The organism is Microbacterium sp. BWR-S6Y (assembly GCF_041379845.1).
Classification (GTDB): domain Bacteria; phylum Actinomycetota; class Actinomycetes; order Actinomycetales; family Microbacteriaceae; genus Microbacterium; species Microbacterium hydrothermale.
In genome coordinates, this window is sequence record NZ_JBFECV010000005.1 from 57,672 (window position 1) to 114,143 (window position 56,472).

General features: G+C 71.5%; 55 protein-coding genes and 1 pseudogene (2 of these 56 running past the window's edge). 43 read left to right on the forward strand and 13 right to left on the reverse strand.

Going from position 1 to position 56,472, the window contains the following annotated elements:
• From AB1K56_RS11970 to AB1K56_RS11990, 5 genes are all read left to right on the forward strand, one after another.
• Positions 1-1,546, forward strand: partial view of an amino acid ABC transporter ATP-binding/permease protein gene (locus tag AB1K56_RS11970; protein ID WP_371205831.1) — the 3' portion only. Its footprint begins 233 nt before the window's first position; only the last 1,546 of its 1,779 coding nucleotides appear in the window; its start codon lies beyond the left edge, outside the window; it ends in the stop codon at positions 1,544-1,546.
• Positions 1,547-1,790: 244 nt separating this feature from the next.
• Positions 1,791-4,004 carry a TOMM precursor leader peptide-binding protein gene (locus tag AB1K56_RS11975; RefSeq protein ID WP_371205832.1) on the forward strand — a complete coding sequence of 738 codons (2,214 nt, stop codon included), beginning with the start codon at positions 1,791-1,793 and terminating at the stop codon, positions 4,002-4,004.
• Positions 3,997-5,196 (forward strand): hypothetical protein, encoded by a 1,200-nt coding sequence (locus AB1K56_RS11980; RefSeq protein WP_371205833.1) that lies wholly within the window; start codon positions 3,997-3,999, stop codon positions 5,194-5,196. The genes AB1K56_RS11975 and AB1K56_RS11980 overlap by 8 nt, the downstream gene beginning before the upstream one ends.
• Before the next feature lie 96 nt (positions 5,197-5,292).
• Entirely contained in the window at positions 5,293-5,925 is a 633-nt protein-coding gene (locus AB1K56_RS11985) for an acyl-CoA synthetase (RefSeq protein ID WP_371205834.1), read from the forward strand.
• A complete protein-coding gene (locus AB1K56_RS11990; protein WP_371205835.1) occupies positions 5,922-6,287 on the forward strand; it encodes an amino acid transporter in 366 nt (121 codons plus the stop codon). Before AB1K56_RS11985 ends, AB1K56_RS11990 begins: the two co-directional genes overlap by 4 nt.
• A gap of 205 nt (positions 6,288-6,492) precedes the next feature.
• On the opposite strand, the gene AB1K56_RS11995 is transcribed toward AB1K56_RS11990, so the two are convergent.
• The 4 genes from AB1K56_RS11995 to AB1K56_RS12010 form a co-directional block, all read right to left on the reverse strand.
• On the reverse strand, positions 6,493-7,533 hold the full coding sequence (locus AB1K56_RS11995) for a zinc-dependent alcohol dehydrogenase family protein (protein WP_371205836.1): 1,041 nt from the start codon (positions 7,531-7,533) through the stop codon (positions 6,493-6,495).
• Between the two features lie 179 nt (positions 7,534-7,712).
• Positions 7,713-9,092 carry an adenylosuccinate lyase gene (gene purB, locus AB1K56_RS12000; RefSeq protein ID WP_371205837.1) on the reverse strand — a complete coding sequence of 460 codons (1,380 nt, stop codon included), beginning with the start codon at positions 9,090-9,092 and terminating at the stop codon, positions 7,713-7,715.
• Between the two features lie 27 nt (positions 9,093-9,119).
• Entirely contained in the window at positions 9,120-9,626 is a 507-nt protein-coding gene (locus tag AB1K56_RS12005; RefSeq protein WP_136588209.1) for a low molecular weight protein-tyrosine-phosphatase, read from the reverse strand.
• Between the two features lie 58 nt (positions 9,627-9,684).
• Positions 9,685-10,089: a phage holin family protein gene (locus AB1K56_RS12010; protein ID WP_136588208.1), complete on the reverse strand. Its 405-nt coding sequence runs from the start codon at positions 10,087-10,089 to the stop codon at positions 9,685-9,687.
• A gap of 99 nt (positions 10,090-10,188) precedes the next feature.
• Between AB1K56_RS12010 and AB1K56_RS12015 the strand changes: the two genes are divergently transcribed.
• The 6 genes from AB1K56_RS12015 to AB1K56_RS12040 all read left to right on the forward strand — a co-directional run bounded on the left by AB1K56_RS12015 (position 10,189) and on the right by AB1K56_RS12040 (position 16,607).
• The gene (locus AB1K56_RS12015) at positions 10,189-11,274 is read left to right on the forward strand and encodes a histidinol-phosphate transaminase (protein WP_136588207.1); all 1,086 of its coding nucleotides are present in this window, start codon (positions 10,189-10,191) and stop codon (positions 11,272-11,274) included.
• The gene (locus AB1K56_RS12020; RefSeq protein WP_371205838.1) at positions 11,271-12,770 is read left to right on the forward strand and encodes a family 43 glycosylhydrolase; all 1,500 of its coding nucleotides are present in this window, start codon (positions 11,271-11,273) and stop codon (positions 12,768-12,770) included. The genes AB1K56_RS12015 and AB1K56_RS12020 overlap by 4 nt, the downstream gene beginning before the upstream one ends.
• Positions 12,771-12,862: 92 nt before the next feature.
• A complete protein-coding gene (locus AB1K56_RS12025) occupies positions 12,863-13,993 on the forward strand; it encodes a thiamine pyrophosphate-dependent enzyme (RefSeq protein ID WP_371205839.1) in 1,131 nt (376 codons plus the stop codon).
• On the forward strand, positions 13,990-14,967 hold the full coding sequence (locus AB1K56_RS12030; protein WP_371205840.1) for an alpha-ketoacid dehydrogenase subunit beta: 978 nt from the start codon (positions 13,990-13,992) through the stop codon (positions 14,965-14,967). The genes AB1K56_RS12025 and AB1K56_RS12030 overlap by 4 nt, the downstream gene beginning before the upstream one ends.
• 114 nt (positions 14,968-15,081) lie before the next feature.
• Complete coding sequence (locus AB1K56_RS12035) at positions 15,082-16,395, forward strand: dihydrolipoamide acetyltransferase family protein (protein ID WP_371205841.1); 1,314 nt, start codon at positions 15,082-15,084, stop codon at positions 16,393-16,395.
• 35 nt (positions 16,396-16,430) lie between these two features.
• The gene (locus AB1K56_RS12040) at positions 16,431-16,607 is read left to right on the forward strand and encodes a hypothetical protein (protein WP_167494271.1); all 177 of its coding nucleotides are present in this window, start codon (positions 16,431-16,433) and stop codon (positions 16,605-16,607) included.
• Here the strand turns inward: AB1K56_RS12040 and AB1K56_RS12045 are convergent.
• Positions 16,604-18,046: an MFS transporter gene (locus AB1K56_RS12045; RefSeq protein ID WP_371205842.1), complete on the reverse strand. Its 1,443-nt coding sequence runs from the start codon at positions 18,044-18,046 to the stop codon at positions 16,604-16,606. The genes AB1K56_RS12040 and AB1K56_RS12045 overlap by 4 nt on opposite strands.
• 155 nt (positions 18,047-18,201) lie before the next feature.
• On the opposite strand from AB1K56_RS12045, the gene AB1K56_RS12050 reads away from it, so the two are divergent.
• The 5 genes and pseudogenes from AB1K56_RS12050 to AB1K56_RS12070 form a co-directional block, all read left to right on the forward strand.
• Positions 18,202-19,104, forward strand: a complete 903-nt coding sequence (locus AB1K56_RS12050; RefSeq protein ID WP_371205843.1) for a MetQ/NlpA family ABC transporter substrate-binding protein — start codon at positions 18,202-18,204, stop codon at positions 19,102-19,104.
• Entirely contained in the window at positions 19,101-20,126 is a 1,026-nt protein-coding gene (locus AB1K56_RS12055; RefSeq protein ID WP_371205844.1) for a methionine ABC transporter ATP-binding protein, read from the forward strand. The genes AB1K56_RS12050 and AB1K56_RS12055 overlap by 4 nt, the downstream gene beginning before the upstream one ends.
• Positions 20,123-20,782, forward strand: coding sequence for a methionine ABC transporter permease (locus tag AB1K56_RS12060; protein ID WP_371205845.1), 660 nt, complete (start codon positions 20,123-20,125; stop codon positions 20,780-20,782). Before AB1K56_RS12055 ends, AB1K56_RS12060 begins: the two co-directional genes overlap by 4 nt.
• 126 nt (positions 20,783-20,908) lie before the next feature.
• Positions 20,909-21,328, forward strand: coding sequence for a hypothetical protein (locus tag AB1K56_RS12065; protein ID WP_371205846.1), 420 nt, complete (start codon positions 20,909-20,911; stop codon positions 21,326-21,328).
• Positions 21,329-21,573: 245 nt separating this feature from the next.
• Positions 21,574-22,938, forward strand: a pseudogene (locus AB1K56_RS12070) (DUF1524 domain-containing protein); the annotation flags it as partial.
• Between the two features lie 94 nt (positions 22,939-23,032).
• Here the strand turns inward: AB1K56_RS12070 and AB1K56_RS12075 are convergent.
• Entirely contained in the window at positions 23,033-24,358 is a 1,326-nt protein-coding gene (locus AB1K56_RS12075) for an aspartate aminotransferase family protein (RefSeq protein WP_371205847.1), read from the reverse strand.
• Between the two features lie 83 nt (positions 24,359-24,441).
• Between AB1K56_RS12075 and AB1K56_RS12080 the strand changes: the two genes are divergently transcribed.
• Positions 24,442-25,947: a PucR family transcriptional regulator gene (locus AB1K56_RS12080; protein WP_371205848.1), complete on the forward strand. Its 1,506-nt coding sequence runs from the start codon at positions 24,442-24,444 to the stop codon at positions 25,945-25,947.
• Between the two features lie 43 nt (positions 25,948-25,990).
• Here AB1K56_RS12080 and AB1K56_RS12085 read toward each other — a convergent pair whose 3' ends face one another.
• On the reverse strand, positions 25,991-27,505 hold the full coding sequence (locus AB1K56_RS12085; RefSeq protein ID WP_371205849.1) for a CoA-acylating methylmalonate-semialdehyde dehydrogenase: 1,515 nt from the start codon (positions 27,503-27,505) through the stop codon (positions 25,991-25,993).
• Positions 27,506-27,668: 163 nt separating this feature from the next.
• On the opposite strand from AB1K56_RS12085, the gene AB1K56_RS12090 reads away from it, so the two are divergent.
• From AB1K56_RS12090 to rpsN, 11 genes are all read left to right on the forward strand, one after another.
• Positions 27,669-28,670, forward strand: coding sequence for a metal ABC transporter solute-binding protein, Zn/Mn family (locus AB1K56_RS12090; protein ID WP_371205850.1), 1,002 nt, complete (start codon positions 27,669-27,671; stop codon positions 28,668-28,670).
• Complete coding sequence (locus tag AB1K56_RS12095) at positions 28,667-29,482, forward strand: metal ABC transporter ATP-binding protein (RefSeq protein WP_371205851.1); 816 nt, start codon at positions 28,667-28,669, stop codon at positions 29,480-29,482. Before AB1K56_RS12090 ends, AB1K56_RS12095 begins: the two co-directional genes overlap by 4 nt.
• Positions 29,479-30,339 carry a metal ABC transporter permease gene (locus AB1K56_RS12100; protein ID WP_371205852.1) on the forward strand — a complete coding sequence of 287 codons (861 nt, stop codon included), beginning with the start codon at positions 29,479-29,481 and terminating at the stop codon, positions 30,337-30,339. Before AB1K56_RS12095 ends, AB1K56_RS12100 begins: the two co-directional genes overlap by 4 nt.
• Before the next feature lie 87 nt (positions 30,340-30,426).
• Positions 30,427-30,840, forward strand: coding sequence for a Fur family transcriptional regulator (locus tag AB1K56_RS12105; protein ID WP_136588255.1), 414 nt, complete (start codon positions 30,427-30,429; stop codon positions 30,838-30,840).
• The gene (locus tag AB1K56_RS12110; protein WP_371205853.1) at positions 30,827-31,900 is read left to right on the forward strand and encodes a permease; all 1,074 of its coding nucleotides are present in this window, start codon (positions 30,827-30,829) and stop codon (positions 31,898-31,900) included. Before AB1K56_RS12105 ends, AB1K56_RS12110 begins: the two co-directional genes overlap by 14 nt.
• Positions 31,893-32,750, forward strand: coding sequence for a TIGR03943 family protein (locus tag AB1K56_RS12115; RefSeq protein WP_264631935.1), 858 nt, complete (start codon positions 31,893-31,895; stop codon positions 32,748-32,750). Before AB1K56_RS12110 ends, AB1K56_RS12115 begins: the two co-directional genes overlap by 8 nt.
• Positions 32,740-34,164 carry a hypothetical protein gene (locus tag AB1K56_RS12120; protein WP_371205855.1) on the forward strand — a complete coding sequence of 475 codons (1,425 nt, stop codon included), beginning with the start codon at positions 32,740-32,742 and terminating at the stop codon, positions 34,162-34,164. Before AB1K56_RS12115 ends, AB1K56_RS12120 begins: the two co-directional genes overlap by 11 nt.
• Positions 34,161-34,853 (forward strand): DNA-3-methyladenine glycosylase, encoded by a 693-nt coding sequence (locus tag AB1K56_RS12125; RefSeq protein WP_371205856.1) that lies wholly within the window; start codon positions 34,161-34,163, stop codon positions 34,851-34,853. Before AB1K56_RS12120 ends, AB1K56_RS12125 begins: the two co-directional genes overlap by 4 nt.
• A 212-nt stretch (positions 34,854-35,065) precedes the next feature.
• A complete protein-coding gene (rpmB, locus tag AB1K56_RS12130; protein ID WP_055832508.1) occupies positions 35,066-35,302 on the forward strand; it encodes a 50S ribosomal protein L28 in 237 nt (78 codons plus the stop codon).
• Complete coding sequence (rpmG, locus tag AB1K56_RS12135; RefSeq protein WP_013584775.1) at positions 35,302-35,472, forward strand: 50S ribosomal protein L33; 171 nt, start codon at positions 35,302-35,304, stop codon at positions 35,470-35,472. The genes rpmB and rpmG overlap by 1 nt, the downstream gene beginning before the upstream one ends.
• Positions 35,473-35,476: 4 nt before the next feature.
• Positions 35,477-35,782: a 30S ribosomal protein S14 gene (rpsN, locus tag AB1K56_RS12140; RefSeq protein ID WP_022878196.1), complete on the forward strand. Its 306-nt coding sequence runs from the start codon at positions 35,477-35,479 to the stop codon at positions 35,780-35,782.
• A 58-nt stretch (positions 35,783-35,840) separates the two neighbouring features.
• Here rpsN and AB1K56_RS12145 read toward each other — a convergent pair whose 3' ends face one another.
• Entirely contained in the window at positions 35,841-37,292 is a 1,452-nt protein-coding gene (locus tag AB1K56_RS12145; protein WP_371205857.1) for a hypothetical protein, read from the reverse strand.
• Positions 37,293-37,724: 432 nt separating this feature from the next.
• Here AB1K56_RS12145 and AB1K56_RS12150 point away from each other — a divergent pair, with 432 nt between their 5' ends.
• Together AB1K56_RS12150 and AB1K56_RS12155 are read left to right on the forward strand one after the other, a co-directional pair.
• Positions 37,725-38,012 carry an HU family DNA-binding protein gene (locus AB1K56_RS12150; protein ID WP_013584778.1) on the forward strand — a complete coding sequence of 96 codons (288 nt, stop codon included), beginning with the start codon at positions 37,725-37,727 and terminating at the stop codon, positions 38,010-38,012.
• A gap of 78 nt (positions 38,013-38,090) precedes the next feature.
• Complete coding sequence (locus AB1K56_RS12155; protein ID WP_371205858.1) at positions 38,091-40,076, forward strand: cytochrome c oxidase assembly protein; 1,986 nt, start codon at positions 38,091-38,093, stop codon at positions 40,074-40,076.
• A gap of 6 nt (positions 40,077-40,082) precedes the next feature.
• On the opposite strand, the gene AB1K56_RS12160 is transcribed toward AB1K56_RS12155, so the two are convergent.
• A complete protein-coding gene (locus tag AB1K56_RS12160) occupies positions 40,083-41,165 on the reverse strand; it encodes a hypothetical protein (protein ID WP_371205859.1) in 1,083 nt (360 codons plus the stop codon).
• A gap of 42 nt (positions 41,166-41,207) precedes the next feature.
• Positions 41,208-42,083 (reverse strand): NAD(P)/FAD-dependent oxidoreductase, encoded by an 876-nt coding sequence (locus AB1K56_RS12165; RefSeq protein WP_371205860.1) that lies wholly within the window; start codon positions 42,081-42,083, stop codon positions 41,208-41,210.
• Between the two features lie 6 nt (positions 42,084-42,089).
• On the opposite strand from AB1K56_RS12165, the gene AB1K56_RS12170 reads away from it, so the two are divergent.
• Together AB1K56_RS12170 and AB1K56_RS12175 are read left to right on the forward strand one after the other, a co-directional pair.
• Positions 42,090-42,557 (forward strand): MerR family transcriptional regulator, encoded by a 468-nt coding sequence (locus AB1K56_RS12170; protein WP_371205861.1) that lies wholly within the window; start codon positions 42,090-42,092, stop codon positions 42,555-42,557.
• Between the two features lie 75 nt (positions 42,558-42,632).
• Positions 42,633-44,006 carry an ATP-dependent RecD-like DNA helicase gene (locus tag AB1K56_RS12175; RefSeq protein ID WP_371205862.1) on the forward strand — a complete coding sequence of 458 codons (1,374 nt, stop codon included), beginning with the start codon at positions 42,633-42,635 and terminating at the stop codon, positions 44,004-44,006.
• Between the two features lie 3 nt (positions 44,007-44,009).
• Here AB1K56_RS12175 and AB1K56_RS12180 read toward each other — a convergent pair whose 3' ends face one another.
• A complete protein-coding gene (locus tag AB1K56_RS12180) occupies positions 44,010-44,663 on the reverse strand; it encodes a heme oxygenase (biliverdin-producing) (protein WP_136588264.1) in 654 nt (217 codons plus the stop codon).
• 187 nt (positions 44,664-44,850) lie between these two features.
• On the opposite strand from AB1K56_RS12180, the gene AB1K56_RS12185 reads away from it, so the two are divergent.
• The 5 genes from AB1K56_RS12185 (at position 44,851) to AB1K56_RS12205 (ending at position 50,106) form a co-directional block, all read left to right on the forward strand.
• A complete protein-coding gene (locus AB1K56_RS12185) occupies positions 44,851-46,122 on the forward strand; it encodes a serine hydrolase domain-containing protein (protein ID WP_371205863.1) in 1,272 nt (423 codons plus the stop codon).
• Positions 46,123-46,129: 7 nt separating this feature from the next.
• Positions 46,130-47,041, forward strand: coding sequence for a DMT family transporter (locus tag AB1K56_RS12190; RefSeq protein WP_371205864.1), 912 nt, complete (start codon positions 46,130-46,132; stop codon positions 47,039-47,041).
• A 74-nt stretch (positions 47,042-47,115) separates the two neighbouring features.
• Entirely contained in the window at positions 47,116-47,445 is a 330-nt protein-coding gene (locus AB1K56_RS12195) for a DUF3140 domain-containing protein (protein ID WP_371205865.1), read from the forward strand.
• Between the two features lie 68 nt (positions 47,446-47,513).
• A complete protein-coding gene (gene corA, locus AB1K56_RS12200) occupies positions 47,514-48,512 on the forward strand; it encodes a magnesium/cobalt transporter CorA (RefSeq protein ID WP_371205866.1) in 999 nt (332 codons plus the stop codon).
• A 127-nt stretch (positions 48,513-48,639) separates the two neighbouring features.
• On the forward strand, positions 48,640-50,106 hold the full coding sequence (locus AB1K56_RS12205; RefSeq protein ID WP_371205997.1) for an amino acid permease: 1,467 nt from the start codon (positions 48,640-48,642) through the stop codon (positions 50,104-50,106).
• A 159-nt stretch (positions 50,107-50,265) separates the two neighbouring features.
• Here AB1K56_RS12205 and AB1K56_RS12210 read toward each other — a convergent pair whose 3' ends face one another.
• Together AB1K56_RS12210 and AB1K56_RS12215 are read right to left on the reverse strand one after the other, a co-directional pair.
• Entirely contained in the window at positions 50,266-51,447 is a 1,182-nt protein-coding gene (locus AB1K56_RS12210; protein ID WP_371205867.1) for a 4-hydroxybenzoate 3-monooxygenase, read from the reverse strand.
• Between the two features lie 136 nt (positions 51,448-51,583).
• Positions 51,584-52,351, reverse strand: coding sequence for an IclR family transcriptional regulator (locus tag AB1K56_RS12215; protein WP_371205868.1), 768 nt, complete (start codon positions 52,349-52,351; stop codon positions 51,584-51,586).
• 74 nt (positions 52,352-52,425) lie between these two features.
• Here AB1K56_RS12215 and pcaH point away from each other — a divergent pair, with 74 nt between their 5' ends.
• The 6 genes from pcaH to AB1K56_RS12245 form a co-directional block, all read left to right on the forward strand.
• Positions 52,426-53,238 carry a protocatechuate 3,4-dioxygenase subunit beta gene (gene pcaH, locus AB1K56_RS12220; protein ID WP_264631952.1) on the forward strand — a complete coding sequence of 271 codons (813 nt, stop codon included), beginning with the start codon at positions 52,426-52,428 and terminating at the stop codon, positions 53,236-53,238.
• Complete coding sequence (pcaG, locus tag AB1K56_RS12225) at positions 53,235-53,792, forward strand: protocatechuate 3,4-dioxygenase subunit alpha (RefSeq protein ID WP_371205869.1); 558 nt, start codon at positions 53,235-53,237, stop codon at positions 53,790-53,792. The genes pcaH and pcaG overlap by 4 nt, the downstream gene beginning before the upstream one ends.
• Positions 53,782-55,131: a lyase family protein gene (locus AB1K56_RS12230; RefSeq protein WP_371205870.1), complete on the forward strand. Its 1,350-nt coding sequence runs from the start codon at positions 53,782-53,784 to the stop codon at positions 55,129-55,131. Before pcaG ends, AB1K56_RS12230 begins: the two co-directional genes overlap by 11 nt.
• Entirely contained in the window at positions 55,128-55,907 is a 780-nt protein-coding gene (locus AB1K56_RS12235) for an alpha/beta fold hydrolase (RefSeq protein WP_371205871.1), read from the forward strand. The genes AB1K56_RS12230 and AB1K56_RS12235 overlap by 4 nt, the downstream gene beginning before the upstream one ends.
• Positions 55,907-56,287, forward strand: coding sequence for a 4-carboxymuconolactone decarboxylase (gene pcaC / locus AB1K56_RS12240; RefSeq protein ID WP_136588274.1), 381 nt, complete (start codon positions 55,907-55,909; stop codon positions 56,285-56,287). The genes AB1K56_RS12235 and pcaC overlap by 1 nt, the downstream gene beginning before the upstream one ends.
• A gap of 146 nt (positions 56,288-56,433) precedes the next feature.
• Positions 56,434-56,472 carry the start of a DUF6379 domain-containing protein gene (locus AB1K56_RS12245; protein WP_371205872.1) on the forward strand. The gene runs 1,272 nt beyond the window's last position, so only the first 39 of its 1,311 coding nucleotides appear in the window; the start codon lies at positions 56,434-56,436; its stop codon lies beyond the right edge, outside the window.

Here is a 56,472-nt window from a genome sequence, read left to right on the forward strand (position 1 = left end):
GTGGGGCGAGCAGTGGTTCGCGCACGTGCTCGCCTACCGCGTCATCGATGCCCTGCGCATCGACGTGCACCGCACCATCGCGCGCCTCGCGCCCGTCGGCCTCGCCCGCCGCCGCATGGGAGACACGGTGGCCGCGGCGATGGGTGATGTGGAATCCCTCGAGTGGTTCGCCGCGCACACCGTCGCGCAGGTCACGGCGGGCGCGGTCGCGTGCGCGGTGATCGATGCGGCAGCGGCGATCGTCCTCGGTCCCGCATGGCTCTTGCTCATTCCCGCGCAGATCATGCTGGTGCTCGTCCCGTTGTCGTTCGTGCGGCGCGCCGGGCGGCAGGGCGCGGTGCTGCGACGAGCCCTCGCCCGGGTCTCGGCCCGCGTGCTCGCCGCGCGGTCCGCCGCGCGCGACGTGGTCCTGCTCGGCCGCGTCGACGCCGAGGCGCGGGCGGTCGCCGACGAGACGGGGGCGGTGCAGCGCGCACGCCGGGGCCTGGCGATGCGCGCGGGGGTCGAGCAGGCGTTCACCGACGCGCTGAGCGTGGTGGTTCTGCTGACGGCTTTGCTGATGGTGGGCTCCGCGGTGGCCACCGGAGGGGATGCCTCGATCGCCCCGTCGCTGGTGGTGCTCGCCACGGCATCCCTGGGTCCGGCCGCCATCGCGGCGGGCGCCCTCGCGCGGGTCGGCGAGACCGCCCAGGCCGCGCGTCGCGTCGCCGCCGTCCTGCGCGCCCCCGACGTCCGTCCGCTCGATCCGGTGTCGCGCACCGCCGAGCGCCTCGCCCGGGTCGAAGCCCCGCATCCTGGATCCGTCGACGCCGTCGGCCTCGGCGTCGTCTATCCCGGGGCGCATGCTCCCGCGCTCGACAGCGCCGACCTGGAGATCTCCCCCGGGGAGCATCTCGCCGTCGTCGGTCCCAGCGGCGCGGGCAAGACCACTCTCGCCCTGGTGCTGGCCCGCCTGCTCGCGGCGGAGGGTGCGCTGCGTGTCGACGGCATCGACACCGCCGCGGAATCGGGGGCCGACACTCGCCGCCGAGTGGTGCTGCTCCCTCAGCAGCCGCACGTGTTCCGCGCGAGCGTCCGCGCCAATCTGCTCGCCCCGGATGCCGAGGACCAGGTGCTGTGGAGCGCCCTCGAGCGTGCGCGACTCGCCGATCACGTGCGCCGACTGCCCGACGGACTCGACACCGTCCTCGCCGAACGCGGAGCGGCCTGGTCGGGCGGCGAGCGGCAGCGACTGGGACTGGCGCGAGCGTTGCTGCGAGATCCGAGCGTGCTCGTGCTCGACGAGCCCACCGCGAGCCTGGACACCGCGACCGAGGCCGAGTTCCTGACCGCGCTCTCGCGCTCCCGCGCCGGGCGCACGACCATCGCGATCACGCACCGCCCGACCGTGATGCGCGCGATGCACCGCGTGCTCTTCGTCGACGACGGCCGCATCGTCGACACCGCACCGCACGACGACCTGCGCGCGCGCTCGGCGCGGTACCGCGCCGTCGTGACGGGAGCCGCCGAAGACCCATCCGCAAACCGAGACCCGGAGAGGGGGTGACACACATGTCGCAGATCACGATCGTCGCAGTCGAGGAGCAGCGCGCCGCCGAGTCGGTGCTCGCTCCCAACTCGAACCACCACGGCCACGTGGCCACGTCGTTCGCCTGGGCCTGACCGCCCGCGCGCGGGTCCGGCTCCTGCCGGACCCGCGCGTCCTCTCTGCCCGTGGCCTCCCCTGCCGCGCGTTCTTCCACCTGCGCCCGCCCTTCCGGGCCGTGCCTGCCCTTCGCCGAGGAGACCCCGTGACCCCCACCCCGCTCGTGCTCGACGCACGTCCCGCTCGCACCGGAGTCGAGATCCGTCCGCTCGACGAACGCCGCAGCCTCGTCACCGTGGGCGAGCGCCATCACATCGTCGATGTGCCCGCGTCGGTCGTCCAGGTGATGGTGTGGGCGTGGCACGAGGGGCGCGACGACCTGGTCGGTGCCGAGTTCGCCGCCGCTGCCGAGGGATTGCGCCCGCTCCTCGCCGCTGCGCAGCCGCAGGGCCGATCCGCGTCGGTCGGCGGTCGATCCCGCCCCGCGGCGGGACCGCCGGTCCGCGCCGTGCTCGCCGGCGACGACGACGTCGTGGCCGCCGCCCGCTCCCGCCTGCGCGGCGACGACGATGTGCGGGATGCTCCCGTCGCCGCCCCCCGCACGGTCGCGACGGCCGCGTTCACGGCATCCCGTCTTCTCGTCGTCGCCCTGCGGGGCGGACGTGAACGCGAGTTCGTCGATCTCGATCGCATCTGCCACGACCTCCGCGTGCCGTGGCTCGCGGTCGAACTCTCCCGCGGTCGCCTGTGGGTCGGTCCGCTCGTCATCCCCGGTGTCGGGGCCTCGTACGAAGATGCCGCGGCCCGGCGGTTGGCATCCGCTCGCAACGCCGCGGTGCATCGCGCCCTGCGCACGCCCGCGGTGGGGGGCGACCAGGGCCCGGATGCCGCCGAGCTCCCCGCCCTCTTCGATGCGATGTGGGAGCTGGCCGCCGTCGCCGCCGACGCGATCGCCCGAGAGGGACACGACGGAGCACCCGGCGACGTCGTGCACGAGTTGTGGATGGAGGACGCGCGGGTGCGGCACGTGGCCCACCCGGTGCTCCCGCTCCCGCATCGCCGCACGCGCCATCGCCCGCACGAGGTCGCCGACCTCGTCGACGAGCGCACCGGGGTGATCACGCGCGTCCGCGACGTGCGCCATCACGAGCGCGTGCCCGCCGGTCTCGTGACCCGTCAGGCCGACGTGGCGGACATCCGCGCGGTGACCGCGTGGGCGAACAACGTGCTCTGCCAGGGCTCCGCCTTCGACGACGCCGTTTCGGCGCACCAGTCCGCCGTCGGCGAGTCGGTGGAACGCTACTGCGGCAACATCCTCGACACGCTGCCGGTGAGATTCGGGTCGTTCGCCGAGCTGCGGCGCGCTGGTGTTCCCGCCCTGGATCCGCGTCGACTCGTGCTCTACAGCGAGCGGCAGTACGCGGCCCCCGGCTTCCCCTTCGTCCCGCTCACCGCCGATCTGCGCGTGCACTGGGTGCCGGGGCGCTCCGCGCTCACGGGGCGGGAGGTGTGGGTGCCGGCATCCCTCGTCTACGTCAACTGGTATTCGGCCGATGTCGCCGCCGCGCCCCCGACGAACTTCTGCGCGTTCGCGGGCATCGCGGCCGGTCCGGGTGAGGAGTTCGCCGTGACCAGCGCGATCGAAGAGATCGTCGAACGGCACGCGACGATGGTGTGGTGGCTCAACGCCCAGTCGCTGCCGCGCGTTCGGGACATGACGGTGCCCGCGCTCGCCGCCGGGACCCGTGCATCCTTCCTCCATCTCGACAACGAGTTCGGCGTCCCCGTCGCCGCCGCGATCGTGCATGACGACGACGATTCCTTGGTCAACGTCGGGTTCTCGGCGCGCCCGGACTTCGCCTCCGCGGCATCCAAGGCGCTCACCGAGGCCTTCACGCTGCAGGAGGGCTCGCGCGACCTTCTTCACGCTGACGGTCTGCACTGGAGGGTCATGACGGAGGGGGAGCTGAACGGGCGGGCCTTCAAACCCTGGCGTCGCGACCGGCGGTATCTCGACGACTTCCGCGCCGACATGCATGACTGCGACGACCTCATGGTGCAACAGCAGGTGTACCTCGACCCGCGGGCCGGGGAACGCATGCGCTCCCTGCTCGAGCCGTCCGGTTCACGGGCGCTCGAGACGATCCCGCACCTGGCCGAGCGCTCGCGTGTCGCGATGATCGCGGCGCTCGAACGGGCGGACGTGGAGCCGATCGTCGTCGACATCACCACCCCGGACATCGCGAGCACCGGCCTCTCCGTCGTGCGTGTGATCGCGCCGGGCACGATCGGAAACGCGCCCGCTGCGTTCCCGTTCCTCGGGCACGGCCGCGTGCAGCGCATCGCCGTCGAGCTGGGGTGGCGCGATGAACCTCTCGACGAGTCGGAGATCAATCTCTTCCCCCTTCCGCATGCGTGATCTCACCGCCCGACCCATTCGCCTGCGGCATCCCTCTCCGTTCCCCTCCGCGTTCCACCATCTGCAGGTGGCGATGCCGGCCGCGCCGGGCGTCGACGCGCAGGCGGTGGTGGTCGACCTCGCCGACGAGGTCGACCTCCGGCTCGTCGATCGGGCCGTCCGACGTCACTGGTGGTCGGCCGACCACGGTGTGCTCCGCCCGCGGCGGGCGACGGCGCGCGACCTCGCAGCCGAGGGCGACCCGGTCCTGACTCCGCGATCGCTGGGATGGGTGGACCCGGCCGAGAGAGCCGCACCGGGGTTCCCGCTGGCATCCGACTCCGACGATGTCCCGCGACTATGGGTGCGGGCGTACCGTGACGGGGCCGGCGGACCTCGGGAGGGATGGATGCCGTACACCGCGGCCGTCGCACGGCACATCGACGCGCGTCCCGATGAACCTCTCGCGCACCCCCCACTGCTGGGAGGGTTCGGCGCGGGTGCCGACTCGGCGTCGGCATCGCGTGAGGCATGGCGGGCGATCGTCGCCGACGACGCGCTGTGGTGCTGGTGGACGGGACTGGTGCCCGCCGCATCGCTCGAGCTCGACCCCGGGGTCGCGCTCCTGTGGGCAGATGCCGACCTCGCCCTGACGTTGCGTCGGTTGGAGAGGGGAACGCTCGCCCCCGCGACCCTCGCGGCGGTCGACGACGGCGACGTCCTCGTGGTGGGCGGAGCGTGCGGAGACGACGCTGCGGCTCAGCGTGCGGCGATCGCGCGGGCCCTGTGGCAGCTCGTCATGGCCCGCGCACTCGACGATCCCGCGCGAACGGTGACGGGGCCGGGCGTCGTCGCGCATCGCGCCGATCGCCGGTACGCCCCCGACACCGCCGAGGATCGCCGTCGTCTCCTCGACCCCCTCGCGCACGTGCAGCTCGCCCTCGATCCCCGCGTGCGCGCGATGCTGCGTCGTCGGCTCGAGATCGAGTCGCCGGACGACGCGGCGGCGGGCCGGCCTCCGCTCGCCGTCGAGACCTGGACAGCGCCGCTCGCCCCGGACGGCGGTGTCGTCCGGATGCACGTGCCGCAGGCGGTGCCCCTGCCGCTGGGGGCGTTCCGTCTGGACCCCGCCCTCGTCGATGCCGCGGCGCAGCGCCGCGGCATCGCGCCGACGGATGCCGCGCTCGTGCAGGTGCCCTATCCCGGGTGGTGAATCACGGCGGCATCTCGACATCGTGGTTCCTCGAAGGCCGTTCAGCCCCCGAGGAATAGACTGATGCCATCGTCTTTCGCCCGTCGGGAACCCTTCGTGACCACTCCTCCTGCTGAACGCGCCTTCGAGTTGCGCCATCTGCAGCTCGCGCGCGCCCTCTTCGCCGCCTTCGCGGCCGCGATGATCACGTTCTCGTCCGATCACTCCGCCGTTCTGGGCCTGAGTGTCTTCAGCGGCTTCGTTCTGGCGACCGGTCTCGCGCTCGCCCTGGCGGCATGGCTCGTCTTCCCGGCCGGCCGACGCTCCGTCCCGATACTCCTCGCTGCGGTGTCGTTCCTCGCCGGCCTGGTCGCGAGCGTGGGCGCGTGGCGCACCACCGGCATGTTCTTCGCCGTGGTCGTCACGTGGGGCGTCGTCTCGGGCGTCATCGAGCTCGTCGGTGCGATCCGCGACCGCAAGGCGGGCCGCACGGCGGGCGCGCGCGACGGCGTGCTCATCGGCATCCTGGGGATCGTCCTGGGGGCCGTGCTGCTGCTCACTCCGATGCAGTACGCGCTCGACTACAGCATCACCGGCGCGGGGTCCTTCACCCTCACCGGGATCACCATCGCCGTGGGCCTCTTCGGCGGATACGCGGCGGTCGTCGCCGTGTTCCTCGCGATCGCGGGCTTCTCGCCGCGCCGCACCGAGCCCGTTCCGGCCGTATCCTCCGAGGAGGCCGCGTCATGACCGACAAGCCCACCACCCGCAAAGACCTCATGAAGCCCGTCCAGCTGCTCGGGTTGGCGTTCATCGCCGCCGTGTTCGCCGGCTTCGTGACGCTCATGTCGATGGGGTTCTTCCAGACGCGTCCCGCCGATGAGATCCAGCGCGCGCTGATCGTCGCCCTCGTGGCCGCCGGAGCGACCTTCATCATCACGCTCGTCTCGCTCGCTCTGCTGCTGCTCGTCGTCGACCCCACCAAGGTCACGACCACGGTCGACCGTCCGCTGCTCCTCCCGAAGGATGCACCGGATGCCACCCCCTCCGGCCCCGCATCGACGCCCGAGGCTCCGCGCTCCGACGACGGCCCGTCCGCTCCTCGCGCCTGACCCTTCGCTCGTCGCGTCAGACCTCCCTGCGCCCGCAGCCGCTGCGGCGTCGGTTCGCTTTCCGAGGGGCTTTCGACGCGCCTCGACCGCTCGCTATGCCACCCTCGTCCCACTTGTGGCGGTGCATGTCCCTGTGGTGGGTCTGGGCCGCGTTGACCGGCCATAAGTGGGACGAGGATGCCGGTGCCAGGGCGCGAGCGCGCGGTCAGGGGCGGCGCGGGTCGATCATCGTCATGCCGGCCGGGGAGGCGGCATCCATCCGGGGGAGCAGCGTCGCGGCCTCGGCGAGACCGATCACGCGCTCGATGAGCTCCTGGGGGCGCAGGGCTCCGCTGTCGATGAGCGAGAGCATCTCGGGGTAGTCGACGGCGGCCATGCCGTGGCTGCCGAGCAGGTCGAGTTCCCACGCGATCACACGGGCCATCGGCATGGCGGTCATGCCGTCGTCGGTGGGGAGGAGGCCGATCTGCACGTGCCGACCGCGTCGGCGCAGGCTCAGCACGGCGTCGCGCGCGGTCTGGGCGCTGCCGACGGCGTCGACCGACACGTGGCTCCCCCCGCCGGTGATCTCGTGTACCGCCGCGGCGATGTCGCTCTCCCCGGCGATCAGGGTGTGCTCCGCGCCGAGGCGACGGGCGGCGTCGAGGGCGACGGGAGTGCGATCCACCACGATCACGCGGGCGCCGAGGGCGACGCCGATCATCACGGCGCTCAGCCCCACTCCGCCCGCGCCGACCACGGTGATCCACTCGCCCGCCTGCACCCGCGCGCGCCCGGTGAGGGCGCGGTATGCGGTGGCGAAGCGGCATCCGAGAGCCGCCGCCGCCTCGAACGAAACGCCGTCGGGAATGCGGACGACGTTCGTGTCGGCCGCGCGCAGCACCACGCGCTCGGCGAAGCTGCCCCACTGGGTGAAGCCCGGCTGCTGCTGGTCAGGGCACACCTGCGCGTTTCCGCCGAGGCACCACTCGCACGCGCCACACCCCATGACGAACGGCACGGTCACGCGGTCGCCGACGCTCCACCGCTGCACGCCCTCGCCGACCTCGACGATGATCCCGGCCAGCTCGTGACCCGGAACATGGGGGAGTACGACGTCGTCGTGACCGACCCAGGCGTGCCAGTCGCTCTTGCACAGGCCGGTCGCGTGCACCTCGACCACCACGCCCCCGGCCGGCGCCGACGGCGGGACGACCTCGCGCACCTCGAGGGGCTCGGCCAGGGCGTCCATAATCATCGCGCGCATGGCATCCATTCTCCCGCGCGCACGGTCGCGTTCATGCCCGGGCCGCGCACGCGCCCGACCGCGCGCGTCCGCTTCTCCCTGTCGAACATCCAGAGAACCCGGATGCCGCGGGACATCATCCGGGTGTATCGGACACTCGATCCCGCGGGGCGGCCCGGCAGCCGCCCGCGCCCAGCCGACTACAGCGCGTCGACCACCCGCGACGCCAGCCCCGCGTAGGCGGCGGGCGTCAGGGCGAGCAGGCGCTCCTTGGCGGCATCCCCGATGTCGAGGCCGCGCACGAACTCCGCCAGCTCGGGTCCGCCGACGCGGCGTCCGCGCGTGAGGTCCTTCAGCAGGGCGTACGGGTCGGTGATCTGCGAGCGCCCGGCGGCGATCTCGGCGCGCACGACGGTCTGGATCGCTTCGGCGAGCACTTCCCAGTTCACGTCGAGGTCGGCGAGCAGCACGTCCTCGGCGAGCGAGATCTCGGTCAGGCCCCGCTGCAGGTTGTCGAGAGCGAGCAGGGAGTGACCGAAGGCGACGCCGATGTTGCGCTGCGTCGTCGAGTCGGTCAGGTCGCGCTGCAGGCGGCTCGTGACGAGGGTGGATGCCAGGGTGCCGAACAAACCGCCGGCGATCTCGAGGTTCGCCTCGGCGTTCTCGAACCGGATGGGGTTGATCTTGTGCGGCATGGTCGACGAGCCGGTGGCCCCGGCGACGGGGATCTGCGTGAAGTAGCCGAGCGAGATGTAGGTCCAGACATCGGTGGCGAGGTTGTGCAGGATGCCGCCGGCGTGACGCGCGCGGTCGTAGAGCTCGACCTGCCAGTCGTGCGACTCGATCTGCGTGGTGACCGGGTTGAAGCCCAGGCCCAGCGACTCGATGAACTCCCGCGTCAGCGACGGCCAGTCGACGTCGGGCTCGGCGGCGACGTGCGCCGACCAGGTGCCGGTCGCGCCGGAGAACTTCGCGAGGTACTCCCCGGCATCCAGCTGACGGATGACGCGCTCCAGGCGCCACGCGAAGACGCCGATCTCCTTGCCCATCGTCGTGGGCGTGGCGGGCTGGCCGTGCGTTCGCGAGAGCATCGCGGCGTCGCGGTGCTGCACGGCGAGCTCGGCGAGGGCGGCCGTGACCGCGCGCAGCTTCGGCAGCCACACGCGCTCGACCGCGCGCTGCACGGTGAGGGCGTAGGCGGTGGAGTTGATGTCCTCGCTCGTGCAGGCGAAGTGCGTGAGCTCGGCGAGCCCCGTGAGCCCGAGGGTGTCGAGGCGGTCGCGCACGAGGTATTCGACGGCCTTCACGTCGTGACGCGTGACCGCCTCTTTCTCCTTCAGCCACGCGATCTCGTCGGCGCCGAACTCCTCGTAGAGCGCGCGGAGCTTCGCGCGGTCGGCGTCGGAGACCGGCGAGGTGCCGAACAGCGAGCGGTCGGTGAGGGCGAGCAGCCACTCGACCTCGACCTCGACGCGGGCGCGGTTCAGGCCCGCCTCCGACAGGTAGTCGCCGAGTTCGGACACGACGCCGAAGTACCGACCGTCGAGGGGGCTGAGGGGCTGCGGAGGCAGAGCGGACACGGGTCTCCCGGGGGTCGCGCGAAAAGGTCAGCCCGCGGAACGGATGGCGGGCTCGAGCTGCCGGAACAGGGCGCGGCTGGCGCGTTCGATCATACCGAGCACCTCGTCGAACATCGGCGGGCCCGCGTAGTAGGGGTCGGGCACGTCGAGGGTCTCGGCATCGGGCAGGAACGACTGCAGCAGGGCGATCTTGTCGGCGTCGTCGTCGGTGCGCGCCCATCCGCGCAGCACGCGCTCGTGGCTGCGGTCGAGAGCGACGACGAGATCGTTGCGGTCGAAGTCGGCGAACTGGAACTGCCGCGCGCGATGCGCGGATCCGTCGTACCCGAGGCGGTCGAGCGCGGCGAGGGTGCGATGGTCGGCGCGCTCGCCGACGTGCCAGTCGCCCGTCCCGGCCGAACTCGAGGCGACGTGGGCCCCCAGGCCGGACGTCTCGGCGATGCGCCGGAAGACCACATCGGCCATCGGCGACCGGCAGATGTTGCCGCTGCAGACGAACACGACGCGGAAGGGCGCGTCGGCACTCGCGGTCATCCCTCCATCATGGCGGGGAAGAGCGCCGCGCGCATCAGTCGGCTGCGCGCTGCGGCCGTCACCGTCGAGCGCGGTCGTCGCGTCGGGGGCGCAGGATGCCGCCGAGCACGGCGTTGATGATGCCGATGAGCAGCGCCGCGACGACCGTCAGCCAGAACTCGCCCGTGCGCAGGCCCCAGTCCCAGTTCTCGGTGATGATCGCGGTCAGCCACAGCAGGAAACCGTTGATGATCAGCGAGATCAGCCCGAGGGTGAGGATGTACAGCGGGATCGCGACGACCTTCACGACCGTGCCGACGATCGTGTTGACCAGCGCGAAGATCAGCCCGACCAGCAGCAGGGTCAGGGCGACCTGCAGCCATTCGCCCGGGGCGAAGGGGATCAGCCGCACCTGCAGCGCGGGCAGCAGGGTGACGATCCAGATGGCGAAGGCGTTGACGGCGACGCGGACGACGAAGCGCATGCCTCATCGTGGCACGCGCCGTCGCCGTGCGGCAGGCATTGTCCCCTGGGGAGGAATCGGCCCTGACGCGCGGGCGGGTCTCGCGGTTAGGCTCGCGGGGTGAGCGAAGACCCGGTCCTGCCCCGTATCCGTCCCGAGATCGCCGCGCTGCCCGCGTATCGGCAGGGCAAGCAGGCGAGCCCCGACGCGTTCAAGCTGTCGAGCAACGAGAACCCCTTCGAACCCCTCCCGGGCGTGCTCGACGCGGTCCGCGCCGCCGGTGCCTTCAACCGCTACCCGGATGCCACCGCCGCGCGCCTGCGCGAGCGTCTGGCCGCGCGCTACGGCGTCTCCGCCGACGAGGTGCACGTGGCCGCCGGCAGCGTCTCGATCCTCGCCCAGCTGCTGCTGGCCACCTCGGGTCCCGGCGACGAGGTCGTCTACGCGTGGCGCTCCTTCGAGGCCTACCCGTCGTTGGTGGCCGTGGCCGGGGCGACCAGCGTGCAGGTGCCTCTGACCGCCGATTTCCGTCACGACCTCCCGGCGATGGCGGATGCCGTCACCGAGCGCACGCGCCTGATCATCGTGTGCAGCCCCAACAATCCCACCGGCCCGACGGTGGGGTACGACGATTTCGTCTCCTTCGTCGACCGCGTGCCGCGCGACGTGCTCATCGTGCTCGACGAGGCCTACGCCGAGTTCGTCACCGACACCGCCTCGGTCGAGGGCGGCCGCGTGCGCGCCGTGCTCGCGCGTCCGAACGTGGTGGTGCTCCGCACCTTCTCGAAGGCCTACGGCCTCGCGGGTCTGCGCGTCGGGTACGCGATCGGTCATACCGGCGTGCTCGACGCCGCACGCAGCACCGCGATCCCGCTGTCGGTCACGGCCGCCGGCGAGGCCGCGGCGCTGGCGAGCCTCGACGCCGAGAGCGAGCTGCTGCACCGCGTCGCCGTGATCGCCGAGCGCCGCGACCGTCTCGTCGAGCGCCTGCGCGAGACGGGCTGGGACGTCCCCGACGCCCAGGGCAACTTCGTCTGGTTCGCGGCGGGCGAGCGCACGGCCGAGGTCGCGGCGGCGTTCGAAGAGGCGGGTCTCATCGTGCGTCCGTTCCCGGGTGACGGCATCCGCGTGTCCATCGGCGAAGAGGAGTCGCTCGACCGCGTCGTCGAGGTCGCGGCGGCCACCTCCCCGACCGCGCGGGCGTGAGCGTAGAGCGTGGCGGCCGACGAGACGCCGCCACGACCCCGGTCATCCCGGGATTCTTCCCCGACCCCTCGGTGTGCCGGGTCGGCGACGACTACTACCTCGCGAATTCGTCGTTCGAGTACGCCCCCGGCATCCCGATCTGGCACAGCCGCGACCTGCGCACGTGGACGCAGCTCGGCAACGCCCTGGAGCGGGAGAGCCAGTTCGCGGCCGGGGCGTCGGGTCCGAGCCGGGGGATCTACGCCCCGACCCTGCGCCACCGCGACGGCGTCTTCTGGCTCGTGACGACGAACGTCGACGCCCCCGGCGAGCAGTTCGTCGTCACCGCCACCGACCCCGCGGGTCCGTGGTCCGACCCGATCGTGCTGACGGGCCTCGGCGGGATCGACCCCGACCTCGCCTGGGACGACGACGGCACGTGCGTGCTGACGTACTGCGGCCTCGACCCGGCGCTCCGCCCCGACGGCGGGGCGCTGCCGGTCATCGCGCAGGCGCGCGTCGACCTCGCGCGCGCCGAGGTGCTCGAGCCCCCGCGCGCCGTGTGGGAAGGGACGGGGCTCGCCCACCCCGAGGGCCCGCACCTCTACCGCCGCGACGGCTGGTGGTACCTGCTCATCGCCGAGGGCGGCACCGAGCGCGGGCACGCCGTCTCGATCGCCCGGTCGCGCGCGATCGAGGGGCCGTTCGAGGCGGGCCCGGCCAATCCGATCCTCAGTCGACGCAGCACGTCCTCGCCCGTGCAGAACACCGGCCACGCCGACCTGGTCGAGAACGCCGACGGATCGTGGGCGATGGTCTACCTCGGCGTGCGCCCGCGCGGGTTCAGCCCGTCGTTCCACGTCAACGGCCGCGAGACCTTCCTCGCCCGCGTCGACTGGGTGGACGGGTGGCCCGTGGTCGACACCGCCGAGGTGCTGCCGACCTCGACCGACACCGCGTTCGACGACGATTTCGCCGGACCGCTGCATCCGCGCTGGATCTCGCCCGGCCCCGCGCCCTCCGCGTTCGCCGAGACCGCCCCGGGAGCGGGTATGCGGCTGCGACGGACGGATGCCGCCGACCGAGCGCCCGCGGCCCTGTCGGTGCGTACGCGCGACCCGCGGTGGAGGTACGAGGCGCGCGTCGACGCCACCGCGGGCGCGGTCGCTCTGCGGGTGCGCCTCGACGAGCGGCACTGGTACGAGGTGCGGCTCGAGGCCGGAGCCCTGTCGGTCGCCGCGCGGATCGGCCCGCTCCGCACCCGCGACGACGCGGGCCGCGCCGACGGTGAGATCGTGACGCTGGTCGTCGAGGCGGTGGATGCCACCACCGACGGTCCAGACGACCTCCGCTTCGGCGTGATCGACGCCGCGGGTGAACGCCGACTCGCGCAGTGGGACGGTCGCTACCTCTCCACGGAGGTCGCGGGAGGTTTCACGGGACGCACCCTCGGACTTCACGCTCTGGGCGACGACCCGGCGCGGATCATCGCGGTGCGATACATCCCCGTCACCTAGGAGGGCGTTTTGTCGCATTCCGACCCCGGTTCGCGGCATCCGTTGTGCACCTCATGCGGTCTCACGCATGGGCCGCGCGTTAGCGTGGGTGCATGACCCCGCTCGACGACCCCGCTCTCGTGCGCGTTCTGGCAGCCGACGGCACGCTGGCCCCCACGCCCGCCGCCGAGCGCTACCTGCCGCTCATCGACGCCCTCACCGACGCCGAGCTCGAGACCTTCTACCGCGACATGGTCTCGATCCGCGCGTTCGACGTGCAGGCCACCAACCTGCAGCGCCAGGGGCAGCTGGCCCTTTGGCCGCCGTCCTTCGGGCAGGAGGCCGCGCAGGTCGGATCCGCCCGCGCCGCGCGCTCGCAGGACCACATCTTCCCCTCGTACCGCGAGCACGTGGTCACCCGCATCCGCGGCGTCGACCCGCTCGACATCATCCGGCTCATGCGCGGACTCACCCACGGCGGGTGGGACCCGACCGACCCGAAGAACGGCAACACGCACATCTACACGCTCGTGCTCGGCGCGCAGACGCTGCACGCCACGGGCCTCGCGATGGGCCTGGTGTTCGACGGCAAGAGCGGCAGCGGCGACCCCGAGCGCGACGAGGCCGTCATCGTCTACTACGGCGACGGCGCCTCGAGCCAGGGCGACGTGCACGAGGCGATGGTGTTCGCCGCGAGCTTCCAGACCCCCGAGGTGTTCTTCCTGCAGAACAATCAGTGGGCGATCTCGGTGCCCGTCGCGACGCAGTCGCGCTCGCCGCTGTACAAGCGCGGTGAGGGCTACGGCATCCCGAGCCTCCAGGTCGACGGCAACGACGTGCTCGCCAGCTACGCCGTGTCGAAGACCGCCCTCGACGAGGCGCGCGCAGGCTCCGGCCCCCGCGCGATCGAGGCGATGACCTACCGCATGGGCGCGCACACCACCAGCGACGACCCCACGAAGTACCGCACGTCCGACGAAGAGAAGGCGTGGGCCGGTCGCGACCCGATCGCCCGCATGCGCGCGTACCTCGAGGGACGCGGCGCCTCGCAGCAGTTCTTCGACGACGCGGATGCCGAGGGCCGCGCGCTCGCCGACGACGTGCGCGTGCGCACCAACGAGCTCGGCTCGATCCCGCGTTCGCACATGTTCGAGAGCGTGTACTCCGAGGCGCACGCGCTGATCGCCGAGGAGCAGCGCTGGCTCGACGACTACGAGGCCTCGATGGAAGGGGGAGCGCAGTGACCGAGAACCTTCCGATCAGCCGCGCCCTCAACGCGGGCCTGCGCCGCGCGCTCGACACGAACGACCGCGTCCTGCTCATGGGCGAGGACATCGGCCCGCTCGGCGGCGTCTTCCGCGTGACCGAGGGGCTGCAGAAGGACTTCGGCCCGCGCCGCGTCATCGACTCGCCCCTGGCCGAGTCGGGGATCGTCGGCACCGCGATCGGTCTCGCGATGGGCGGCTTCCGCCCGGTGCTCGAGATCCAGTTCGACGGCTTCGTCTTCCCCGCCTTCGACCAGATCACCTCGCAGCTGGCGAAGATCACGAACCGCCACGAGGGCGCGGTGCGCATGCCCGTCGTCATCCGCATCCCCTACGGCGGACACATCGGCGCGGTCGAGCACCACCAGGAGAGCCCCGAGGCGTACTTCACGCACACCGCGGGTCTGCGCGTGGTCAGCCCCTCGAACGCGAACGACGCCTATTGGATGATCCAGCAGGCGATCGACTCGCCCGACCCGGTCGTCTTCCTCGAGCCCAAGGCGAAGTACTGGCAGAAGGGCGAGGTCGATCTCGAGGCTCCCGCCCTCCCGCTGCACGCGAGCCGCATCGTGCGTCGCGGTACCGACGTGACCCTCGTCGGCCACGGCGCGATGGTCACGACGCTGCTGCAGGCCGCGGCCCTGGCCGAGAGCGAGGGGACGAGCTGCGAGGTCATCGACCTGCGCTCGCTGTCGCCGGTCGACTACGGTCCGCTGCTGGACTCGGTGCGCCGCACCGGCCGCATGGTCTACGCGCAGGAGGCGCCGGGCTTCACCTCGCTCGGCTCCGAGATCGCCGCGACCGTGATGGAGAAGGCGTTCTTCGCTCTCGAGGCGCCCGTGCTGCGGGTGTCGGGGTTCGACGTGCCCTTCCCGCCCGCGAAGCTCGAGGGCACCTACCTGCCCGACGCCGACCGCATCCTCGAGGCCGTCGACCGGTCTCTGGCGTACTGACCCGCTCTTCCTCTCCCCGCCATGAACCGCGAGACTGCATCTCGCTGACGAAATGGCGACAGCCCGTCACCGTTTCGTCAGCGGAATGACGTCTCGCGAGCAAAGGACACCACCGTGACCGAGCAGACCTTCGTCCTCCCCGACGTCGGAGAGGGCCTCACCGAGGCCGAGATCGTGCAGTGGCGCGTCGCCCCGGGTGACACCGTCGCCGTCAACGACGTGATCGTCGAGATCGAGACGGCCAAGTCGCTCGTCGAGCTGCCGTCGCCGTACTCCGGCACGGTCGGCGAGCTGCTGGCATCCGAGGGCTCCACGGTCGAGGTCGGAGCGCCGATCATCACGATCGGGGCAGCGGATGCCGCCGCCCCGGCGCCGGCCGAGCCCGTCACCGTTCCGGAGCCCAGCGACCCCGGCGGCGCGGTCCTCGTGGGATACGGCACGGGAGGTGCGGTGTCGTCACGTCGTCGGAAGCCCGCCGAGCGTCCGGTGAAGGCATCGGTCGGTGTCGTCGCCAAGCCCCCGATCCGCAAGCTCGCGCGCGACCTCGGGGTCGATCTGTCGGCCGTGACGCCCAGCGGCCCCGCGGGCGAGGTCACCCGCGACGACGTCGTGAAGCACGCCGAGCAGGCGAGCGTCTTCCGCAACATCGAGACGCCCGAGTGGGGCGCCGTGCGCGAGGAGACGATCCCGGTCGCCGCGCCCGCCCCGACCGCCCTGCTCGACGACGCTCGCGAGGAATCCATCCCCGTCCGCGGCGTGCGCAAGGCCACCGCCAACGCGATGACCTCGAGCGCGTACTCGGCGCCGCACGTATCGGTGTGGGTCGACGTCGACGCCTCGCGCACGATGGAGCTCGTCAAGCGCCTCAAAGCCTCGCCCGACTTCGCCGACGTGAAGATCTCGCCGCTGCTGATCATGGCGCGCGCCGTGATCTGGGCGCTCCGCCGCACGCCGATGATCAACGCCGCCTGGGTCGACACCGAGGACGGCGCGCAGATCCGCGTGCGCCACTACGTCAACCTCGGCATCGCCGCGGCGACCCCGCGCGGCCTGCTCGTTCCGAACATCAAGGACGCGCAGGCGATGAAGACGCGCGAGCTCGCCAAGGCGCTCGAGCACCTCACCCTCACCGCGCGCGAGGGCAAGACCAGCCCCGCCGACCAGACCGGCGGCACGTTCACGATCACGAACATCGGCGTCTTCGGCGTGGATGCCGGGACCCCGATCATCAACCCCGGCGAGGCCGGCATCATCGCCCTCGGCGCGATCCGGCAGAAGCCGTGGGTCGTCGACGGCGAGGTGCGCCCGCGCTGGGTGACCACGGTGTCGGGTTCGTTCGATCACCGCGTGGTCGACGGAGACGGGATCTCGCGGTTCATCGCCGACGTGGCATCCGTTCTGGAGGAGCCGGCGCTGCTGCTGGACTGAGGCTGCGCCGCTGACGGGCGCGTACCGTGGACCGCATGGACCCCGAACCGGACAGCCCGGAGCAACGCGCCCTGCGCGCGCTCCGCGCGATCGACGACGGCGCCGACATCGGCGCGGAGGCGCTCAAGCTGTCGAACGAGTTCACCGACCGTCACACCGCGCGGCTGTCGGCGTGGTTGCGCCGCCGCCGGCGGCCCTCGATCGAGGACTAGCCCGGCAGCGAGGGGTGCTTCTCGGCGGTGGACGGCCGCGTCGGGATCAGCAGCGCCAGGACGAGCGCGACCGCGGCCGCTCCGATGCCCAGCAGGAACGACACCTGGAACGCCTGCGCGGTGGGCACGCGCGTCTCGGCGTCGCCGGTCGACAGCGTCGCGAGCACGACTCCGACGATCGCCGCGGCGGTGCTCGTCCCGAGAGAGCGCGCGAGCGCGTTGAGACCGTTCGACGCGCCCGTCTCGCTGGGCGGGACGGCGCGCATGATCAGCATCGGCATGGCCGCGTAGCCGAACCCGATGCCGAAGCCGATGAGGATGTTCGCCACGACGAAGTGCCAGACCTCGCTGGAGAACACCAGGCTGAACCCGTAGGCGACGATGAGCGAGATCGCGCCCGCGATCAGCAGTACGCGGGGTCCGATCGTGCGCGCGAGCGTGCCCGAGATGGGTGAGAGCACCATCATCACCAGGCCCGAGGGCATGACGACCAGGCTCGCGGCCAGCAGCGACAGCCCGAGTCCCACCCCCGTCGCGACCGGTAGCTCGAGCATCTGCGGGTACGCGACGTTCGAGGTGAACAGGGCGAAGCCCATGGCGACGGATGCCAGGTTGGTCAGCAGCACGGGGCGGCGGGCGGCGACCCGCAGGTCGAGGAGGGGATTGTCGACGCGGAGCTCGAACCATCCCCACAGCAGCAGCACGACGACACCGCCGATCGCGAGCGACAGCGTCAGCGGCGACGTCCATCCCCAGGTGTTACCGCGCGACACGGCCAGCAGGATGCCGATGAGACCGAGGGCGAGACCGACGGCACCGAGGTAGTCGAAGCGGCCGGCGGTGCGCAGCACGCTCACCGGCACGATCCAGAGGATCAGCGCGAACACGATCGCGCCGAGGCCGCCGGCGATCCAGAACAGCCAGTGCCAGTCGGTGTTCTCGGCCACGAGCGCGCTGATCGGCAGGCCGAGCGCGCCGCCGACGCCGAGCGTCGCGCTCATGAGCGCGATGGCGCTGTCGACGCGGTTCTCGTGCAGCACGTCGCGCATGATCGAGATGCCGAGCGGGACGACGCCCACGATGGCGCCCTGCAGGGCGCGACCGATGATCATGCCGATGATGCCGGCCGACAGCGCCGCGATGACCGAGCCGACGATCATGACGACCAGCAGCACGAGCACGATGCGCCGTTTGCCGTACATGTCGCCGAGGCGACCTGCGATCGGCGTGATCACGGCCGCGGCGAGCAGTGTCGAGGTCACGACCCACGCGGTGTCGTCGCGCGACGCGTTCAGCAGCTGCGGCAACTGCGACTGGATCGGCACCACGAGGGTGAACATGAACGACGAGCACAGTCCCGCGAGGGCCAGGATGGCGACGACCAGACCTTGGGGGCTGTTCCGGGACAATCTCTTCCGCGCGTTCTCATCCCGTGACATCGCTGTCCAGGCTATCCGCCCCCCGCGGTGCGGCGGGCCGCGCGATCCTCGCCGAGATCTCGGCATCCGCCCAATCCGTTACGCCCGGTGACGACCCGTTACCACCCGTAACGGCACGGTTTGGGCCCCGGCCGTGCGCATGTTGACGTGGTCCCATGACTTCGCACCGCCTCCCGCGCCTGGCCACGATCCTCGGCGCCTCCACCGCCGCCCTCCTGCTCGCCCTCACCGGCTGCGCCGGGGGAGCGGCATCCTCCGACGACTCCTCGCGCATCGTGCTGGGCGCCGACGACGGCAACGAGGCGCACTGGACGGTGCTGAAGCAGAAGCTCGCGAGCGAGGGCATCGACCTGGAGGTGCGCACCATCAACGACGGCGTTCAGCTCAACCAGGGCGTGCAGGACGGCGAGCTCGACGTGAACCTCTTCCAGCACCTCATCTACCTGTCGCAGTTCAACGTCGAGAACAACGGCTCGCTCGTGCCGGTCGGCGCCACCGCGGTGTACCCGCTCGCCCTCTACTCGGAGCAGTACACCGACGTGAAGGACCTGCCCGAGGGGGCGAAGGTCGCGATCCCGAACAACCCCACGAACCTCGCGCGCGGCCTGCTCAACCTGCAGACGGCGGGGCTGCTCACCCTCAAGGACGGTGGCAACGCCTTCTCGACGCCCGCCGACATCGAGACCTCGAAGGTCGAGCTGCTGCCGGTCGACACCAACCAGACGGTCACCGCGCTCGAGGACGGCAGCGCGCAGGCCGCGATCGTCAACAACACGCAGGCGCAGAAGGGCGGGCTCGGCGACGACCTCATCATCTTCAAGGAAGACCTGAACAACCCCCAGCTCGCGCCCTACATCAACGCTTTCGTCACCCGCGACGACAAGAAGGACGACCCGCGCTGGGAGAAGCTCGTCGAGGCCTACCACTCGCCCGAGGTCGAAGCCGCGGTCACCGAGCTGAACCAGGGCAACCTGCAGTTCAAGACCGAGTGGACGGGCGCGCAGCTGCAGGACGAGCTGGCGAGCCTGGAAGACGCCCTCAAGGCCCAGAACGGATGACCTCCGTCATCGAGCTGCGGGGCGTCACGAAGAGCTTCCGCACCGATCGCCGCTCCTCCACCACCGCCGTCGACGACGTGTCGCTGACGGTGGAGGAGGGGTCGATCGTGGGCGTGATCGGCTACTCGGGCGCGGGCAAGTCCACGCTCGTGCGACTGCTCAACGGGCTCGAGCAGCCCACGTCGGGCACCGTGAAGGTGCTCGGCGTGGACGTGGGGGATGCCACCGAGGCGACGCTGCGCGACCTGCGGCGCCGCGTCGGCATGATCTTCCAGCAGTTCAACCTCTTCACCTCGCGCACGGTCGCGGCCAACGTCGCCTACCCGCTCAAGGTGGCGGGTTGGAAGAAAGCCGACCGCGACAAGCGGGTCGCGGAACTGCTCGACTTCGTCGGCATCGGGGACAAGGCGAAGCAGTATCCGCGGCGCCTGTCGGGCGGCCAGAAGCAGCGGGTCGGCATCGCCCGCGCGATCGCGACCGACCCCCGCATCCTGCTCGCCGACGAGGCCACCAGCGCCCTCGACCCGCAGACCACGGCCGAAGTGCTCGACCTGCTGCGCGAAATCAATCGGCGCCTGGGCATCACGATCGTCGTCATCACGCACCAGATCTCGATCGTGCACGAGCTGTGCGACCAGGTCATCGTGATGGACGGCGGCCGTGTCGTCGACAGCGGCGACACGTACCGCGTCTTCGCGCACCCCCGCGCCGAGCTGACGAAGCGCTTCGTCGCCGCCGTCACGCAGGGGGTGCCCTCGGGCGAGGCGCTGTCGGCGCTCGCCGCCGGCGGGGGAGAGCTCGTGAGCGTCGAGATCAACGAGTTCTCGAGCGAAGACGTCTCGGCGGTCTTCCACCGCCACGGCGCTCGGCACTCCGTCGTCTACGGCGGGGTCACGGACGTGCTCGGCAAGCAGCTCGGAACCCTCACCTACCGCGTGCACGCCGACGATCTCGCCCCGGTCGTCGCGGAGCTGCGCGCGCACACCGACGTCGTGCTGCCGGCGGGGGAGGTGCGCGCGTGAACAAGTGGGACACCCTCACCCCGGTACTGCTGCAGTCGATCGGCGAGACCGTCTACATGGTCGCCGTCTCGCTGCTCATCGCCGGAGTCGCGGGGCTGATCATCGGCGCGGTGCTGTACGCCACGCGGCCAGGTAACCTCTTCGAGAACCGCGTCGTCTTCTTCGTCGCGAACCTCGTGATCAACCTCATCCGGCCGATCCCGTTCATCATCTTCCTCACCGCCGTGGCCCCGGTCACGCGCGCGGTGACGGGGACCACCCTGGGGACGGATGCCGCGATCGTGCCGATCACGATCATGGCCACCGTCGTGATCGCCCGCGTCGTCGAGCAGAACCTCGTCGCGGTCGACCCCGGCACCGTCGAGGCGGCCCGGGCCGTGGGCGCGCGGCGCATAGGCGTGCTCTTCGGGGTCGTCATCCCCGAGGCCCTCGCGCCGCTGATCCTCGGCTACACGTTCATGTTCATCGCGGTCGTCGACATGTCGGCGATGGCGGGGTACATCGGCGGCGGCGGGCTCGGCAACTTCGCCATCATCTACGGCTACCAGCAGTTCAACCAGCAGGCGACGTGGGTGACGGTCGCGATCATCGTCGTGATCGTGCAGGCCGGTCAGCTGCTCGGCAACACGCTCGCCCAGCGCATCCTGCGGCGCTGACGCCCGGGCGCGGGCAAGGCCGCCCGCCCGCGCCCGCCTGCCCGCTCGCGCCCGCGCTCGCATGCGCCGTCCCACCGCGCGACCGCGCGCCCCGCCTCCCCTCGAGAGTCCGCCTACCCTCGGAACATGAGCCTTCCGCGCACCCTCGCCCGCTGGTTGCTCGGGGCGGCGCTCGTGTTCACCGGCACCGCGCACCTCACGTTCGCGCGCGAGGCGTTCGTCGCGCAGGTGCCGTCGTGGCTGCCGCTCCCGGTCGACGTCACGGTGGTGGCATCCGGGGTCGTCGAGATCGCGCTGGGCCTCGCCCTCCTCGTCCTCCGCCGGTGGCGCGTCGCCGTCGGCTGGATCGTCGCGGCCTTCTTCGTCGCGATCTTCCCGGGCAACGTCGAGCAGTTCGTCCGGGGCACCGACGCCTTCGGCCTCGACACCGACCTCGCCCGCGGCATCCGCCTGCTCTTCCAGCCGCTCCTGGTGATCTGGGCGCTCTGGTCGACGGGGGCGTGGAGGGCGTGGCGCACCCGGCGCCGCGCACCGGCCGGGAGCTGACCTCGCGTCCGATCGGCGCCCCGTCCGATGAGCGGATGCCGGGGCATACGGCCGCGCGCCCGGTATCGATTCCGTCTCGACATTTCCCACCGGCGCATCGTGCGTGCGCAATCCGTCCCGGTGCGGTCGGCGCGGTCGGGCGGCCTGCATTCCCCTGAATAGACTCGCGAGGTTGTCCGCCGGGGGGAAGGGGAATCCATGCGATTCCGGAATGCAGAGCTGCGAATGAGTGCGGCGGTGGCCGCGTGACCAATGCGACGCCGGGGTGGTACCCCGACACCGAGGTCCCCGGTCGCCTCCGCTGGTGGGACGGCCGACAGTGGACGAACGACGTGGCGCCGCTGCCGCCCGCTCCCATCGTGACCACCGCGCCGCCGCCGGCGACCCGCCGTGAGGCGCGCGGCTGGACCTCCCGCGTGCCGACCTGGGGCTGGATCGTGGCGGGACTCGTGCTGCTCGTCGCCCTCTGGCTGCTCGCCCCCTTCGTCGCGATGGTCGCCCTCGTGGTGCTCATCACCGGGATCGTCGCGCTCGCGCGCAACACCCCGACCTGGCTGCGCTTCCGTTCGCGCTCGAGCGCGGCGATCTGGACGGTCGCCGCCGTCGTCGCTTTCGCCGTCGCGGGAAGCATCACCACGGTCACCTCGCCCGCGAAGACGACCCCGGCCGCTCAGACGGTACACGTCGCCTCCGCGTCGGCGTCACCCGACCGCACGCCCGCAGCCACGGCATCCGCCACCCCCTTCGCCGACGACCAGGCCGCCCTCGCCGCGTTCGCGGGGCAGGCGGCAACCGTCGCCGACGCCTCGGCCACCGCCGACAAGACCGCGCTCGCGGTGCTCGACACCCTGGCGGTGAAGGGGCGCGCACCTCGGACGGGCTACGACCGCGACGAGTTCGGCAAGCGCTGGCTCGATGTCGACCGCAACGGCTGCGACACCCGCAATGACATCCTCGGTCGGGATCTGACGGATGCCGTGCGCGCGGGCACCTGCCGCGTGACCGCCGGGACGCTCGCCGACCCGTACACGGGCGCGAGCATCGCCTTCGTCCGCGGCCAGGGGACCTCCGAACTCGTGCAGATCGACCACGTCGTGGCGCTCTCGGACGCCTGGCAGAAGGGCGCCCAGCAGCTCACGGCCGACCAGCGCGCCAGCTTCGCCAACGACCCCCTGAACCTGCTCGCCGTCGACGGATCGGCCAACGCGCAGAAGGGCGACGGGGATGCCGCCACGTGGCTCCCGGCGCAGAAGTCTTTCCGCTGCACCTACGTCGCCACGCAGATCGCGGTGAAGGCGACCTACGGGCTCTGGGTCACCACTGCGGAACGCGACGCCATGGCCCGCGTGCTCGGGGCGTGCCCCGACCAGACCCTGCCGACCTCGAGTTTCGCGGCACCGGCTCCCGCTCCGGTCGTGGAGCCCGAGCCGGTCGTCGCGCCCGAGCCGGTGGTCGTGGAGCCGGCTCCGGCGCCCGCGGAGCCCGCTCCAGCCCCGGTCGTGGAGGCGCCGGCCCCGGTCGTGGAGGCACCCGCCCCGGCTCCCGACGTGTACTACGCGAACTGCAGTGAGGCGCGTGCCGCCGGAGTCGCGCCGATCTACGCCGGTCAGCCCGGCTACAGCCGCAAGCTCGATCGAGACGGAGACGGTATCGCCTGCGAGTGGCCCCCGCGGGGCTGGTCGCCGTCGCGCGGAGGCGTCGGCGTCAGCCCCGGTCCGCCTCCGCCGCCAGCACCTCGGTCAGCACGTCGAGGCCGCGGTGCGCGTCGGCGTCGCCGATCACGGCGGGCGGAACGACGTGCACGCGGTTGTCGGCGAAGAAGCCGAGCACGCCCTTCTCGAGCATCGCGGCCTTGATCGCCCCGACGCGGGCGGCGGGGAGCGGTTCGCGCGTCTGCGGGTCGGCGACCAGCTCGACCGCCCAGAAGACGCCGCGCCCGCGCACCTCGCCCACGAGCGGCGAGTCCTCGGCCAACTGCTTCAGGCGCGGACCGATCACGTCGGTGCCGATGCGGCGCGCGTTCTCGATCACGCCCTCCTCGGCCATCGCCTCCTGCGCGGCGACGATCGAGGCCGCCGCGAGCGGGTGACCCGAGTACGTCAGTCCGCCCGGGAAGACGCGGTCGTCGAACACCCGGGCAACGGCATCCGAGATCACGACCCCGCCGACCGGCACGTACCCGGAGTTCACGCCCTTGGCGAAGGTGATGAGGTCGGGACGCACGTCGAACGCGTCGAAGGCGAACCATTCCCCGGCCCGCGCGAAGCCCGCCATGACCTCGTCGAGGATGAGCAGGATGCCGTAGCGATCGGCGATCTCCCGCACGCCGGCCAGGTAGCCGGGCGGGGGCACCAGGATGCCGGCCGTGCCGGGGATGGTCTCGAAGAGGAACGCCGCGATGGTGTCGGGCCCCTCCGCCTGCACGGTGCGCTCGAGGTGACGGAGGGCCCGCGCGGTCTCCTCCTCGGGCGTCTCGGCCCAGAACTCGGTGCGGTACAGGTACGGCCCGAAGACGTGGACGTGTCCGCGCGAGTACTCGTTCGGCATCCGGCGCCAGTCGCCGGTGGCGACGATGGCCGCTCCCGTGTTGCCGTGGTACGAGCGGTAGTGCGACACGATCTTGTCGCGGCCCGTGGCCAGGCGCGCCATGCGGATCGCGTTCTCGTTGGCATCCGCCCCGCCGTTGGTGAAGAAGACCTTCGAGAACCCCTCGGGCGCCCGCTTCAGCACGAGCTCGGCGGCGTGCGCACGCATCTCGTTCGCGTGCGCGGGCGCGACGGTGGTGAGGGTCGCCGCCTGCTCCTGGATGGCCGCGACGACGCGGGGGTGCTGGTGGCCGATGTTGACGTTGACGAGCATGCTCGAGAAGTCGAGGTAGCGGCGGCCGTCGGCGTCCCACACCTCCACGCCCGATCCGCCCGCGAGGGGGAGGGGGGCGAGCGTGCGCTGCGCCGACCACGAGTGGAAGACGCTCCGGTGGTCGCGCTCGCGGATCTCGGCGTTGCGGGTGGTCGTGGCAGCGGTGGTCATGCCACCAGTGTGCGTCGCGCGCCCGCGGGTGGGGAGTGCCGATGTGTCGCTAATCTGGGCTCTCCATCGACAGTTTGGCCCGAATGCCCGCCACGCTCCATCACCTGCTCGACGAGGGCTCGTTCCCTCTGCGCGTGCTCACGGCCCTCGACGACGAGGTGCTCGAGCGGCCGCTGTCGTGGGTGCACAGCTCCGACCTGCTCGATCCCACGCCCTGGCTCGAGCCCGGCACGCTGCTGCTGACCAACGGCGCCCAGTTCTCCGCGGATCCGGATGCCGCCGACGCCGTCGCCTACTGCCGGCGGTTGCGCGCGCACGGGGTGGCGGGGCTGGGCTTCGCGACCGAGATCATCCATGACCGCGTCCCGGAGGCGCTCGTGCGCGCGGGCGAGGAGACCGGACTCCCGGTCGTCGAGATCGCCCGGCGGGCCCCGTTCATCGGGATCATCCGCTTCGTCGCCGACATCATCGCCACCGACCGCGCCGCGCGCTTCTCGTGGCTGCTCGACGCCCAGCGGGCAGTGGCGCGGGCGGCCGTGCGCGACGACGGGCTGCGCGAGATCCTGCACACGCTGTCCCGGCTGCTGGGGGCCTGGGTCGACCTCTACGACGCGGTCGGCGGGCGCCTGTCGCTGCCCGGCCTGCGCGCCGCCCCCGACGACATCGAGGCCGAGGTCGGTCGCGAGGTGCGGCGCCTGCTCGAGCGCCGCACGGCCGCGAGCCTGGTCGTGCCCGCGGCCGGAGGCGCCCTCCTGCAGACCATCGGCCAGAGCTCGCGGCTGCGGGGGGTGCTCGCCGTCGGCGGTTCGCAGCCGCTCGATCCCGCGGGAAAAGATCTCGTCGCCACGGTCGTGGCCCTCGCGAGCATCGCCCTCGAACAGCAGCGCAACGTGCAGAGCTCGGTGCGGGCGGTTCGCGCGGGCGTGCTCGAGATGCTGCTCGCGGGCAGCGACGACACCGCCCGCCGCACGGCCGACGCGGCTCTGGGCGGCCTTCCCGAGGCTCCGTACGTCGTCGGCGTGATCCGCGACGCGGCCGACTCGTCGGGCCTGCTCGACGAGCTCGACCTCGTCTCGAGCGACCCGCGCCGGATGTTCTCGGCGGAACGCGGTGCCGACGTCGTCGTGCTGCTCAGCGAGACGGCCGAGGGTCCCCTCGCGGCGCTCGCTGAGAGGCGGGGGCTGTCGGTCGGGACGGCGCGCCACGACGAGGGCGAGGCGGTGGCGGTGGCGCTCGACCGTGCGGGGCACGCGGCACGGGAGGCACCCCCCGGCGCGGTGCGCGCCTACGCCGAACTCGCCGGCCGCGGTCTCGTGGAGATGCTCCGCGACCGCGGGGGCGAGGTGCTCGCGCGCACGCTGCTGCAGCCCCTCGAGGCGCTGCCGCCTGCCGAGCGGCGCCGCCTGCGCGAGTCCGCGCGCGTGTGGCTCGAGGCGAACGGCGCCGGGGATCCCGCGGCGCGGGCCCTCGGCATCCATCGGCACACCCTGAAGGCGCGCCTGGCCCATCTCGAGCAGCTGCTCGGTCTCGACCTGTCGACCTTCGCCGCGCGCGCCGAGCTCTGGGCCGCGCTCGAACTCGAGCCCTGACCCCGCCGCCGCGCGGGCGGACGGCGGGGTCAGGGGCGGAGAGTCAGGTGTTCTGGGGGAAGCCGAGGTTGATGCCGCCGTGGGTGGCGGGGTCGAGCCAGCGGCTGGTGACGGCCTTCTCGCGGGTGAAGAAGTCGAAGCCGTGCACGCCGTACGCCTTGGCGTCGCCGAAGAGGCTCTTCTTCCAGCCGCCGAAGGAGTGGTACGCGACCGGGACGGGGATCGGCACGTTGATGCCGATCATGCCGACCTGCACCTCGTTCTGGAAGCGTCGGGCGGCGCCGCCGTCGTTGGTGAAGATCGCCGTGCCGTTGCCGAATTCGCCGCTGTTGATGAGGGCGAGTCCTTCTTCGTAGGTCTTCACGCGCACGACGGAGAGCACGGGGCCGAAGATCTCCTCGGTGTAGGCGCGCGAGGTGGTGGGCACCTCATCCAGCAGGGTCGGCCCGAAGAAGAAGCCGTCCTCGTGCCCGTCGACCGTGAAGCCGCGACCGTCGACGACGATGGTCGCTCCGTCGGCCTCGGCGATGTCGACGTAGGACGAGACCTTGTCGCGGTGCGGGGCGGAGATGAGCGGACCCATGTCGGGCTCGGCGGCATCCGCTCCGTTGCCGATGCGCAGCTTCGCGATGCGCTCGGAGACCTTGGCGACGAGCTCGTCGGCGACGGGCTCGACGGCGAGCACGACGCTGACGGCCATGCAGCGCTCGCCCGCGGCGCCGAAGCCGGCGTTGACGGCGGAGTCGGCGACGAGGTCGAGGTCGGCGTCGGGGAGCACGAGCATGTGGTTCTTCGCCCCTCCCAGGGCCTGCACGCGCTTGCCGTTCTTCGACGCGGTCTCGTAGATGTACTGCGCGATGGGGGTGGAGCCGACGAAGCTGATCGACTGCACCGCGGGGGCGGTGAGCAGTCCGTCGACGGCGACCTTGTCGCCCTGCAGCACGGTGAACGCGCCGTCGGGGAGGCCGGCCTCCTTCCACAGCTGCGCGAGCCACAGGGATGCCGAGGGGTCCTTCTCGCTGGGCTTGACGATGACGGCGTTGCCCGCGGCCAGGGCGACGGGGAAGAACCACATCGGCACCATCGCCGGGAAGTTGAACGGGCTGATGACGCCGACCACGCCGAGCGGCTGCTTGAGGGAGTACACGTCCACCCCGGTCGAGGCGTTCTCGCTGTAGGCGCCCTTGATCAGGTGCGGGAAGCCGGTCGCCAGTTCGACGACCTCCTGGCCGCGGAGGATCTCGCCCATGGCGTCGGAGAGCACCTTGCCGTGCTCGGCGGTGATGATCGCGGCCAGCTCGCCCTTGCGGGCGTTCAGCAGCTCGCGGAACGCGAACAGCACGCCCTGGCGCTTCGCGATCGAGTACCCGCTCCACTCCGCGAACCCGCGCTCGGCGGAGGCGACGGCCGCCTCGACGTCGGCGTCGTCGGCGAGGGCGACGTGCGCCTGCACGGCACCGGTCGCGGGGTTGTACACGGGAGCGGTGCGCCCGCTCGACGAGGCGGCGGCGGCGCCGTCGAACCAGTGCGCGATGACGGGGAGGTCGGTGTCGGTCATGGCTCCAGTAAACGACCCTCCCGGCGGTGACGCCGCTGACAGAACGTCGAGATCACCGGCGCGTGCGGGACAGATCGGCAGTTGCCTCGGCCCGTGGCTGGGAGAGTCGTATGTGCGACCCGCTGAGTTTGAGAACGATTATCAGCGGCGATACGGTGTCCTCATGACCCGTCGCCTTCTCGCCCCCGTCGCCCTCGGGGCCGTCTCCGTCCTCGCCCTCGCCGGCTGCGCCGGTGCCACGACCTCGACCGGCTCCACCGCCGACTCCGGCGGCAAGGTCACGGTGGTGGCATCCACCGACGTCTACGGCTCGATCGCGGAGGCCGTCGGCGGCGACTTCGTCGACGTGCAGTCGATCATCACCTCGCCCTCCCAGGACCCGCACGAGTACGAGGCCAGCGCGCAAGACCAGCTGACGCTGAAGAACGCCGGTCTCGTGATCGAGAACGGCGCCGGCTACGACGCCTTCATGGAGTCGCTCATCGAGGCGAGCGGCACCACGGCCCCCGTGCTCACGGCCGTCGAGTACAACCACGACTACCCGGGCGCCGAGGGCCACGACGACGGCGCCTCGGCCGAGCCCAGCGCGAGCGCCGACGATCACGCGCACGACGAGGGCGACGGCCACGCCCACATCGAGGGCTTCAACGAGCACGTCTGGTACGACCCGCACACCGTCGAAGACCTCACCGCGGCGCTCGCCGACGAACTGGGTCGCCTCGCCCCCGACCACGCCGCGGACTTCACGGCCAACGCCGACGCGTTCACGCAGCAGATCGCCGGGCTCGAGGACTCGCTGGCCCAGATCGAGTCCAAGGATGCCGGGGCGAAGGTCTTCGTGACCGAGCCGGTGCCCGTGTACCTGACCACGGCCGCGGGCCTCGACAACGCCACCCCCAACGAGTTCAGCGAGGCCGTGGAGGAGGGGCAGGACGTGCCGCCGGCGACCCTGCTCGAATCCCTCCAGCTGCTGGACTCGGGACAGATCAGGGTCATGATCGTCAACCCGCAGACCGGCGGGGCCGAGGTCACGCAGGTCGAGGACGAGGCGAAGGCCAAGGGCATCCCCGTGATCGAGTTCACGGAAACGCTCCCCGACGGTCAGACTTACATCTCGTGGATGCAGAGCAACATCACCGCGCTGAGCGACGCGCTGGCGGCGTGAGCGCGGAAGCGCCCCTGCGTATCCGCGGCGCCGCCCTCGAACGCGGCGGCCGGGAGCTGTGGTCCGGGCTCGACCTCGAGGTCGAGCCCGGCGAGCTCGTCGCCGTCCTGGGCCCCAGCGGGTCGGGTAAGACCACCCTCCTGCGCGCGATCCTCGGTCTCGAGCGGCTCAGCGCCGGCTCGATCGAGGCGCTCGGAGCCCCGGTGCGTCGCGCGGGCAACCGCCGCATCGGCTACATCCCCCAGCAGCGGCCCCTCCCGCGCGAGACGCCGCTGCGTGGCCGCGACATCGTCGGCCTCGGCGTCGACGGGCACCGGCTCGGCCTGCCCCTGTCGCGCAAGAAGGATCGCGCCCGCATCGACGAACTGCTCGAGGCGGTCGGGGCCACGGCGTTCGCCGACCGCCCCGTCGGGCTGCTCTCGGGCGGCGAGCAGCAGCGCCTGCGCGTCGGTCAGGCCCTGGCCGACGACCCGACCCTCCTGCTGTGCGACGAGCCGCTCACGAGCCTCGACCTCGCCAATCAGCAGGCCGTCGTGCGCCTGATCGACCGCCATCGCCGCGAGCGCGACGCCGCGGTGCTGCTGGTCACCCACGACATCAATCCGGTGCTGTCGAAGGTCGACCGCATCCTCTACATCGCGCACGGACGATTCACCCTGGGCACTCCCGACGAGGTGCTCACGACCGAGACGCTGACCGCGCTCTACGGCGCCCCGGTCTACGTGGTGCGGGCGGGTGACCAGCTGATCGTCGTCGGAGCCCCGGATGCCGACGAGTCCCACCACCATCACCACGACGAGGGCGGCGCATGAACTGGTCCGACGTCGGCGACGCCCTGTTCGGCGGGGTGAGCCAGTACGGCGCCATCCTCGAGCTGGTGCAGAACTCCGTGTACGCGGGAGCGGTCCTCGGCCTCGTCGGCGGACTCATCGGCGTGTTCGTGATGCAGCGCGACATGGCCTTCGCCGTGCACGGCATCAGCGAGCTGTCGTTCGCGGGCGCCGCCGTGGCCCTGCTCATCGGCGTCGACGTCGTCTCGGGCTCGATCGTCGGCTCGCTCATCGCCGCCGCGCTCATCGGCCTGCTCGGTGCCCGCGCGCGTGACCGCAACTCGATCATCGGTGTGCTCATGCCGTTCGGTCTGGGTGTCGGCATCCTGTGCCTGTCGCTCTACAACGGGCGCAGCGCCACGCGCTTCAGCCTGCTGACCGGGCAGATCGTGTCGGTGCAGAGCGCACAGCTCGGCTGGCTGGTGGTCATCGGGGTCGCCGTGCTGATCGCCCTCCTGCTCATCTGGCGACCGCTGCGCTTCGACTCGCTCGACCCGCAGTCCGCGGCCGCGCGCGGCGTGCCCACGACCGCGGTGTCGCTGGCGTTCATGCTGCTGCTGGGCCTGATCGTCGCGGTCGCCGTGCACATCATCGGCGCACTGCTGGTGATGGCGCTGCTGGTCACCCCCGCCGCCGCGGCCATGCGGGTGGCATCCGGTCCCCTGTCGGTGCCGGTGCTCGCGGCGCTGTTCGGCTTCGTCTCGGCGGTGGGCGGCGTGCTGCTCGCGGTCGCCGGAACCCTGCCGGTGAGCCCCTACATCACGACCATCTCGTTCGCGATCTACCTCGTGTGCCGGGTCATCGGCGCGCGCCGCGACCGCACCACCCGGGCGCTCTGAGCCCGCGCGCCACGACGGACGCACCCGCGCGTCGGGGTGTGTCGCGCACCCAGCCGATTCACCGAACCCCTCGCTAGACTCGCCGCCATGGTCCAGCGCAACACGTGGCAGCGCGAACGCGTGCGCGAAGCCCTGTCGGGAGCCGGAGGGTTCGTCAGCGCGCAGTCGCTGCACGCGACCCTGCGCGACGAGAACACCGGCATCGGCCTGGCCACGGTGTACCGCACCCTCGCAGGTCTCGCGGCCCGCGGAGATGCGGATTCGCTGCAGAGCCCCGAGGGCGAGAACCTGTTCCGCGCCTGCGAGACCCGCGGTCACCACCACCACCTCATCTGCCGCTCGTGCGGCAAGGCGGTCGAGATCGCGGCGACCGACGTCGAGGAGTGGGCCCAGCGCACCGCCGCCCAGCACGGCTTCAGCGAGGCCGAGCACGTCGTCGACATCTTCGGCGTGTGCACCGACTGCGCCCGCGCCCGGGCTCGCGAGCGTGGCGACGAGTAGTCGCACCGCGCCGCCCACGGGCCGGCGTTCCGCACCCTCCCGTTCGGGCGCCCCCCGTTCGGGCGCCCCCCGTTCGGGCGCGTCCCGCACCCTCGTCGCCCTCGGCGTGGGGGTCGTGGTCGTCACGGCGCTGTTCCTCGTCGACGCCTACGCGCCGACCTTCTTCGCGCAGCCCCTGCCCACGCGCGCGCAGGACGGGCTGACCCTCGCCCTCAGCGTCCTCATCGAGTCGCTGCCGTTCGTCATCCTCGGCGTGCTGCTGTCGATCATCGTGCAGGTGTGGGTGCCGCCGGGGGCGATCGAGAGATGGATGCCGCGCGCGCCGTGGGCGCGCCGGGCGGTGCTGTCGCTGCTGGGCATGTTCATCCCGGTCTGCGAGTGCGGCAACGTGCCGTTCGCGCGCGGACTGCTCATGCGCGGATTCGGGGTCAGCGACACGTTGACGTTCCTCGTGGCGGCGCCGATCGTGAACCCGATCGTCATCATCTCCACGCACGCCGCCTTCGGCTTCAGCGACGGCATCCTCGTGGCGCGCCTCATCGGGGGGTACCTCGTCGCCAACCTCATCGGGTGGCTCTACAGCCGGCATCCGGATCCCGACAAGCTGCTCACCGAGCGCTTCCTCGAGACGTGCGAGATCGTCGTGCAGGAGCGCGGCGACCGAGGCCGCCGCACGCTCGCGCAGTTCGTCGTCGAGCTGCGCTCGGTCATGCCCGCCCTCATCATCGGGTCGCTGCTCGCCGGGGCGGTGCAGGTGCTCGTGCCGCGCAGCGCGCTGTTGGCGATCGGGTCGGACCCGGCCCTGTCGATCGCGGCGATGATGGTGCTCGCGATCGTGGTCTCGCTGTGCTCGAACGTCGACGCGTTCTTCGCGCTGTCGTTCGCGTCGACCTTCACCCCCGGATCGATCGTGGCCTTCCTCGTCGTCGGCCCGATCATCGACCTGAAGATGATGGCGCTGCTGCGCACGACCTTCACCACCCGCGTGCTCGCGGGCATGACCGTGGTCGTGGTGCTGTTCGCCTTCGCCCTGGGAACGGTGGTGAACCTCCTTGTCTAGAACGGGCTCCCTCGCCACGCGCTGGCTCGGCGTGGGCCTGACCACGTGCCTGTCGATCACGACGATCACGTTGTGGATCACCGGCCGCATGTCGCTGTACATCAACCCCGACTCGGCGTGGTTCGCGGTCGGCATGTCGATCGTCGCGCTGATCGGCGCGGTCGCGTCGTTCGCGTTGCCGCTGGGCGCGGAGGCCGATCACGGACACGACCACGAGCACGGCCACGCGACCGCGGCCGCCGGGGCGCGCCGCGAGGCCTTCGCCCACGCCGACCACGCGCACCGCGACCCGCTCGACGAGCATGACCACGCCGCGCACGATCATCTCGCCGCCCGTCCCCGCCTGACGCCCGGCGGCATCGCCGCATTCACGGGCGGTGTCCTGGCCTCGGGGGCGGTCATCGCCGTGTTGCTGACGCCGGCGGCGTCGCTGTCGACCGGGCTGGCCGTCTCGCGCGACGTGGGCGCTCCTCCGTTGTTCGCCGGTTCCGACGTCGTGACGCTCGCCGCCTCGGGCGACACCTCGAAATTCGGCATCGGCGACTGGTCGGCCGTCTTCGCGCACGCGACGAACCCCGAGACGTTCGACGGCAAGCCCGTCACGCTCACGGGATTCATCACCCCGGGTGGCGACGGGGCCACGTTCGATCTGACGAGGCTGGTGATCACGCACTGCGTGATCGACGCCCAGACCGCGCGCCTGCCGATCGCCGCCTCGGTCGACGCCCCCTCGACCGGCCAGTGGGTGACGGTCACGGGGACCGTCCGCTCCAGCGGCGACGGCAAGCTCGAGGTGCGCGCGGATCAGGTGGCCTCGATCGACGAGCCGGCGGACCCCTATGAGTACTGACTCCCGTCGCGCGGGCGACTCCCGGCGTTCGCGCGCGCGAAAGCGCCGTGGTCGCGGGTTCGCGATCGCCTTCGCGGCGGTGCTCGTGGGTCTGATCGTCGTGGGCGGGGTGGGCGGTGTCGTCGCCGTCGCGCAGGGCCCCCGCGTCACCGACGTGCAGGTGGATCCCGCTGCGGCGGTCGCGGCATCCGGATCCCGCGTCATCCTCACCACGACCCAGTCGCTGCAGAGCGTCGACCCCTCGCAGGTCGAGGTCGAGCCGGCCACTCCCTTCACCGTCGACACCTCGGGGCGCAGCGTGGGCGTGCGGTTCACTCTTCCGCTGCGCGACGACACCGACTACCGCATCACCATCTCGGGCGTGAACGGCCTGGGTGCGGGACCCGCGTCGACCCTCACCGAGACCTTCCGGACGCCGCCGCTGCAGGCCTACCTGATGCAGCGCGGCACCCCCGACGGCGACACCATCTTCCGCACCGACCTGAAGGGCGAGGCGGGTCTGCCCGTCTTCGTGCACCCGCACATCGAGGACTTCCGCGCGACCGCGAACCACCTCGTCATCTCGGTGCGCGACGGAGACACCGCCCGCGTGATCGTGACCGATCCCGACGGCAAGAACGAGCGCGACATCGCGCTCCCGGGCCCGGGCTTCGTCACCAACCTGCAGTCGGCCGACCGGGGCGAGCGCATCGGTTTCACCTTCTCGGATGCCGACCTGGGCGCCACCGGAGGACGCGAGAGCCGCCTGTTCACGGCGTCGGCGGCCGACGACTCCCCGCCCACCGAGGTGGGCCTCAACGGCGGCGACGTGCGAATCGCCGATTACCGGTTCGTGCCCGACACCGACAGCATGCTCGTGCTCACCTTCGACTCCCGCCTGCTGCTCACCGATGCGCAGGGCGGCAACGCGGCCCCGCTCGGCAGCGCCGTGTCGATCGACGGCATCGCGCGGGGGTCGTCGATCGCGATCGTCGAGCGCCTCGAGGGGATCCGAGCGATCAACCTCACCGACGGCTCGGAGCAGGGGCTCGTCGAGCCGGTCGACCCGCCGGGGCTCGCCGGTCGCGCCACCCCGGTGCCCGGCGCCGGCGCCGGCACGATCCGCTCGTTCGCCGACATCAGCACGGACGGGGTCTCGCGGTCGACCATCGTGGCGCACGTCGACGACGCCGGCACCGTGCGGCAGCTGCTCGACGTGCCCGGATCCGACACCGTGCTGCAGACCTGCGTGTCGCCGAGCGGTCGCTACGCCGCCGTCCTCGTCGCCCCGCGCGCGGTCGACAACCCCTTCGACCGCTATCAGCTGCCCCTCCCGCAGCGCCTGCTGACGCACCTCGTCGAGGTCGACACCGGCCAGGAGGTGGTCGCGCTGCAGGGGTTCGACCTGTCGTGGTGCCAGGTTCCGCCGCAGTGACGCGTCCCGCGACGCGCGCCGATCTCGCGGACCTCCCCGTCGAGGTCGCGCCGCGGCTGCTCGGCGCCCTGCTGCAGACCGTCGTGGGCGGCGAGCGGGTCGTGGTGCGGCTGACCGAGGTCGAGGCGTATCACGGTCTGGGGACCGGCGACCGGCCCGATCCCGGATCCCACGCGCGCAGCGGTCCCACGCCGCGCAACGCGACGATGTGGGGAGAGCCCGGTCACCTGTACGTCTATCTCAGCCACGGCATCCACTCGTGCGTGAACGTGGTGTGCGGGCCCGACGGGATGGCCGGCGGTGTGCTCCTGCGCGGCGGCGAGATCGTCGAGGGGGCGCACGTCGCCGAGCGCCGGCGCCTGGAGCGCCGTGGCGCCGTGCGCTCCGCACGCGACCTGGCCCGCGGCCCCGGCCGGCTCGGTGACGCGGTGGGGCTGCGGCATCCCGTGCACGACGGCATCGACGCGATCACGGGCGAGGAGCGTGCCGGGGCGTCGGCGCTCCTGCTGCTGAGTGAGACCCCTCCGGTCGCGGTGGCGAGCGGGCCGCGCGTGGGAGTGGCCGGTGTCGCGGGCACCGCCGCGTTCCCCTGGCGGTTCTGGATCGAGGGGGATGCCACGGTCTCGGCCTTCCGCTGGGGGCGCGGGGCCGCGGAGGCGGCGCGCGGGGCGGGGGAGGAGCCGCGGTGATCGCGCATCCCGGTCCCCTCGACCTCGGCCGATCCGCGGGCGCGGGGTCAAGCCGACACGCCGTGCTAGACTGACCCCTTGTCTGCGCGCACTCCAGCACGCAGTTCGCATCCCTCCTCCTGATCCCGGCCTTCCGTCGTGTTCAGAAGGGGTGCAGACAAGGGATCTTGGGTGGCACCGTCCGGTGTCACGGTACAGAAGGAGACATCACCATGGCAGCAGTGTGCCAGGTGACTGGAGCGGTTCCCGGCTTCGGTCACAACATCTCGCACTCGCACCGCCGGACGAAGCGCCGCTTCGACCCGAACGTGCAGAAGAAGACCTACTTCGTTCCGTCGCTGGGTCGCAACATCAAGCTCAACGTTTCGGCGAAGGGCATCAAGGTCATCGACGCCCGCGGCATCGAGTCCGTCGTCCGTGACCTGCAGGCGAAGGGCGTGAAGCTGTAATGGCGAAGAAGGCTCAGGACGTTCGTCCGATCATCAAGCTGCGTTCGACCGCCGGCACGGGGTACACCTACGTGACGCGCAAGAACCGCCGCAACAACCCCGACCGCATCGTGCTCAAGAAGTACGACCCCGTGGTCCGCAAGCACGTCGACTTCCGAGAGGAGCGCTAAGCACATGGCTAAGAAGAGCAAGATCGCGCGCAACGAGCAGCGCAAGGTCGTCGTCGAGCGCTACGCCGCGAAGCGCGCCGAGCTGAAGAAGACCCTGGTCGACCCCAACGCGACCGACGAGGCCCGCGAGGCCGCCCGCGTGGGTCTGCAGAAGCTCCCCCGCAACGCGTCGCCCGCGCGCGTGCGCAGCCGCGATGTCATCGACGGTCGCCCCCGCGGTGTCCTCACGAAGTTCGGCGTCTCGCGCGTCCGCTTCCGTGACATGGCCCACCGCGGCGAGCTGCCCGGTGTGACCAAGTCGTCCTGGTAAGCACCGGATACACAGACGAAGGGCGGGACTCCGAGAGGGGTCCCGCCCTTCGGCGTTCTCACGCCAGGATGCGCTGCAGCTCCACGACCGCTTCGGGCCGGGCGCTCACGCCGAGCTTGAGGTAGATCGACCGCACCTGGCTCTTCACCGTGTTCAACGACACCCCGCGGGTGCGGGCGATGTCGGCGAGGCTGAGAGGCGTGAGCAACAGGTCTGCCAGAGCGCGTTCGGTCGGCGTGAAGCCGCGCAGTTCGTGCGACGGTCGCGGCGCCTCGACCGGCGCGGCCACCGACGCCAGTGCCTTGCGCACGTAGGCGGCGGTCTCGCCGAGATGCGGGTGGGTCTCCACGGCGGCATCGACCAGCGCGATGCACTCCTCGGGCGGCAGCATGATGAACGGGGTCATGGAGTTGCCGGTGCGCGCGATAAGGAGCAGGGCCGACTCCATGCTCTGCGACGCGCGACGGTCGTTGCCCAGGCGCCGGAACGCAATCGCACGCCGCAGCAGCAACGGTGTCAGCGTGCGCAGACAATGGTCGGCGTCGCATGCGACGCAGCCATCGGTCTCGGCGAGAAGTTCTCGTTCACGGCCGAGCAGCAGGAGGGCGCCTCCTCTTTGCATCGCGAAGCAGATGCCGTGGCCCTCGGGGCTCTCGGCGGTGGCGAGAGAGGCGAGCGACTCGGCATACTGACCCTGGGCGAGCAGGATGTCGGAGCGGATGCACAGCAGGAAGTCGCGGATGAACCGGTGGCTCGTGCTGCGTTCGCTCCCGTGCAGCAACTGCTGGCTCGCGGCGAGACCGGCGGCGTAGTCGCCCCGGATGAGCTGCCCCATGACGTCGATTGCACGTGCCGAGTACAGGCAATAGGGATCTTCAGGGTTCACGAGGGCGAGTTCGTGCGCGACGGCGCGCAGGCCGTCATGGTCCATACGCGCCGCCGAGACCAGGGAGCGCGCGAGCAGCAGGAGGTAGGACGATTCCTCCGAGGGCCACCGGTTCGCGCGGAAGAGCAGTGCGGCGGACTGCATGGCCGGGTCGGCGGAGGTGTATTCGCCGTTGAGCGCGTACCCGAGTGCCGTGGCGGTCAGCGCGTAGAAGCGTGTGCTGTCGTTCTCGGCGAACAGCTGAGCCTCTTGGCCGAAGCGGACCGCCGCTTGCGGCACGCCGACGGCGCACAGGTATTCGCCGACGCTGGCCAGCAGAAGAGCGCGAGCGTCCATCGACAGGGTCGCGGGACGGATCAGTCGGGTACCCTCGAAATACCGCGCGACCAGAGCGACGCCCGCGCCGAGGGCATCGCGCCGGGCTCGGGCGGCGAACATCGCCGCGAGCGTGCGAGCGCCCTCGTCGGTCCAGGTGCGCGGCGGGTCGAATGCCTCGACCTCCGCCAAGAGCGACAGATGGCGCAGATCGGGGATGCCGCGCCCGGGCGGCAGCCGAAGAGCGGTGGTCTGCAGAGCGCTGCGCAAGGCGATGCGCGCGTCGATCGATGTCTGCGAACCGGGCATCTCGCCACCCCCAGGACCTTATTTCACCTGACACCTTCGTGCAGTCGGGAATCATTCCCATTAGCGCGATCTGACGCATAGTACTTCGGACGCTCAAGTTGTTGCTGGGGTGAGTGCATCCCCGGCTGAAGGACCCTCCGCGGTTCGGGTGTGACATCACCCGGTCGCCTGTCGCTGCTCACCCCGTGCGCGTCAGTCCGCCACGGTGGGCTGTGCGCGCCGACACGGGGGAGGAGTGCACGCGACCGCTCGCGTGACGGGGGTGCGTCGTCCGCTGCGACACGCCGCGGAGAATGAGACCAAATCGCACAGAATCCGCGTAATTCCGCGGATCGGTTGATACTGTCGAGGCGGTCGCTCGACCACCGAGGAGATTCCCTCCTCGTCCGATGAACGAGAGGCGACACCACCGTCGCCTGGAGGACAAACCACATGGCCGACAAGTCCATCACCAAGACCGAGCTCGTCGCGAGCATCGCCAGCGCGACCGGGCAGAGCCAGTCCGCCGTGTCGGGCGTGCTCGACTCCCTCTTCTCCACCGTCTCCGAGGCGGTCGCCAAGGGCAGCAAGGTCTCGATCCCCGGCTGGATCGCCTTCGAGCAGGTCGCCACGTCGGCTCGCACGGGCCGCAACCCGCAGACGGGCGAGGAGATCTCCATCCCCGCCGGCAAGCGCGTCAAGGTCACCGCGGGCTCCAAGCTCAAGGCCGCCGTCAAGTAAGACGACGCCGAACGAACGAAGGGGGGATGCCCAGCGGCATCCCCCCTTCGTCGTTCCCCCGCGACGTAGGCTGGAAGGGTGAATCCCCGTCTGCTGCGCGTGGCGGGACCCGTCATCCTGATCGTGGTCTCGCTGATCGCCGTCGTCGTGGGTCTCGCCTACGGCGGGGGAGCCGCGGCGCCCCAGTTGGCCGATCCCGGCCCGGTCGTCCGGTGGGGCCTGCCGATCGCGACCGTGGTGGTCAACCTCTCGGCAGCCGCGATGGTCGGTTCGCTCGTGCTGGCCCTCTTCGCGCTGAAGGCGGGGGAGCGGCCGTTCGAGATCGCGCTCGACACGGCCTCGATCGGTGCCGCGGTGTTCACGGTCGGCGCGGCCGCGACCGGCTACCTGACGTTCCTCAACGTCCTCAACGCCAAACCCACCCTCGACGCGGTCTTCGGACAGCAGCTCGGCCGCTTCCTCGTCGAGAGCTCGGTGGGGCAGGCCTGGCTGGTCACCACCATCGCCGGGGCCGTGCTGACGGTGCTGACGTTCGCCGTCCGATCCTGGATCCCGACGATGCTCGTCGCGATCGGGGCCCTCGCCGCCCTCATCCCCATGGGAACCCAGGGGCACACCGGGGCCGAGACGAGCCACGACGCGGCCGTCACCTCGCTGGTGCTGCACATCGTCGCCGCCGCCGTCTGGCTCGGCGGTCTGATCCTCGTCGTCGTGCTGCGGCCCGCGATGTCGCGCCCGCAGGTGCAGACCCTGCTGCTGCGCTATTCGTCCCTCGCGCTCGTGGCGTTCATCGTCGTGGCGATCTCGGGGACCGTGCGCGCCTCGATCGGCCTGCAGGGCCTGCAGAACCTCTGGTCGGCCTACGGCGCCCTCGTGCTCGTGAAGGTGGGCGCCCTCGTCGCGATGGGCGTGCTCGGCGCGTGGTACCGCCGCCGGCTCATCGCGCGCATGGCGGACGAGCCCGGATCCCGTCGGTTCTGGGGCGTGGTCTCGCTCGAGCTGGTCTTCATGGGCATCGCCAGCGGCGTCGCTGCGGCCCTGGCCCGCACGCCCCCGCCCGGGGAGGCGTCGCTCGTGGGCACGTCGCCCGCCGAGGTGCTCACCGGCAGCCCCCTGCCGCCGGAGCTGACCCCGGAGCGCTGGTTCACCGCCTGGAACGTCGACCTGCTGTGGACCCTCATCGTCCTGGGGGGACTCTTCTTCTACCTCGCGGGCGTCTGGCGCCTGCTGCGCCGGGGCGACTCCTGGCCGATCGCGCGCACGGTGCTGTGGTGCCTCGGCATGCTGTCGGTGTTCTGGGTGACGTCCGGACCGCTGAACGTCTACCAGGACTACCTCTTCAGCGTGCACATGATCGGGCACATGCTCCTGTCGATGGCGATCCCCCTCATGCTCGTCGCCGGCGCGCCGGTGTCGCTCGCCGCGCGCGCGATCCGCAAGCGCGACGACGGCACGCGCGGGGGGCGCGAGTGGATCCTGTGGGCCGTGCACAACCCGGTCGCGAAGGTCCTCACCAATCCGTACGTCGCGGCGGGACTGTTCATCGGCTCGCTGTGGGCGTTCTACTACACCGACCTGTTCCGCTGGTCGCTCTACGACCACGTCGGCCACATCTGGATGGTGGCGCACTTCCTCGTCACGGGCTACCTGTTCGTGCTGAGCCTCATCGGCATCGATCCGGTGCCGTACCGCCTGCCGTACCCGATGCGCCTGCTCGTGCTCATCGCGATCATGGCCATGCACGCGTTCTTCGGCATCGCGATCATGATGAACTCGGGCCTCATGGTGGCCGAGTGGTTCGGAGCGATGGGGCGGACCTGGGGCGTCACCCCGCTGCAGGACCAGTACGCCGGCGGCGGCGTCGCGTGGTCGGTCGGCGAGATCCCCACGCTCATCCTCGCGATCGCGGTGGCGATCCAGTGGAGCCGCAGCGACGAGCGGCAGCAGCGCCGCCGCGACCGGCACGTCGACCGGGTGGGCGACCTCGAGCTCGACGCCTACAACGAGGAGCTCGCGCGTCTGGCCGAGCGCGACGCCCGGGTGGCGGCGCGCGGCGGACGCTGACGCCCCTCAGTCTCCGGAGCCGCCGCCGACCAGGATCGACGCCGTGCCGTCGGGCAGGACGCTGATCTGCCCGTCGACGCGGAACGGGACGTCTTCTTCGACCGTGCGGACGCTGCCGTCGAAGATCGAGCGGATCTCGACGTCGATGTGCGCGACCGCCTTCGCCGACGGGATGCGCCATCCGGAGCCGTCGGGGACGACCGTCACGACCGGCTGCTCGACGATCGACCAGGTGGGCGCTCCGTCGATGCGGTTGCGCACCGTGTAGCCGAAGGGGCAGCCGGTGGGCTGCAGCACCTTCTGCTCGGCGCAGGAGGTGAGGAAGTCCTCCACCCGCGTCTGCACGACGCCGATGAACTCCTCGGTGGGTTCGGCCTGCACGTCGACCGGGATGCCGGCCAGGGGCGCGTCCGCGAGCACCGCGACCCCCGGGGTGGCGGAGATCGCGGTGTCGACGTCGACGGAGTACAGCCCCGGCGAGAAGACGAGGAGGGGGACCGCCGCAGAGGGGTCGGCGTCGGCCCCGTCGACGGACACCTGTCGCTTGTCGACCTCGAACCCGTTCACCGCGAAGCGCATCGACCCCATCACGGTGAGCTTCATGACAGAGAGGGGACTGCGCGCGAAGCGCCAGCGCGGCAGGAGCCCCTCGCCGGGGTCGTGCTCGATCGCGAAGGTGGTCGTTCCGGAGTAACCGCCCGCGGTGTAGCTCACCGTGACGCGCGCCTGGTCGCCGTCGACGCTCTCGCCGGTCACGGCGGCATCGGTCAGGGACGCGAGGGCGTCGGGGCGCAGCAGTGCCTCCGAGGCCGTTGCGGGCAGACCGATCGCCTCGAGCTCGGCGGAGTCGACGGCCACTCCCGGCACGGCGAGCGCCTCGGCCGTGCGGTGATCCTGCAGCAGTTCGAGGTAGTTCAGCACGAAGGCGCGAGGGCTGTAGACCTCGCGGTACAGCGATGCGGCCCCCGCGCCGAGGGCGGCGAGGAGGAGCACGCCGATCACGGCCATTCCGAGGATCTCGCGTCGTAGGCGCGTGCGCGCACCGCTGACGCCCCGGAGCGTCGCGGGGCCCCCGCCTGCGTTGTCCACGCCTCCAGTGTAGGAAGTGCGCCTGGACGGGGGCCGCGCGTGTCACGGAGCGACGAGCGACTGCACCACCGCCACCGCCGCGAGCTGCCCGCCGGCGATCGCCGCGGCGAGCGAGAACATCGGTCCCGGGAGGTGGTCGGCCTGCGCGAGATCGCCGACCGCGTAGACGCCCTCGACACTGGTGCGCCCGAATGGGTCGGTGCGCACCGCCCCGGAGTCCTGCCGCTGCACGCCGAGCCGGTCGAGAAGGTCGCCACGCGGACGCCATCCGGGGGCGATGAAGGCCCCCGCGACGTCGAGCGGTCCCGAGTCGAGGTGCAGACGCAGCCCGTCGTCGAGACCGTTCACCTCGCGCACGGCCGCGGGATCCACCACGTGGACCTCGGATGCCACCGGCTCGAGCATGCGCGCGACCATCTCGGCGTGCGTCCCCGCGTTGATGACGGCGACGGGGCGCCCCGCGAACTCGTGACCGTGGCAGAACGGACAGCTGGCCACGGTGTCGCCCCAGTGCGCGGCGAGGCCGGGAATCGGCGGCAGATCGTCGACCACGCCCGTCGCCAGGATCACGGCGGTGGAGCGGTGCTCCCGCCCGTCGGCGACGACCCGCACGACGCCGTCGTCCGCCGAGATGTCGGAGACCGCGGCATCCGTCGTCTCCACGGTGTCGTAGGCGGCGATCTCGGCGCGGGCGATGCGGCGCAGCTCGGCGGGATCGCGTCCGTCGTTGGTGAGGAAATTGTGCGCGTGGCGCACGGTGCCGTTGCGGTACTCGCCCGAGTCCAGCAGGAGGGTGCGGCGGTGCATGCGCCCCAGGGTGAGGGCCGCCTGCAGGCCCGCGGGGCCGCCCCCGATGATGATCGCGTCGTACACGATGAGTTCCTTCCGCTTGCGTTCGCGTCCATCGTGTGACTTCATGTCGACATGAAGTCAAGTGGGGAGTCCATCGGCGAGGCCGCGGCACGTTTCGGCCTCGACACCCACGTGCTGCGGTACTGGGAGGACGAGGGGCTGCTCCGGCCCGCGCGCGACGGCGCCGGACGGCGCCTCTTCGCTGAGGACGACGTCGTGCGCGTCGCGGTCATCCTGCGCAACAAGGCGGCGGGGATGTCGCTCGAGCAGATCCGCGTGCTGCTCGACGAGGGGGCGCCCGACCGGCACCGGGTGCTCGAGGAGCACATCGCCGAGCTCGACCGGCGCGCCGCCGACATCGCCGAGGCGCGCGCGATGACCGAGCACGCGCTGCGCTGCCGGTCGCACGACATCACGCAGTGCCCGCGCTTCCGCAGCCACGTCGGCGACGTGCTGTCGGGCGAGGCGCGCTGGCTTCTCGACCGCACCGAGCCGAGGGGCGGCCCGGTCGGCGCGGCATCCGGGTCCGCTCCCGCGTGATGGAAGGGGCGGCCGACGGAAGCCGCGATCCACACGGGGCCGCCGCCCGCGAGCGCTGCGAACTAGCATGAACCGGTGACCACGCCGCCTCTCTCCGCCGAGCAGCAGGCGCTGTTCCGGCTGATCGAGGACACCCGTGAGCACGTCTTCGTCACGGGGCGCGCCGGCACCGGCAAGTCGACCCTGCTGCAGCACCTCGCCTGGAACACGAAGAAGCAGATCGCCGTGTGCGCACCCACCGGGGTCGCCGCGCTCAACGTCGAGGGCCAGACGATCCACTCCCTCTTCCGCCTGCCGATCGGGCTGATCGCGAACGGCGACATCGATCAGAACGACGCCACGCGCAAGATCCTCAACGCGATCGACACGCTCGTGATCGACGAGATCTCGATGGTCAACGCCGACCTCATGGATGCCATCGACCGCTCACTCCGCCAGGCCCGGGGTCGGCGGTCGCAGCCGTTCGGGGGAACGCAGATCGTCATGTTCGGCGATCCGTACCAGCTGGCGCCGGTCCCGCCGCGGGGCGACGAGATGCGCTACATCCGCGACCACTACCGCTCGTTCTGGTTCTTCGACGCGAAGGTGTGGTCGGGGGAGGCGGCGACCGACGGGCTCATCGACATCGGCCGGCACGGCGCCGACCTGCACGTCAACGAGCTCGTCGAGATCCACCGGCAGTCCGACCCCGGGTTCAAGCAGCTGCTCAACGCGGTGCGCTACGGGCGCGTGACGGCCGAGATGGCCGGCATCCTGAACACCGCCGGGGCCCGCACGCCCCCGCACCCGGCCGACGGCGAGCACCCGATCATCACCCTCGCCACGCGCAACGACCGCGTCAACACCATCAATCGCAAGCACCTCGACGAGCTCATCGGGCGCACGCAGACCGCGAACGCCGAGATCTCGGGGGACTTCGGCCGCGGTGAGGCCAACTACCCCGCCGAGATGGAGCTCACGCTCAAGGTCGGCGCCCAGGTCATGTTCCTGCGCAACGACGGGGCTCAGTTCGGCGAGGCGCCGCGCTGGGTGAACGGCACGATCGGCACCGTCACGCGCATCGCGGGCGACAGCGTGCGGGTCGAGGTCGACGGCGTCGAGCACGACGTCGAACCCGCCGTGTGGGAGAGGTACCGCTACGCCTACGACCCGGGCACCAAGAACCTCTCGCGCGAGATCGTCGCGGAGTTCACGCAGTTCCCGCTGCGTCTCGCGTGGGCCGTGACGATCCACAAGTCGCAGGGCAAGACCTACGATCGCGCGGTGGTCGACCTCGGCGCGGGCGCGTTCGCCCCCGGCCAGACGTACGTCGCGCTCAGCCGGCTCACCTCGCTCGACGGGCTCTACCTGTCGCGACCGCTGCGCCCGAGCGACATCCGGGTCGACGAAGACGTGCGCCGCTTCATGAAGCAGGCCTGGCTCGCGCGACAGGATGCCGCGCAGGCGTGAGCCTCAGGCGACGTGCGCGCCCTTGGCGCGGGTCAGGTCGGCGAACAGCTCGGTGGTGAAGCGGTAGGCCACCAGCACCTCGGCGATCACGCGTTCCTTCTCGGCGTCGTCCCAGGGGGCGGCGTCGAGCTGCTCGCGGTAGACGGTCTTGAACGCCCGCGGGTCGGCGATGTCGCCGAACAGCAGGAAGCCGATGCCGTTGGTCTCGAACCCGAACCGGCGCCGCATGAGGCGCCCGATCGAGGGCCCGCCCGAGAGGTCGCCCAGGAGGCGCACGTAGTGGTGGGCGACGAAGCCGCCCGGCCAGGTCGCCGCGACCCGGCGGATGCGCGAGACGTAGGCCTGCGTCGTCGGCAGGGGGTGGACGCTCTCGCGCCAGTCGGCGCCGATCAGGAAGGCCAGGTCGGATTCGAGCGCCGGCAGGCGGGAGTGGCGGTCGCGGAGGAACACGGATGCCACCGGGTCGAGCCGCATGCGCGCGGCGGCCTCCTCGAGGGCGGAGTAGATGAACCAGTGCTGGGCGACCAGGGCGATGTAGTCGTCGCGGGTGCCGGCGCCGGTGAGCAGGTCGGTCATGAACCCGTCGCACTCGGTGGAGGAGTGCGCGCTGCTCGCGCGTTCGCGCAGGGCGAGGGAGAACGGGACCGGGGCGTTCATGCGGCCATCATACGCACTGACTTAGGTCTGCCTAACCCCTGATTCGCTGTGCGTCGCGGGCCGCGTCCTCAGTCGTGATGCAGACGTGACGCCCGGGCGGTGCAAGGGGCGGTTGCGCTCAGGTGCCGTGTGTTTGAATCGACGGAGCGCGCGCGTGTCGGCGCGCGGAAATGCCTGGGGGTTACCAATGCGCAGATGGCGTCGTTCCGCGGCCATCGCGATCGCGAGTGCCGGCGCTCTGGCGGTCGCGCTGAGCGGCTGCACGCCGCAGCAGTCGGTGTCGATCGACGTTCCGGCCCAGGTCGACGCCCCTCTTCCCGATGCCACCGTCGCCGAGCTGCAGGATGCCGTGACCTCGGCCATGACCGCGACCGGGTCGACCGGGGCGATCGTCGGTGTGTGGGCGCCCTGGAGCGGCACGTGGGTGTCGGGCGTGGGCGCGCAGAGCCTCGCGGGCGGTGAGGTCACGAGCGACATGTCGTTCCGCGCGGCCGAGGTGACCGGGGCGATGACGTGCGACGTGCTGTACGAACTCGCCGCGGACGGCACCCTCTCGATGAGCGACCCCGTCACCACGTGGGTCAGCAACCTCCCCGGGTACGACGACATCACCCTGCGCGAGTTGTGCGACGGCACCTCGGGTCTCGCCTCCTACACCGCGACCCTCGAAGGAGCGGTGCTCGGCAACCCCGAACGCGTGTGGAACCCGCGCGAGCTCATGGCCTACGGCATCGCCCGGCCCCGCCTGAACGCCCCGGGCGCCGCGTACGGCACCTCCGCCACCAACTACCTCATCGCGGGTCTCGCGGTCGAGCGGGCGACGAACGAGCCCCTCGCCACGGTGCTCGCCGAGCGCGTCGCGCAGCCGCTCGGGCTCTCGTCGACGTTCCTGCCGGCGCCCGCCCCCGCGACCCCCGGCCCCTCGTCGCTGAACGGCTACTGGTCGCAGCCGAACGCCGAGGGCGTCTGGAACTGCACCGAGCCGGCCGACTTCACCGAGATGTCGTCGAGCTACGGCGGTGCCGCGGCCGGTGCGGTCACCTCGATCACCGACCTCGGACGCTACGCCCAGGCCCTCGCGACGAAGGCATTGCTGCCCGCCGACAGCGACCGGTTCGCGAACCCCGTCCCCGTCGGTCCCGACCAGCCGTCGTGGTTCACGGCGGCCGGGGGGACCTTCCAGGCCGGTTCGCTCATCGGACAGTTCGGCTGGACGCCCGGGTACATGACCGCCGCCTTCGCCGATCCCGCGACCGGGATGTCGGTCGCGGTCGTGCTCAACAACTCGGGTGGCAACAAGCTGACCAGCGCCTGGCTCGCCTGGGAGCTCGCGGCCATCGCCTCGAAGGCCCCCGCGGCCGCGGGGCAGACGCTGCCCGAGGCCGGACTGCCCTGGACGGCCCAGCAGATGCGCGACAACATCGTCGGCAACGCCATCTGCGCCGCCCCCGCCTCGTGATCCGGTCGTGACCGCCCGCGGCGGACAGGGCTCGGCCGCCGCTCTCGTGCTCGTCGGCCTCGCCTGTCAAGAAGTGGGCGCCTCGTTCGCGGTGATGCTTTTCCCCGAGACCGGGCCGCTGGGCATCGTGATGCTGCGCCTGCTCTTCTCGGCGCTCCTGCTCCTGCTCATCGCCCGACCCCGTCTGCGCGGTCACACCGGGGTCGCGTGGCGCTCGGTCCTCGTGTTCGGCCTGGTGCTGGCATCCATGAACGGGCTCTTCTACCTCGCGCTGGACCGCCTTCCCCTGGGGGTCACGGTGACCATCGAGGTGCTCGGGCCGCTGACCCTGTCGATCCTCACCGCGTCGGGAGCGGCGCGCTGGCTCTGGGCCGGTCTCGCCCTGGTCGGCGTCGTGGCGCTCGGCGCCGGCGGGTGGGACCGTCTCGACGCCCTTGGCGTGGTTTTCGCCCTGGGCGCGGCCGTCAGCTGGGCGTTCTACATCCTGTCGTCGGCGAAGGTCGGGCGGCAGTTCCCGCGACTCGACGGCCTTGCGCTGGCGATGGCGTTCGGCGCCTGCCTGGCCCTTCCCTTCGGTCTCTGGCAGGCCGGCCCCGCCCTGCTGCGCGTCGACATCCTCGCGCTCGGCGCGGCCGTGGCGCTGCTGTCGTCGACCATCCCGTACGCCCTCGAGCTCGTGGCGCTGCGACGGCTGCCGGCCTCGGCGTTCGCGATCATGATGAGCCTCGGTCCCGCGACGGCGTCGATCGCCGGCTTCCTGCTGCTCGGTCAGCACCTGTCATGGCTCGAGGTCGTCGGCATCGCCCTCGTCATCGCGGCCAGCATCGGCGCCGTGCTCGCCGCCACCCGGCGCGGTGCGGTCGGGGCACGGCATCCGGGACCCGACGCCGACGAACCGCTCAGCGAGCCCGTCGGCTGAGACGAGGGATGCCACGGTCCCGACCGGGGCGCAAGGGGGCCGTCGGACGCGCGGGCGCTGGCGAGGATGACGGCATGAGCGACGACGACGACCAGACCCGGAAAGACTTCGACGCGGCGGTCAACATGACCGCGAGCGAGCTGAAGAAGTGGCTCGACACCGACGATTCCAAGGCGGTGGGGCAGAAGAAGGACGGCGGGGAGTCGACCGGTCACGAGAGCGGGCGCCACATCGTGCGCATCCTCGAGAAGAAGAGGGCCGACCTCACCGACGACGACCTGGCCCACATGCGCAAGGTCGTCGGCTACGTCAAGCGGCACAGCGCGCAGAAGCCGAAGGGCGACATCACCGACACCGACTGGCGCTTCTCGCTGATGAACTGGGGCCACGACCCGAAGAAGTGACCGGGCTCGCGTGAGGATGTCGTGAGGATCGCACTGCAGTCATCGCCGGGCACGGTACAACGGTAGACATGCCCATCATCGACAGCGCGGTCTACGTCGACGGTCGCCGGATCGAGAATCCCTCGAGCCTCGACCAGACCTTCGAGTACATGGAGGCCCACGGCGGGATGGCGTGGATCGGCCTGCTGCGGCCCTCGCCCGACGAACTCGAGCGAGTGGCCGCGGAGTTCTCGCTGCATCCACTCGCCGTGGAAGACGCGCTCGCCGGGCACCAGCGCGCAAAGCTCGAACGCTATGGAGACAATCTCTTCGCGGTGCTGCGTCCCGCCCGATACATCGACGAGACCGAGACGGTCGAGTTCGGGGAGCTTCACGTCTTCATCGGTCGTGAGTACGTCGTCACCGTGCGCCATGCCGAGGTGCCCGACCTGTCGCAGGTGCGCAGGCGACTCGAGCGCGCGCCGGCGCTTCTGCGGCGCGGTCCCGAGGCGGTGCTCTACGCGATCCTCGACGAGGTCGTCGACCAGTACGACCCCGTCGCGCGCGGGCTTCAGAACGACGTCGACGAGATCGAGGACGGGCTGTTCAGCGACGGTGGTGCCGATCTCACCCAGCGCATCTATCAGCTCGCGCGCGAGGTCATCCACTTCCAGCGTGCCGTCGAACCGCTTCGCGACATGCTGGAGGCGCTTCTGCGCGGCGCGGACAAGTACGGCGTCGACCTCGAGCTGCAGCGGTCGCTGCGCGACGTGCTCGATCACGTGCTGCGCCAGTGCGAGAAGCTCACCGCCCTGCGCGCCATCCTCGACAACGCCCTCACCGTCAACGCGACGCTGGTGACTCAGCGTCAGACCGAGACGGCGCTCACCCAGAACGAAGAGGTCAAGAAGATCTCCGGATGGGCGGCCATTCTGTTCGCCCCCTCGCTGGTGGGGGGCATCTACGGAATGAACTTCACCCACATGCCGGAGCTGAACTGGACCTTCGGCTATCCGATGGCGCTGGGGCTCATGGCGGCCACCTCGGTCGGGCTCTGGCTCGCCTTCAAGCGCAAGCGCTGGCTCTGATCATCGGGGCCGGGTCGCGGGCGCGAATGCCGGGGTTCGCGGCGCGCTTCCTGGACAGGTGCTGCGCGAAACGCACGATGGGTACGTGAAAGACACCACCTCGGGCTCCGGCGACGCGGCCGCACCGATCCACACCTCGACCGTGCAGCTCGAGGACAGCGGCTACCACAAGCGGCTGACCTCGCGTCAAGTGCAGATGATCGCCATCGGCGGGGCGATCGGCACCGGCCTCTTCCTCGGTGCCGGAGGTCGACTCGCCCAGGCCGGACCCGCGATCGTGCTGTCGTACGCGGTCTGCGGCCTGTTCGCGTTCTTCATCCTCCGCGCGCTCGGCGAGCTGGTGCTGCACCGCCCGACCTCGGGATCGTTCGTGTCGTACGCGCGCGAGTTCTTCGGCGAGAAGGCCGCGTTCGTGTCCGGGTGGTTCTACTGGATCAACTGGGCCACCACGACGATGGTCGACATCACCGCGGCCGCGCTGTACATGAACTTCTTCGGCAAGTACGTGCCGTGGATCGCCGCGGTGCCGCAGTGGGTGTGGGCGCTCGCAGCCCTCGTCACGGTGCTCGCCGTGAACCTGGTGTCGGTGAAGGTGTTCGGGGAGCTGGAGTTCTGGTTCGCGCTCATCAAGGTGGCCGCGCTCGTGGCCTTCCTGCTGGTCGGCATCTACTTCGTCGTCTTCGGCACGCCCACGGGCGCCCCGACCGGGTTCTCTCTCATCGCCGACAACGGCGGGTTCTTCCCCAACGGCATCCTGCCCGCGATCATCCTCATGCAGGGCGTCGTGTTCGCGTACGCCTCGATCGAGCTCATCGGCACGGCCGCCGGCGAGACGAAGAACCCCGAGAAGGTCATGCCCCGCGCGATCAACTCAGTGATCATCCGCGTCGCGGTCTTCTACGTCGGGTCGGTGCTGCTGCTCTCGCTGCTTCTTCCCTTCACTGCGTACTCGAAGGACGAGAGCCCGTTCGTCACCTTCTTCGCGTCGATCGGCGTGCCCGGGGTCGACGTGATCATGAACCTCGTCGTGCTGACGGCAGCGCTGTCGTCGCTGAACGCCGGCCTGTACTCCACCGGCCGCATCCTGCGCTCGATGGCGGTCGCGGGGTCGGCGCCGAAGTTCGCCGCCCGCATGAACAAGGCGGGCGTGCCCTACGGCGGTATCGCGATCACGGCGTTCGTCGCCCTCTTCGGCGTGGTGATCAACTACGTCAATCCGAGCGACGCGTTCGAGACCGTGCTGAACGTCGCCGCGGTCGGCATCCTGGTCACCTGGGCGACGATCATCATCTGCCAGATGCGACTGAAGCAGCTCGCGGACCGGGGCGAGCTGGTGCGCCCGTCGTTCCGCCTGTTCTGGGCGCCGTACACGGGATACCTGACCCTGGTGTTCCTCGCGGTGGTGCTCGTGCTCGTCTTCATCGACTCCCCGGCGACGCTCGTGGTCGCCGTCGTGGCGAGCCTGCTGATCACGGCGGGCTGGTTCGTGTGCCGCAAGCGCATCGCCGAGCTCGCCGCCGAACGTGAGGGCTACACCGGCACGGTGCCGGTGGTGCCGAGCCCGTTCCCGCAGCCGCGCGACAAGAAGGACTGAGCCCGGGCTCACTCTCTCGGCGGCGCTCGGGCTTCGGCTCGGGCGCCGCTGTGGTGCGCGCGGCGGCGGCGGCGATCGAGCGTCCAGAACACCCGGACCGAGCTCGGGGCCGCCCGGGTGTTCTGGAAACCCGCGGGGGAATCGAGCGCGCCGCGCGGGTCAGGAGGAGAAGGGCCAGCCCGTGTAGGCCTCGGCGAGGGCGGCGCGGCCGTGGGCGGACTCCACGACGGAGCGCAGCTCGCCGACCTGTCGGCGACGGTCGAAGTCGGTGGCATCCGGGGCCACGTGCAGCAGGCTCGTCATCCACCACGAGAAGTGCTGGGCCTTCCAGATGCGGCGCGACGCCGACTCGGGGTAGGCGTCGAGGGCGCGCTCGTCTCCCTCGAGCAGCGAACGGCGCAGCGCCTCGGCGAGCAGGCGCACGTCGGCGATCGCGAGGTTCATGCCCTTCGCGCCGGTCGGGGGCACGGTGTGCGCCGCGTCGCCGGCGAGGGCGACGCGTCCGCGCCGCAGCTCGTGCGCGACGAAGCTGCGGAAGCGCAGCACGTCGCGCTGGAAGATCGGCCCCTGCTTCAGCGTCGTGCCGGGCACGCGCTTCTGCAGTTCGTCCCACAGCTGCTCCTCGGTGAAGGCCGCGGTGTCGGTGTCGGGGTCGCACTGGAAGTACATGCGCTGCACGGTGTCGGAGCGCTGGCTCACCAGCGCGAAGCCGTCAGGGGAGTTGCTGTAGATCAGCTCGTCGGCGCTCGGCGGCGCCTCGCACAGGATGCCGAACCACGCGAAGGGGTATTCACGGAAGTACCCGCCCTGGCTCGATCCGGTCACCGCGGCCCGGGCCACGCTGCGCGAGCCGTCGGAGCCCACGACGAAGTCGGCCTCGATCTGCAGGGGACGCCCCTCGGCATCGCGCGCGAGAACGCGGGGACGGTCGGTCTCGGCATCCGCGATCGCCTCGGCGGTCACGCCGAAGCGCAGATCCTGGCCCGCGGCGAGGCGCGCGGCGACGAGGTCTTTCAGCACCTCGTGCTGCGGGTAGAGCCACACCGCGCGACCGACGGTCTCGGCGAAGTCGATGCGGTGCCCCTCGCCCTCGAAGCGCAGCTCGATGCCGTCGTGGCGGTGACCGACCGTGCGCGCGCGGGAGTGCGGGCCGAGGTCGTCGAGCAGCTCGACGGTGCCCTGTTCGAGGATGCCGGCGCGGATGGTGCTCTCGATCTCGTCGCGCGAGCGCTGGTCGATGACGACCGAGTCGATGCCGGCCCGGTCGAGCAGGTGCGAGAGCAGGAGCCCCGCGGGTCCGGCGCCGACGATGGCGACGCGGGTGCGGACGGTGGTGGTCATGGCGCTGTCTCCTTCGACGGTGGCTGAGTCGATGGTGCCCGTCGCGGTGCGACTCCCACGGCGCTGCTCTCATTGATCGGGATACCGCGCGGCATCCTTCCGTCGAGACCTGACGGGTCGAGCGGGGCGCCGCGGGTCAGCGACGGAAGCCGAGGGCGCGCTCGGTGTCGCGGGCCGCGCGGTGCAGCTCGACGAGCGCGTACTGCGTCTCGGCGTCGCGCGGCAGCACGGCCGACAGGGCCGCGATCACGGCCCCGGTCTCGTCGCGCACGGGCACGGCGACGCCCGTCGACACCTCGTCGACGTAGCCCGGCGCGATGACCCGGCCGAGGGTGCGGATCTCGGCGAGCGTGCGGCGCAGCGCGGCGGGATCGACGATGGTCGAGGGGGTCACGGCGCGCAGGGGACCGGCGAGCACGCGCTCCTGCAGGTCGTGCGGGGCGAAGGCCAGCAGCACCAGCCCCGACGACGACGCGTGCAGCGGGAGGCGCCCGGCCACGCGTGTGACGTTCGCGCCCGAGTCGGGCGCGCTGAGGCGCTCGAGGAAGAGCGCCTCGTCGTGCTCGAGGATCGCCAGCTGCGTGTGCTCGCGCACGCGCTGCTGCACGCGCTCCATCGCGGGCAGGGCGGCCTGACGCAGGCGCAGGGCGTGCGACGACCGCGTCGCGAGCTCCCACAGCCGCATCCCCACGCGCACGCGGCGCTCCTCGTCGCGCTCGAGCAGTCCGGCCTCGACGAGCTCGTTCACGATGCGGTGCGCCGACGAGCTCGGCAGGCCCGCGCGTCGGCCGATGTCGGCCGTCGTCTGCGCGGTGCGGGTGGGGGTGAAGGTCTCGAGGATGCGCACCAGGCGGTCGGTCACCGAGTCGCCCGAGGGGGAGTTGGCCACACTCCAGGATGCCACGATTCCCATTCACCGGGAACGTTCTGGCGCGCGCCGGGCCGGTGCCCGACGATGGGGAGGTCGAAGGAGACCCCATGACGAACGCCCCCGCGGCCGCCCCCGAGACCTTGCTGGCGGCCCCCGACCAGGCCACGCAGGACGAGATCGTCCGCGAGATCCGCGCCCGCCACGCTGAACTCGACCGCGCCGAGGCCGCGGGAGAGCGCGTGCCGGCCACGGCGCACGACTTCCCCGCCTATCGCTCGAGCGTGCTGCGCCACCCCACCAAGAACCCGAAGCTCGTTGACCCCGAGACGATCGAGTTGTTCTCGCCCGCGTTCGGTCAGCGCGACGTCGCCGCGATCGAGTCCGACCTGACGCTGCAGCACGCCGGGGAGCCGCTGGGCGAGCGCATGAGCGTGCAGGGGCGTCTGCTGGACTCATGGGGGCGCCCCGTGGCGAACCAGCTCATCGAGATCTGGCAGGCCAACGCGGCCGGTCGCTACATCCACCAGCGCGACCAGCACCCCGCCCCGCTCGACCCGAACTTCACCGGCGCCGGCCGGGCGATCACGAACGAGAACGGCGAGTACCGTTTCACCACGATCAAACCGGGGCCGTACCCGTGGAAGAACCACCGCAACGCCTGGCGCCCGGCCCACATCCACTTCTCGGTCTTCGGCTCCTCGTTCACGCAGCGGCTCGTGACGCAGATGTACTTCCCGGGCGACCCGCTCTTCGCGCTCGACCCGATCTACAACAGCATCCCCCGGCAGAGGGACCGTGACGCCCTCGTCGGCGTCTACGACCACGACCTCACCTCGCCCGAGTGGGCGACGGGGTACCGCTTCGACATCGTGGTCGACGGTCCGGATGCCACATACTTCGAGCCGGAGGACGAGGCATGACCCCCGCCAAGACCCACCGCGCCACCCCCGGGCAGACGGTCGGGCCGTTCTTCGCGTACGGCCTGGAGTACCCGCGCCAGCACGAGGTGGCCTTCCCCCACTCGCCCGGGGCGATCGTGCTCTCGGGCACCGTCTTCGACGGCGCCGGCGCGCCCATCCCCGACGCGCTGGTGGAGATCTTCGGGGCGGATGCCGACGGCTCGGTGCCCCGCGCGCGCGGGGCGTTCCGTCGCGACGGGCACACCTTCACCGGCTTCGGCCGCGCCTTCACCGACGACGAGGGGCATTACGAGTTCTGGACGCGCGAGCCCGGCGGCATCCACGGTCGCCCCGGCTTCTTCGCCGCGATCGTGTTCGCGCGCGGCCTCCCCGACAAGCTGCACACGCGCATCTACGTGCCGGGGGACGCCGACGCGCTCGCCGCGGATCCGCTGCTGTCGTCGCTCGACGAGGCGGAGCGCGCTAGCCTCGTCGCGACCCGGACGCCCGACGGGTACCTGTCGCACGACATCCGGTTGCAGGGCGAGAACGAGACGGTCTTCCTTGCCTTCTGACGCCCTCCTCCCGATCGACGTCGGTCTGCTCGCGCCGGTGAGCGTCGGGCACGACGCGCTGCTGTCGGACGGGGCCGTGCTGTCGACGATGATCCGCGTCGAGTGCGCCCTGGTCGCGGCGTACGTCGAGGTGGGGGCGGCTCCACGCGAGGCGCGGGTCGAGATCGACCACGTCTTCGGGATCGACGAGAAGTACGGCTCCCCCGAGCGGGGCGTCGAGGTCGACCGACTCGTGCGCGAGGGCGTGGCGGGGGGCAACCCCGTGATCCCGCTCGTGGGGATGCTGAAGGCGCAGGTTCCCGAGGAGCACCGCGCGTGGATCCACCGGGGCGCGACGAGTCAGGACATCCTCGACACCGCCCTCATGGTCGTCGCGCGCCGCGCCGTCGAGCAGACGCGCCGCTCGACCGCGAACGCCGCCGTCTGGGCCCGGCAGCTCGCCGAGCGTCACGCCGACGACGTCGCCGCCGCGCGCACCCTGACCCAGCACGCCGTGCCCACCACGATCGGCGCCCGCGCCGCGACCTGGGCGCGCGGGCTGGAGCGCGCCGCGCAGCGCCTGGGGGAGCTGACCTTCCCCGCCCAACTCGCCGGGGCGGGGGGAACCCTCGCCTCGTTCGTCGAGATCACCGGGTCCCAGGATGCCGCGAACGCCCTGCCCGCGGCCCTCGCCCGCGCTCTGGAGCTCGACGCCCCCGAGGCCCAGTGGCACACCTCCCGCTGGCCCGTCACCGAGATCGGCGACGCCCTCGTGCAGGCGATCGACGCCCTCGGCAAGGTCGCCGCCGACGTCGCGACCCTCGGTCGTACCGAGATCGGCGAGGTCTCCGAGGGCGTCGGCGGCGGGTCATCGGCGATGCCGCAGAAGCAGAACCCGGCCGAGGCGGTGCTCATCCGTTCCGCCGCGCTGCGCGCGCCCCACCTCGCGGCGACGTTGCACGTGGCATCCGCCCTCGCCGTCGACGAGCGCCCCGACGGCGCGTGGCACGCTGAGTGGCCGACCCTGCGCGAGCTGCTGCGCCTCGCGGTCGGGGCGTCGGCGCACGGCTCGTCGCTGCTCGCGCACCTGCGGGTCGACGTCGAGGCCGCGGCGAGCAACGCCGGGCGGACGGGCGGGCGCATCGTGAGCGAGAGGCTGCGCGGCGTGCTCGTTCCGCTCATCGGCGCGGAACGCTTCGCGGCCCTGCTGGCGGGCGAGGGCGACCTCGCGCCGCGGCTGCGGGCGATCCCCGAACTGCAGGGCACCGGTGTCGACATCGCCGCGCTCGTCGACCCCGCCGCCTACCTCGGCCTCGCCCCCCGCCTCGCGCGCGGCACGCACCTCGGAGGCACCGCATGACGAACGCCCTCATCGCCCTGACGGCTCCCGTCGGACCGGAGGGCGCCCCTCTCCTCGTGCTCGGGCCGTCGCTGGGAACCTCGACGATCCTGTGGGACGACGTCGTGCCGCTCCTCGCCGCCGACTACCGGGTCGCCGCGTGGGATCTGCCCGGTCACGGCGCAGGTCCCATCGCGCGCGAGGCGTTCACGGTCGCCGATCTGGCGGACGCCGTGGCCGCGGCTGTGCCCGACGAGACGTTCCTGTACGCGGGGGTGTCGCTCGGTGGAGCGACGGGGCTCGAGCTCGCCCTGCGGCACGGTTCCCGGCTGCGGGGCGCCGCGATCGTGGCATCCGGAGCCGTCCTGGGCGATCCCGCGTCGTGGGCCGAGCGTGCCGCCCAGGCGCGCGCCCAGAGCACGTCGAGCCTCATCGTCGGCTCGGCCCAGCGGTGGTTCGCGCCCGACTCGATGGCGCGCCGCCCCGAGATCAGCGGACGCCTGCTGCACGTGCTGCAGGACGCCGACGACGACAGCTACGCGCGCTGCTGCGAGGCGCTCGCCGCGTACGACGTGCGCTCTCGGCTCGGGGACGTCCCGGTGCCCGTGCTCGCCGCGTGGGGGGAGTTCGACCAGGTGGCGCCCGAGGCCAAGGCCGTCGAGATCGCCGAGGGGGTCGCGGACGGGCGTGTCGTGCGCATCGACGACGCCGGTCACCTGCCCCCCGCCGAGCAGCCCGAGGCCGTCGCCTCGCAGTTGCGCTCGTTCTTCGCATCCGTCTCGAGAGGGGACGCCTGATGGCCACCGACCAGGAACGCCACGACCAGGGGATGGCCGTGCGCCGCGCCGTTCTGTCCGACGCCCACGTCGACCGGGCGACGGCGGCGGCGACCGACCTCACCGCCGACTGGCAGGACTTCATCACGCGCGTGGCCTGGGGGGACGTGTGGTCGCGCCCGGGGCTGGACCGTCGGTCGCGCTCGATCGCCGTGCTGTCGTCGCTCATCGCGCACGGCCATCACGAGGAGCTGGCGATGCACCTGCGGGCGGCGATCCGCAACGGCCTGACGATCGACGAGATCCGCGAGGTGATCCTGCAGTCCGCGATCTACTCCGGCGTGCCGGCCGCGAACACGGCATTCCGCATCGCTTCGGAGGTGTTCGCCGAGGGAGCGTGAGTCGCCGGCGATTGTCGCTCCGGGCTCTGTGAAAGCGACAGAATCTGGCGACTCACGCGCGTGGATACCGCGCATCAGAACCCCTTATGTCGAAATAAGGCATAAGGGGGTAGCGTCGAAGCGAACCCCAGAGAGAGTGAGCGACGATGCTTCTCGAAAGAGACCTCATCCAGTCCGTCGGCTTC

Excerpts from the sequence above, each read along its gene's own strand:
- corA (WP_371205866.1), top strand. The coding sequence starts at position 47,514 with ATGCCCATCATCGACAGCGCGGTCTACGTCGACGGTCGCCGGATCGAG.
- AB1K56_RS12180 (WP_136588264.1), bottom strand. The coding sequence starts at position 44,663 with ATGAACGCCCCGGTCCCGTTCTCCCTCGCCCTGCGCGAACGCGCGAGC.
- pcaH (WP_264631952.1), top strand. The coding sequence starts at position 52,426 with ATGACGAACGCCCCCGCGGCCGCCCCCGAGACCTTGCTGGCGGCCCCC.
- AB1K56_RS12235 (WP_371205871.1), top strand. The coding sequence starts at position 55,128 with ATGACGAACGCCCTCATCGCCCTGACGGCTCCCGTCGGACCGGAGGGC.
- AB1K56_RS12185 (WP_371205863.1), top strand. The coding sequence starts at position 44,851 with ATGCGCAGATGGCGTCGTTCCGCGGCCATCGCGATCGCGAGTGCCGGC.
- AB1K56_RS12165 (WP_371205860.1), bottom strand. The coding sequence starts at position 42,083 with ATGAAGTCACACGATGGACGCGAACGCAAGCGGAAGGAACTCATCGTG.
- AB1K56_RS11995 (WP_371205836.1), bottom strand. The coding sequence starts at position 7,533 with ATGCGCGCGATGATTATGGACGCCCTGGCCGAGCCCCTCGAGGTGCGC.
- AB1K56_RS12045 (WP_371205842.1), bottom strand. The coding sequence starts at position 18,046 with ATGTCACGGGATGAGAACGCGCGGAAGAGATTGTCCCGGAACAGCCCC.
- AB1K56_RS12145 (WP_371205857.1), bottom strand. The coding sequence starts at position 37,292 with ATGCCCGGTTCGCAGACATCGATCGACGCGCGCATCGCCTTGCGCAGC.
- AB1K56_RS11980 (WP_371205833.1), top strand. The coding sequence starts at position 3,997 with ATGCGTGATCTCACCGCCCGACCCATTCGCCTGCGGCATCCCTCTCCG.
- AB1K56_RS12065 (WP_371205846.1), top strand. The coding sequence starts at position 20,909 with ATGAGCCTTCCGCGCACCCTCGCCCGCTGGTTGCTCGGGGCGGCGCTC.
- AB1K56_RS12055 (WP_371205844.1), top strand. The coding sequence starts at position 19,101 with ATGACCTCCGTCATCGAGCTGCGGGGCGTCACGAAGAGCTTCCGCACC.
- rpsN (WP_022878196.1), top strand. The coding sequence starts at position 35,477 with ATGGCTAAGAAGAGCAAGATCGCGCGCAACGAGCAGCGCAAGGTCGTC.
- AB1K56_RS12080 (WP_371205848.1), top strand. The coding sequence starts at position 24,442 with ATGCCCGCCACGCTCCATCACCTGCTCGACGAGGGCTCGTTCCCTCTG.
- AB1K56_RS12195 (WP_371205865.1), top strand. The coding sequence starts at position 47,116 with ATGAGCGACGACGACGACCAGACCCGGAAAGACTTCGACGCGGCGGTC.
- AB1K56_RS12075 (WP_371205847.1), bottom strand. The coding sequence starts at position 24,358 with ATGACCACCGCTGCCACGACCACCCGCAACGCCGAGATCCGCGAGCGC.
- AB1K56_RS12090 (WP_371205850.1), top strand. The coding sequence starts at position 27,669 with ATGACCCGTCGCCTTCTCGCCCCCGTCGCCCTCGGGGCCGTCTCCGTC.
- pcaG (WP_371205869.1), top strand. The coding sequence starts at position 53,235 with ATGACCCCCGCCAAGACCCACCGCGCCACCCCCGGGCAGACGGTCGGG.
- AB1K56_RS12120 (WP_371205855.1), top strand. The coding sequence starts at position 32,740 with ATGAGTACTGACTCCCGTCGCGCGGGCGACTCCCGGCGTTCGCGCGCG.
- rpmG (WP_013584775.1), top strand. The coding sequence starts at position 35,302 with ATGGCGAAGAAGGCTCAGGACGTTCGTCCGATCATCAAGCTGCGTTCG.
- AB1K56_RS12050 (WP_371205843.1), top strand. The coding sequence starts at position 18,202 with ATGACTTCGCACCGCCTCCCGCGCCTGGCCACGATCCTCGGCGCCTCC.
- AB1K56_RS12170 (WP_371205861.1), top strand. The coding sequence starts at position 42,090 with ATGAAGTCAAGTGGGGAGTCCATCGGCGAGGCCGCGGCACGTTTCGGC.
- AB1K56_RS12100 (WP_371205852.1), top strand. The coding sequence starts at position 29,479 with ATGAACTGGTCCGACGTCGGCGACGCCCTGTTCGGCGGGGTGAGCCAG.
- AB1K56_RS11990 (WP_371205835.1), top strand. The coding sequence starts at position 5,922 with ATGACCGACAAGCCCACCACCCGCAAAGACCTCATGAAGCCCGTCCAG.
- AB1K56_RS12150 (WP_013584778.1), top strand. The coding sequence starts at position 37,725 with ATGGCCGACAAGTCCATCACCAAGACCGAGCTCGTCGCGAGCATCGCC.
- pcaC (WP_136588274.1), top strand. The coding sequence starts at position 55,907 with ATGGCCACCGACCAGGAACGCCACGACCAGGGGATGGCCGTGCGCCGC.
- rpmB (WP_055832508.1), top strand. The coding sequence starts at position 35,066 with ATGGCAGCAGTGTGCCAGGTGACTGGAGCGGTTCCCGGCTTCGGTCAC.
- AB1K56_RS12085 (WP_371205849.1), bottom strand. The coding sequence starts at position 27,505 with ATGACCGACACCGACCTCCCCGTCATCGCGCACTGGTTCGACGGCGCC.
- AB1K56_RS12210 (WP_371205867.1), bottom strand. The coding sequence starts at position 51,447 with ATGACCACCACCGTCCGCACCCGCGTCGCCATCGTCGGCGCCGGACCC.
- AB1K56_RS12010 (WP_136588208.1), bottom strand. The coding sequence starts at position 10,089 with ATGCGCTTCGTCGTCCGCGTCGCCGTCAACGCCTTCGCCATCTGGATC.
- AB1K56_RS12025 (WP_371205839.1), top strand. The coding sequence starts at position 12,863 with ATGACCCCGCTCGACGACCCCGCTCTCGTGCGCGTTCTGGCAGCCGAC.
- AB1K56_RS12005 (WP_136588209.1), bottom strand. The coding sequence starts at position 9,626 with ATGACCGCGAGTGCCGACGCGCCCTTCCGCGTCGTGTTCGTCTGCAGC.
- AB1K56_RS12040 (WP_167494271.1), top strand. The coding sequence starts at position 16,431 with ATGGACCCCGAACCGGACAGCCCGGAGCAACGCGCCCTGCGCGCGCTC.
- AB1K56_RS12105 (WP_136588255.1), top strand. The coding sequence starts at position 30,427 with ATGGTCCAGCGCAACACGTGGCAGCGCGAACGCGTGCGCGAAGCCCTG.